The sequence below is a fragment of the Paenibacillus terrisolis genome, assembly GCF_056171975.1.
Genome location: NZ_JBKFGG010000044.1, coordinates 1 through 56,277 on the forward strand (window position 1 = coordinate 1; position 56,277 = coordinate 56,277).

A 56,277-nucleotide genomic window follows, 5' to 3' on the forward strand; every position below is an offset into this window, starting at 1 on the left:
CCTGTCACCGGTACGCTTTGAACAACTGTACTATGAAAGGGTTGCTTAAATTGAGCAGTGTCCACTTTTTTGACAGAAGAGCATTATTTATTTTCAGGCTGCCCGCCTGAGAATTTTAGTAAGGCCCGCGGATATGCTCGGCTACCTCGTTCCGGTAAAAGTCATGCAACCGCTGCAGTTCCGCCTCGCTGAACGAAGGAACCGCAATCGCGCCGAGATTGTCTTCAACCTGGCGCACGTTGCGGAATCCCGGGATAACGCAGGACACTTCGGGATGGTCCAAAATCCAGCGCATGGCCGCGCGGGCCATATCTTCCCGGCCTTCCGCGATCCAGTTCAATTGCGAAGCCAGTTCAACGCCTTTAACAAACGGCAGGCCGGCGAACGTCTCGCCTACGTTGAACTGCTCGCCGTTGGCGTTGAAATTCCGGTGATCGTCCGCTTCGAACGTTGTTTCCGGTTTGAATTTTCCGGTCAACAGGCCGCTGGCCAGCGGAAGTCTAACCAGGATGCCAACTCCCGCTTCATGCGCTTTAGGAAACAGCGCTTCGGCCGGTTTTTGGCGGAAAATGTTGAAAATAACCTGCAATGCTTTTACGCCGGGTACCCCGAGGCAAAACAGCCCTTCCTCCACGGTTTCCACGCTGACGCCGTAATGGCGGATTTTGCCTTCGGTTTTCAGCTTGTCCAGCGTTTCGAACACCCGGCCATCCTTCAGGACCGCGAACGGAGGGCAATGAACCTGATACAGGTCGATGCGCTCACGCTGCAGATTTTTCAGGCTGGCTTCGCAATACTCCCGGATCTTGGCTTCGGAGTAATTTCCGAGGTCGTGAATATCTCCAAACCGGCAAAACTTGGTCGCGATATGGATGTCGTCTTCCTTCCCTTTGGTCGCCTTGGCGAGCAGCTGTTCCGCATGTCCTCCTCCGTACACGTCGGCCGTGTCGAAGAAATTGACGCCTTCTCCCATAGCCCGATCCAATCCCCGGAGCGCTTCCGCGTCGTTGGTATTGCCCCAACTTCCTCCAATGGCCCATGTTCCGAAGCTGACCTCGCTGACCTTCAGTTCCGTATTTCCTAATTGACGGTATTTCACAGGTTCCCCTCCTAAAAAGCTACGCTTCGAACCCAATGCTTCGGAAGCGTAACCTTTAATTTAGTCTCATAATTAGAGAGTAATCAAAAAAGCGCTCTCATGCAACCTGTAAGGCTGCAGAGACGCGCTTAGACGTTATCGTCAATTCGGGCGCTGCAATTCAAAGATTTCGCCTAACCGGGAATAGCTGTTTCCCGCCAAGCGGGCGACCGGCTTTAGCCCCTCAGGGTCAATTCGCCCGGCTGTAATCAGCGAGTCGTCGATGTGAAAACGGACGACGCGGCCGATCAGTAAATCGGTCGCCGGAGCCTCTTCGGTGCCGCCCAGCGGGATAGACCGCTCCAGCACGCATTCCATCCGGATCCTGGGTTCGGCTAGCCCGGGTACCGAAACGGCTTCGCTCTGAACCGGAGTCAATCCGGCAAGAGCAACTTCGCTTTCGCCCGGAGGCAGGTTGGACGAGGTCTCATTGAGCCGGCGGATGTAGGACTCATCCGCGATATGAACCACGAAAGCCCCGGCCTTCTGCGCATTTCGGCTCGTATCTTTGGGGATTCCCTGTTTCCTTTGCACGGAAACCGAAAGCAGCGGCGGATTGGCGGAAACGATATTGAAATAGCTGAACGGTGCCGCGTTCAGTACGCCTCCCTCGGAAAGCGTCGTGACAAGCGCAACGGGACGCGGGATAACACTGCCGATAAGCAGCTTGTAATTGTCCCTTTCACTTTGATGGGCCGGATCAATGGATAAGAACATACCCGTTCGGAATCCCCCTTCATGATTATTAAGCCTTTCCTCAATCTTACTTATGCGAAACTGCCCTTGAACCATGCAGCGGCGGCTTCCACTTCCGTTTCGGTAAGCTGATGACCAAACGCCTCCCAATGGACGTTTACCTTGGCCCCGGCATCGCTCAGCAGCTTCTCAAGCTCCTCGGTCTCCGAGGGATGACATATCGGATCCCGGCGTCCGGCTCCGATAAAAACGGGAACCCCGGACAGATTCGGCAGGGTGATGCCTCGCAGCGGAACCATCGGGTGGTGCAGCACAGCGCCTCGCAGCGAGTCCCGGTAATGAAAGAGCAAGCTTGCGGCCATATTCGCTCCGTTCGAATAGCCGACGGCCACCAGATTCCCGCGGTTAAAGCCGTATTTTGCCGCCGCTTCGTCCAGGAACTCATGAAGCTCCCGCGTCCGAAAGACAAGGTCTTCCTCGTCAAACACGCCCGCGGCCAGCCTCCGAAAAAATCGCGGCATCCCATTCTCCAGCACGTTCCCTCTTACGCTGAGGACCGGGGATGCCGGCGAAATCATCTCGGAAAGCGGCAGCAGATCCTGCTCATTGCCGCCGGTGCCGTGAAGCAGCAGGAGCGTAGGCGCCTTATCGGCGCCGTCTTTGCCCTGCTTGAAAATATGTTTCATCACAGGTCCTCCTTCAGGACACGCACCTCGATGGGATCGAGATTTTGCTCGATCACGCCGCGCTGCGGCTCATACCAGCTTGGCAGCATCAGCTTTTCCCCCAGATGCTCGGGCGTCTCGTCGCGGGCAAATCCGGGCGGATCAGTCGCGATCTCGAACAATATGCCGCCTTGCTCCCGGAAATAAACCGCATGAAAATATTGGCGGTCAACGATCGGCGTCGGTTTATATCCGTGCTGCTCGATATGGCTTCTCCATTCCTCGTGCTCCTCGAAATCCTTTGCCCGCCATGCGATATGATGCACCGTACCGGCGCCGCCGGAGCCGTATTCCATCGGGCTAACGTTCACGTCGATGACACTGCCCAGTTCTCCGGTTGCCTTAAAGCGAGCGAAGAAGCCTTCCGTGCCGATCTTTTCGAGACCCATCACCGTTTCCAGCAAATCGGCGGTTTTGTCGGAGGCCACACTGTAAAGAACTGCGCCGCCAAAGCCTTTGATCGCCTTTTCCGCGGGAATCCCGCCAAAAGACCATGTGCTTAGCGGTCCCGCCGCCCGCTCGACCAGCTCAAGCTGCAGCCCGTCGGGATCTCTGAAGGTTACAAATGCCTCGTTAAACCGACGGGTATGCGTCACCGAAACTCTGAATTTACGCAGACGTTCCGTCCAAAAATCCAAGCTTCCTTCAGGAACGACAAAGGTCGTAATTCCGACTTGCCCCGCTCCGATTCGCCCACGCCGGCTGCCTTGCGCAGGAAAGAAGGTCATGATCGTCCCCGGGGTTCCCGCTTCATCGCCAAAGTACAAATGGTACACTTCCGGCGCGTCAAAGTTAATCGTTTTTTTCACCAGCCGCAGTCCCAGTATCCCGGCGTAAAAATCAACGTTGGCCTGAGGGTCGGCGGCAAAAGCGGTGATATGATGAATCCCTGCAGTTACTTGAACCATGGTTCTCCACTCCCTTGTTTTTGGGTTTGTCTATATAGCTGCATCAAAACTTGTTGTAGCTCACGAATTCGCCGACCGGTTTGCGGTACCCGCGAGGGCGGAAGCTTGTGGTGTCCTCTTTTCCGATGACGATCAGCATAGCCGGAACGTAGTTGTCCGGAACCTGAAGGATTCGCCGCACCTCATCGGGATCGAAACCGATCATCGGGCAGGTGTCCCAGCCTTTGTCTTTAGCGATCAGCATCATCTGCATGGCCGACAAGCTAGCGCTGCGAACCGCTTCTTCCCGCATGAACGCTGCGCCCCGGCTTTCGTAAAACGCCTCGGTTGAAGACACGAGCGCGTCGTATTCCTGTTTGCTGAGAACGCCCAGGTTAAGCAGGCCTTCGTTCATGCTTCCCGCATCCTTATGCGCGTCCAATTTGCCTAGCACCAGGATCGCCGCGGAGGCGGTGTGAACTTTATATTGCTTGCCCGAAGCTTGATAAATTTGCTCCTTCAGCTCCGGGTCCTTTACGACGACATAATGGGTATGCTGCAGGTTAAACGCCGACGGCGCAAATTTCGTCAAACTGAAAATCTCGTCCAGTTCCTTATTTTCAATCTCCACGCCTGCAATAAATTTGTTGGCCGAGCGGCGGGATTTTACGACGGTTGAAAAATCATGTTCATTCATAAATAGCTTCCTCCTAAATAAGTGCGAATATGATTATAATATAGCGTCAATCGAATACGATCCGGCGCCGGTAAGTGCGATACCGACAGCCACGGCGATAAGCAGGAGATTTAGTTCATAGCCGCCCGCAGTATTCCAAAAGCCGTTTTTCGCGTGCACGGTGAAGATCGCCACAAGCATCGTGATAACCAGAAGCGCCGCGCCTAACGGCGTAAGTAGTCCGGCTGCGAACAGCAATCCTCCCACGAATTCGGACAATCCGGCCATCACGGCCATCAACACGCCGGGTTTAACCCCGATGGATTCCAGCCAACCGCCCGTTCCTTTGGGGCCGTAGCCGCCGAACCAACCGAACAGCTTTTGCGCTCCGTGCGCCATAAAGCTCAAACCGACAACCAAACGAATGATCAACAAACCTAATGCAATACTCATTTTTAATTTCCCCTTCACCTGTTATTTGTTTTTATTTCAAGAATCTTTATATTGAGATATATTATCTAAAAAATCGCATGACGAGAATTCGGCTTTCGCTTCCTATAATTCCGTCATGCTTGCTTTACATCAGAACCTTGGCAAAAGCATTTATAAAAGCTTTACTTTATCGGCCCTTGCTATTTGTATCCCTCTTGAGCGAATTTACCCAGCTTTTTGAGAAGTTCTGCCGCAATCGCCCGCTCCTCCGGCGTAAGTCCGCCTACCGCTTTTTCGATAACCTCCGTATGCTGCGGAAAAACCTCCTCGATAAACTTCTTGCCCTGCTCGGTAATCTCCGCATAAACAAGACGGCGGTCTTCATCGCAGGTCTGCCGGATAACAAACTGCTTTTTCTCCAACTTATCGACAATATAGGTAATATTGCCGCTGCTCATGAGCACTTTGCCGCCAATTTGCTGGATCGGCTGCCTGCCTTTATGGTACAGGAGCTCAAGAACTCCAAATTCGGTGCGGGTCAGCCCGTATTGACGGATCGCCTTATCGCTGTGCGCATGAACCCATTCGCTTGCCCTCGACAACGTGATGAAAAGATGCAGCGCATCGCTTCTCATTCGGTCTTCGTAATTCTGATTCATGGTAAGCTCACCTCCGTTGATGGATCCATTTTCAAGATGGATTTATATCTGCCCTGTAGTATGCCCGAAAAATATCTTAACATGTATTATCTTAATGTTATTTATCTTAATTTAAAGATACTAGTCATTAAGATAATTGTCAAGCGTCTTTTTATATTTCTTTTAGATACCGTCTAGAGCGCGAAATGTTCCTTTTTACACACATTTCACGAGAGAATTCTCGTTAGAAGCCGAACAAAGCTTTGTTTGCGCTCATTGAACCGGAGAACTCCCATCCGGAGCTCGAAGTCAACTTATTTACGATCTAATAAACGGAAAAGCTCCAGCTAATTTAAGCAAAATGCGGATTTTCGGCGTTTTAACTGGAAATGCTCCCACTAATTTCGGCAAACGAGATGGCCTACGGCCTAAATTGATGATTTAGCTGGAGGATTTCCAGTTAATGTTCGGCCAGATTCAATAAGGGGCCAATTAACAGGAGGATTTCCAGTTAGTACGGTTCCATCGTTGAGAAGTGGCATGAAGAGTCTATTTTGAGTTGACGAGCTACTGGACATTAAATCCCACTTCCCTTTCGTTATGCATAGTAGCTTGAACACCCCTTTTATGACGTCTGCATCAGATGTTTTTTGCTATAGGCCTCGGTTGGACCACCCGCATAGCCGGAGGTTTTCTGTTTTCCACACTTCGCGTGTTCAACAAAAACAGCCCCGCAAAACCGCGAGGCGTCTACTTTATTGGTATGGAATTATTTCTTCTCACCGGACCGGTTGCCGGGATTTACGTACAGCACTACATTAACCGCAAACAACACGACGCTGAGCACGACCAGCGTTCCTCCGATCGACACCAAAGGCTCGAATTGCTCGGAGCCGAGCACCAGAAAAGCAAGACTGAGCATCATCAACGGAAGGCCGATGGAATAGACCCAAAACTGAATTTTGCCGAGCAGGCTTTCACCCGCCTTCGGAAACAGCTCGTAAATGACGCCGGCCAGCGCAAACGAAGCCCAACCCAGCAAATTCACGTGAGCGTGAACACTCTCCAGTTTATAATCATGCTGCATGGACATATACATCCCTAGAAGTATGCCGATCACAAAATAAACGACGGAAACCTTAATATATGCAATTCCCAATCGCCCGCCCCCTCAACTTGGTCAAGTTGTATTGCATTTTAAAAATATGTCACAAGTAAGGGGAATATTCGCTTCGGGCACTTTGAACATTTAGTCGTTAAATTCGAATGTCTATAGAAGGAGCCGCATTGGCCGTACTCTTCTCTGTCGCAAGTTCTTCTTGGTCCTCACTGATTTTTTCGTTTCGTTTTGGTTGGTTGTTTGAACTTGGATCCACTTTTTCTCCTTGCGTTTTGGAGATACCGTCCCCGATCCTCATGTCTAACTGGCTTATCCTCATATCGATCTCCAGGGCATTTTCCAATTTCGATTTATTGACGGTGATTTCGCCGTTTTTTCTCATCTCTGATCTGCTAGCTTTGCTTTCTTGGCTAGGATCGCCCTCCAAGTGACTTCTGTTCATCTTCACTTCCGATCTCAGTCCATCGGATTCCGATTTCATTTTACGCCGAGTATTAACCATTTGAGCAAAATTATCCTTACGAGAGTCGGCGTTAACAAGTTCGTCAATTGAAGCATTCCCCGGCTTATTGGGGTCGATTTTGCCGGAATTCGAATTGTTTGGGTCTTTGCTTGGGGAATCCCCGCCCTGGGTCTTTTCCTTTTTGCTTTCTTCCTGTTCCATTCTCTTTTGCATTATTTGCGTTTCTATGGTTTGAAGCTGCGTATTCAATAATTCAATCCGCTGATTTTTTTGATCATCTGTCAGTTTCTCGTTGGATTTCACGCTGGCAATTTGATCATTGATTTTGCTTTTTTGGTTCATTAAAACTTCGATTTGCTTCTCGAATCGGTCAACGGGTTTGGATGCTGCCGTTTTGGTATGCGGTTGATGGTTAACGGAACCCGAAATTTTCATTTTCTCAACTCCCCCAAATGGTTAATCTTGGATAAAACTCGTTAATAGAGTTATCGGATTAACAGCTATGAAAATGAAGTATCCGGAAAGGTCTTTAACGCCACTCCTCCGGCAGCAATCTGGCGTAATGCGGCTGAAGATAGCGGTCGTCGATCAGCATCAGCAGGCCATGGTCGGTCTCCGAGCGGATCAGACGCCCTCCGGCCTGCAGCACCTTGTTCATGCCCGGAAAAACATATGCGTAATCGAAACCGTCTTTACCGGATTCCTCGAAATATTCTCGCATAATGTCTCGTTCCAGGCCGATTTGCGGCAATCCCACGCCCACGACGGCAACGCCCGTCAGCCGGTCTCCCACAAGGTCGATGCCCTCCGAGAAAATCCCGCCCATGACCGCAAATCCAATGAGGGTGCCTGTCTGCCGCGGGGCAAACGCGGCCAGAAAATTCTCGCGCTCCTCCTCCGTCATGCTGCCCTGCTGCAGCAAAAGCCGGACGTCTTCGGCAACCTCCCGGGCAAAGTCCTCGTAAATCATGTTCATATAAGCGTAAGACGGGAAGAAAAACAGGTAGTTCCCCGGTCGGCCGGAAACACGCTGCAGCAGCAGCCGGACAAGCTTGTCCCGCGTCTGCTCCCGATCCTTAAACCGGGTGGATAACGGCTCGATCCGCACCTCGAGCTGCTCTCTGGAAAACGGAGACGGAACCGAAACCGAATAATCGTCCGGCTCGGCCCCCAGCATATCCCTGTAGAAAGCCATCGGCGAGAGAGTGGCGGAGAAATACACCCGGGAACGAAAGCTTTTGCCAGCTTCCCGCAGTAAAAACGAGGGATCGAGACAAAGCAGCTTGATCCGGACTTCCTGCGAAGTCACTTCCGTATAAGACACATAGCGCTCATCATAGAGCTTGCCGATCCGGACGAAATTCATCGCGGCAAAATAGGTTTCCAGCAACGGCGAGCTTGCAGCCGCATGTTCCTCTGCGCCCACTCCGCCCGAAGCGGCCAGTTCCTTCTCGGCCTGCTCGGCAAAGGCCTCTACCAGCCCCACCAGCGCTTCCGGCAATTCCTTGTCGATCGTCAGCGTGCCGGCGGTTTGTTTCCGAAGCTGCACAAAATGCGAATTCACGGCTTTGGCCGCCCGGTAAACCCCGGCGTTCACCGATTTATATTCCCGCTGCAGCGCCAGAAATGGCGACTTGGCGAGCTCGCATGAGTACATTTCCCTGGCCCTGTCCACCAGGTTGTGAGATTCGTCGATCAAAAGCGCCGTGTCTTTTTTCTGCTCGGCGAACATTCTTTTCAAGGAAACCCGGGGATCGAAAACATAATTGTAATCGCAAATGACGGCATCGGCGTCGTAAGCCAGATCCAGCGAATATTCGAACGGGCAGACCCGATGCTTGCGTGCGTACTCCTCTACCACCGGACGCGTAATCAACGTTTCGTGAGCCAAAATATCCAAAATCGCTCCGTTAATCCGGTCATAATAACCGTCCGCATAAATGCATTCCTCTTTGCGGCAGCCCATCTCGTCCCGAAAGCAAATTTTCTCCTTTGCCGTCAGCGTAACCGCGTGAAGCTGCAAACCCCGCGACCTCATAAGCGCAAACGCCTCTTCCGCCGCCGTGCGGGTAATCGTCTTGGCCGTCAGGTAGAAAACATGCTGCAGCAGGCCCTCCCCCATCGCTTTAATCGCCGGAAATATCGTGGAGATTGTTTTGCCGATGCCCGTAGGGGCTTTGGCGAACAGACCTACGCCCTCTTCAATTGTTTTATACACCGCGCCCGCAAGTCTGCGCTGACCGGCACGATAGACCGTAAACGGAAATTCGAGCTCGCGGATACTCCGGTCCCGGGCAAGGCGGTGATCACGAAGCATCTTGGCGTAAGGCGCGTATTTCTCCACAACTTCCATGATAAAGGCTTGCAGCCTAGCAAATTCCGCCTCTTCCCGAAACTGCTTCCGCTCGCCCGTGTCGTTCTGGATATAGGTCAGTTGGATGGTCATCCGGTCTATGCCATTCGCTTTGGCGTACATGTATCCGTAGCATTTGGCTTGAGCCCAGTGTACCGGGTAGGTCTCCGCTGTGATGAGCGAAAGATCCCCCGACGTCGACTTGATCTCGTCCACCGTCAAGCTGCCGTCCTCGGCCATCAGCAGCCCATCGCAGCGTCCGTCAACGACAAAGAGGAGATCCCCGCAGGGAATCTCCGCCGATACGTACACTTCCTTTTGATCCAGTTCGCCGTATTGCTTCTGCACCTGCTGGTGTGCCCTTGTCCCCTCGGTAAGAGTCGTTACCGTCCGAAACCCGCCCTCAATGCTGCCGGCGCGAAACATATACTCCACCAAAGGCCTAACGGCTATTTTGATCGAATCCATCTTCATTCCACCCGCCAAATCCTATTGGAGAACATTTGTTCCTTTAGTATACCATGTTTGGCAGGCGGGAAGAAACCATATGCCGAAAGGTATTTATTTAGGGCCGGTTAGCCGTCCGGAACTCGTCCTCCAGAATGGCCATAAGAATGGAGTCATGATACTCATGATCGTAGAACAAAGCGTCCCGCTGCACTCCTTCATGCTTGAAGCCCAGCTTCTCGTACACATGCAGCGCGCGCGGATTGTAGTCGAATACGTTCAGTTCGATCCGGTGCATGTTAAGCAGGCCGAACCCATAACCCAGCATCAGCTTCAGCGCCTCGCTCCCGTATCCTTTGCCGGTGTCGGCGCTCGAATTCATGGCGATGCGGATATTGCAGCTGCGATTGCTCGTATCGATGTCCTGCAAAGCGATATCGCCGATCGGCTCATCGTTGTCGCACCGCACGATTGCCAGCAGCACGCTGGAGTCGTCCTGGCTTTTCCGCTCGAGGTAAGAAGCGATGAATTCTTTGGAGAAGTGACGTTTCGTTCCTGTCAGCTTCCGCATTTCCGGCTCCTGCAAGCTGCGAAAATACCACTCGGTATCCTCTATGCCAAGAGGACGCAAGTACACTTTTTCCCCGGTCAAAAACCCTGCATGTGTCATCGTTTTTTCATATCTCCTTTTCTATACGCCTAGCCGTTCTTTCTCATGACTTAACACACTGATGTATACTAAAAAATATACAAATCTAGCAAAAATAAAATGACAGTTTGATGAGGGACGATCACCTATGTATAGTCTGCCAAGACCTTTGAGGTCCAGCCATTCGGAGCCGACCTACCTGTATGCGGAAATTTACGAAGCGGTTAAACGGGATATCATCTCAGGGACGCTGCAGGAGGAACAACGCCTCCCTTCGATCCGCAAGCTGGCGGAGTTTATGTCCGTCAGCACCACGCCCGTTGAGCTTGCTTACCAGCAGTTAATCGCGGAAGGGTTCATCGAAAGCCGACCCAGACGGGGATATTTCGTAGTGAAGCTTCCGGAAACCTACGGAGGCCTGAAACTAAGGAGTTCGGAACCGGAGCCGCGGCATGAAGGCTTTCCGCTTTTAGCCGCCTCTCCCGAAAATGGACCGAACCTGCCGAAACAAACGGAGATTCTTTACGATTTTCATTTGTCCAAAAACGACTTCAGCCTGTTCCCCTTTTCGGTCTGGAAAAGGCTGCATAATCAACTGTTTCAGCCGGAAGCAAGCGAGCTGCTGTTTTACGGAGAAGCCCAGGGCGAATTCGGACTCCGGCGGCAGATTGCCGAATATTTGCGCCAATTCCGCGGCGTAGCCGCTCACCCCGATCAAATCGTGATTGGCGCGGAGCAGCATCTGCTCATTTTGCTGCTGGGACAGATGCTGCAAAACGAGCACATGAGCGTGGCCTTTGAGGACCCCGGTTACCGGATCGTCCCCGCTACGCTCCAATCGCTTGGTTACGCGGTTCATCCGATCCCGCTCGACGAGAACGGGCTGCGCCCGGACTTGCTCCGGGCAAGCGGAGCCCGGATCGCCGGCGTCTCCCCGTCGCATCAATTTCCGACCGGCATTATGATGCCGGTTGCGCGGCGTCTGGAGCTGCTGGAATGGGCCAAAGCCGTAGACGGCTACATTATCGAGGATGATTACGGCGGAGAGTTTCGCTATCGGGGCAAACCGGTTCCTGCCCTGCAGGGCCTGATTCCAAACGACCGCGTTATATATCTCGGCGGCTTTTCGCAAGTGCTCGCCCCGGATATCTGCATCCATTACCTCGTGCTGCCGGAGCATCTGATGCCGCGTTTCCATGACCTACGCCGCAACGTCATGTTTGAGGCGTCCGCTTCGCGGATTCATCAGCGCACGCTGGAGCTTTTTATGCAAAAGGGATATTTTGAAAAACATATCCGCCGAATGAGGAACCTGTATCGCAAAAAAAATCAGCAGCTGGTTGCCTCCCTCCGCCATTACTTCGGAGAACAAGCAGCCGTTACGGGCGATGGAGCCGGTATGCATGTCTTGCTGCGCCTCGAGTCCGATCTGTCCGAGTCCGAGATGCTGCGGCTCTCGGCAGCCTCCGGAATTCGAGTCGCTTCCGCGGCATTCTACTGGGACAGACCTAAGGAAAGCTCGCGGAAAACCTTTATGCTCGGGTTCGGCGGCATTGAAACGCAGCGGATCGACAAAGGCGTTGCTTGGCTGCGCCAAACCTGGTCCCCCTATTTGCTGTCTCTGAAATCATGACTCAACCGCGATGTGATAATCCTGTTTCAGATATTGATGAATCCGCCGGAAATCGGCCGGAGTCAGCTCGTTCAGCGGTATATGCCGCTGCTTCCATTCCCGTCCGAGCAGGATGCCGATCGTCTGCCCCGCCAGTGCGGTGGTTGGTATGATGCGGGCGCTGCCATAGGCTTTTATGGATGCGCCAACGTTTTTGCCCGCCACGAGCACGTTGTTGTAGGACCGCAGCTCAAAGGAACGCAACGGAATCCCATAACGGTCGGGCTTTCCGTAGCTGATCCCTTTTTTGACGATTCGGGTCGCCTGCAGATCAACGGGGTATCCGCCGACGGTAACGTTGTCCCAAAACATTTTGTTCGACATCAAATCCGGGTAATCGAGCACATATTCGGTTTGGTACCGGTCATAATCGCGGATATACAGATAATCGGGAAATCCGCCCAGCTGCGCTTGAGAAAATCCGGGAATATGCTGCCGTAAATATTTTAAAATGTAAGGCGCTTCGGCCTTGGCGGTGTTGACGGCGGAGCTCACCGACTTCGGATCGGCCGGATTGACGTCATAGATCAGCAGACTGTTGATGATGACCTCGCCGTTCTTTTGATCGGTCGCGTTGAGTCCCCTCAGCATAAGCCGGGAACTGCGCGGTTTGTATTGGAACGTCAAATTGCTGAACCCGGTGGCGAAATTCCAGTCGACGTAAGTGTTGTCGCCGTATTTTTTCATGACATGAGTAAGCGGGTACTCATCCAGCACCGCTTGATGCAGCTTCCCCCAATTCACGTGTTTGAATCTGAGCATGTACGTTGCCGCCATATAGTCCGGCTTGATGCCGTTGTAGATGCTTTCCATGCCGGGAATGCGTTTGGCGTCAAGCCACGAGGTCAGCGCGTCGAAATCGGTATTCTCCACAAAATAACCCGCCTGCACCGTGAACATGTCTCCGTTTTTAGCCGTATAGGTCAGAGAATTGACCGACTTCCCTTTCGCATCGTCCGCGGTCTCGACGGAGTTGATCACGATGCCGCTTTTGAGCGGAATTCCGCGAATCAGCTTGCTATAGTAGCTTTCAAAAGATGCCAGATTCCGGATCGAACCGCCCTTGTAGCCGTCGTATAAATTTTTCAGCTCACCCTGAACCAGGCTCCGTTTCTTGTTGTCATTGGGCTCGTCCAGCACGAGCATCTGGCCTTGAATCAATTCCCCGCCCGGCTTGCTGCGCGGATCGAGAATCAGCACGCTGAGCCCGAGATCATGGGCCGATTTGGCCAGCAAAACCCCTTCGATCTCGCTGCCGATCATCACGATATCGTATCGCTGGTCCTGAGTTTGATTTTGAGCATAAGCCGCAGGCGTGGACGCAAACAACCCAACCAGCTGCAAACCTAAAATCGCCGATAAAATGACCCTAGAGAGCCGTAATGCATTCTGCCGATTCTTCAAGTTCTTGTTCCGCTCCTTAAGTTTTATATCGAGATCCGCTATTCCAACTTCCCGAAGTCGGGTTTAACAGTAATTTGTTTATAAATTGCGGAGGATATGCACTTCACTGTTATCGGCAAAACGAAGGTCATGCTTAACCCCGTTTCGGGCTTATAACGTTGTATAATGGAAAGGCAGGTTATATCATGTTCCGGTAAAAAAGGAGAGAAGCCGCATGGGCGATTTACCGCGCTACGGGAGCTTTTCGGACCAAGGGGATCAATTCGTAATCACAACCCCTCGGACGCCCGCAAAATGGTTCAACTATTTATTCAACGACACTTACTATATGGAGGTGTCCCAGACCGGGCAGGGCGACAGCATTGCCTTTGCGCCAAACCGCCGTACCTTTACGCGGGGATTCCGTTATTTCTACCTGCGGGATCATGCCACGGGGGAAATCTGGTGCCCGGCCTATCAGCCCCTTCGCACGGAAGCGGAGCAATATGAGTGCGTTCACGGCTTGGGCTGGACGGAAATCCGCTCCCGTTACAAAGAGATCGAAACCTCCATCAAAGTGTTTGTCCCCCGCGAGGGTCAACAGGAAGTATGGAGCGTCACATTAGCGAATCTGAGCGGGACCTCCCGTGAGATTTCCCTGTTCTCGGTGTTTTCGCTGGAGAACGGAGGCGTGATGGGAAGCAAATGCGAGTTTGACGCGAAGTCGCAAGTTCTGAGCAGCTTTTCTTTTCCGTATCATGTGACTTACGAGGAAAAGGAAAAGCTCGGCGGCCACACCAACTTTGTCTACCTGTTTTCGGACCGGGCGGTGGCTTCTTTTGATTGCAGCCAGCTTCGCTTTTTCGGCGGAGACGACACGCATGAGCTCCCTGTGGCCGTCGTAAACGGACGCTGCTCCGGAAAAAGAGCGGAAGCCGAGGATCCCATCGGCGCGTTCCAGCAGGTATTCCTGCTTGAAAGTGCCGAAAGCGCTTCATGCCGTCTGGTTGTTGGCTGCGCCGGCTCGCCGGAAGAAATTCGCCGCCAAAAGGCCAAGCTTGCGGACACCGGCTACGACTCGCTGCTGGAGCAGGTAGAGCATTACTGGGAAGGTACGGTTGCGCCTTTCCATATCCAAACGCCTGACGCCAATGTGGATGCTTTTATGAATTACTGGCTGAAAAAGCAAATCGTCCTGCAAACCCGAACCAACCGGATGTCCAATTACTGCCCGATCCGCAACCAGCTTCAGGATGCGCTCGGCTATGCCCTGCTTGATCCGGAAGGAGCGGCGGAATATATGATTTCGGTGCTGAAGGGCCAGGAAAAGAGCGGGTTTATCAAGCAGTGGATCATGACCGACGGCTCCGCGCCGAAAATGCTTTGTCTTTTGAATCATACGGACGGCCCGGTCTGGCTGCTGATTTGTTTTGCTGCGCTTATCCATCAATCCGGGCATCTTGGGCTTTTGGAGCGGGAAGTCGGCTTTAAAGACAGCGCGGACAGCGCGCCCGTATATGAGCATTTGCTGCTGGCGGCCGATTATATGGCCGGTGCGACGGGCTCCCACGGACTCTGCCTGATCGGCGACGGCGACTGGAACGATCCGATCAACGGGCCGGGCCATCTCGGACGCGGGGAATCGGCTTGGAACACCATGGCGCTGAAATATGCGGTTGATCAGCTTTTGCCGTTCGCCCAAAGCCGCCGGGACGCTGCCGCGATTTCCCGATTGGAGGCTATTTCCGCAAGGCTGGAAAAAGCCATCAATGAAACGTGCTGGGACGGCGACTGGTATTTAGCCGGTTACGACGATTTTGGCGTACCGTTTGGCACCGCAGCCGACGAGGAAGGCCGATTGTTCCTGAACACGCAGACTTGGGCAATCATGAGCGGCGTAGCGACCGGTGAACGGCTGGACAAATGTTTGAAGGCGATCGACAGCCTGGAGACTCCGTTTGGGCCAAAGCTGCTTGAGCCTTCCTTTACCGAGTGGAATCCCAAATGGGGCCGGATCAGCGTCAAGCTGAACGGAACGACCGAAAACGGCTCGGTGTACTGCCACGCGTCCATGTTTAAAGCCTTTGCCGATTGCCGTGCGGGCCGGGGGAATCATGCGCTGGAAACGATCCGCCGCACGCTGCCGACCAACCCGGATAATCCGCCGGAGGTGAATCTGCAGGTTCCGATTTTTGTGCCGAACTATTATTTTGGGTTATCCGATTCGCCGAACTTCGGACGCTCCAGCCATCATCATTCCACGGGAACCGTGGGCTGGATGTTGTGGACGACGCTGGAATATGTTCTTGGCATACGCGCAACGGCGGAAGGACTGCAAATCGATCCGTGCGTGCCGGAGGATTGGAAGCTATACCGCGTGGAACGAACGTTTCGCGAGGCAGGGTACCGAATTACGGTGGAAAATCCGCAAGGAACCGGCAAAGGTGTAGAGCAAATCACGATCGACGGTGCGAAATGGGAAGGAAACGTGCTTCCGTATGAGGCGGGTAAAGTGTATGAGGTAAATGTCATTTTGGGATAAACGAAGGGAGCAGGCTCTTGGCCTGCTCCCTTTTTATTAATTGATCTGAAATAATGCCGCGGCCCCTATCAGGCCGACATCGTCGTTCAAAGCGGCAGGCACAATGCTGTAGCTCCCCCGGTAAGGCTGCATGACCAGCTTTTCCGTTTCGACGCGCAGCTCCGGAAACAGCTGATCCCCGGCACGGCTGACGCCGCCGCCGATCACGATCCGGTCCGGGTTGAACGAATGGATGATATTGGCCAGGCCGAGACCCATATAAAAAATGGCTCGCTCAATGACCTCGGCGGCCGCTTTGTCTCCGAGCTGCCGCGCCGCAAACACATGCTTGGCGGAAAGGGGCTCGCCCTGCTCGTCCGCCAAGCTTTGAATGAGGGAAGGATGATCTTGCATCAGGTCAAGCGCTGCCTTTCGGATCGCCGTTCCCGAAGCGAACGTTTCCCAACAGCCGCGATTGCCGCAGTTGCAGAGAGGTCCATGCGGGTCGATGATCGCGTGGCCAAGTTCCCCGGCAAAAGACTGCGTCCCGAGAAAAAGCTTCCCGTCCAGCACGATTCCCGCGCCGATTCCGGTGCTGATCGTGACGTAAACCATATTTTCCGCGCCAGCCCCGGCCCCTCTCACGTATTCACCCCAGGCCGCAGCGTTAGCATCGTTAACCACTTTGACTTCGACGGCGAGCTCCGCCTCCATCCATTTCTTGAGCGGCACGTTGTTCCACTCCGGAAGGTTGGTGCCGTTCAAAGCTACGCCTTCCTTGCTGTCGACGGCACCGGGCGAGGCCAGCCCCACCCCTGCCAGCGGATATCCCGCTGAGACGGTCCGGATCATAGAAACGATGCGCTGTACGACCTCCCGTGCCGAACGCGCGCCGCCCGTCTCCATCTGCTCGCGGCGGATTGCCGTCCCGGTCGAATCAAAAAGAGCCGCAGCGATTTTGGTCCCGCCCAAATCGACACCAACGATATATTTATCTGAATGAAGCAATAGATTCACCCTCTCCGTAGAACGTAGTTATTTGTATTGGTGCAGCAAATCAGCCAATTGACGGATCCCCTCCGGATCCATGGGGGCAAGTCCGTTCCCGCCGATCCGGACGGCTGAACCGAAGTGGACCTCGGCTACCCCGGTCTGCGCCACGAATGACTCGATCGTATCGAGCGTCAGTCCATGCCCGGCCAAAATACGCAGCGAAGTTCCCTGCGAGGCTTCCACTAACCCGCGAATCTCGGGAACCGCCTGCGGTGCAGGTTTTAACCCGCCGGAGGTCAGCACCCGGGAAATTTGCGGATACTGCATAAGCTGGCGGAGTCCGCTTTTTTGATCGCTCAGTTCGTCAAACGCGCGGTGATAAGTGACATCAAGTCCACCGGCAAGGGCAAGCACTCTTTCAAGAGCGGAGTCGTCAAGGGTTCCGTCCTGCTTCAGAGCACCAAAAACGAGGCCTGCCGCTCCCGAACCGGATATGGCCTCCACCTCGGCTTCGATCGTGCGCAAATCGGTCTCGCCATATACAAAGGATCTGCTGTGCGGTCTCACCATCACGTTGACGGGAATTTCCACCGCCTTGGCCGTCTGCCGGATCATTCCGATCCCCGGCGTCAGACCGCCCTCCGTCATGGCTGTAATCAGCTCGATCCGGTCGGCTCCGTTTGCCTCGGCAACAATAGCGTCTTCTACGCAGGTTGCGATAACTTCCAGTATCATTTGTTGGTCTCCTTTTGATGAGAATATCCGGTCACCCGGCATCCGCCCCGAAGCGGCGCAAAGCGTAATCCGCCAGCAACCGGGCGCCGTACCCCGTTGCGCCGGCCGCGGAATAACTGACCTCCTGCTTATATTGGACTGTCCCGGCCATATCGATGTGGACCCACTTCATGGATTCGGGGACGAATCTGCGAATAAACAGCGCGGCAATGATCGCTCCGGCAAGCGAGGACGTGCCTACGTTGCGCAAATCGGCATAATCGCTGCGCAGCTCGGATTCGTATTCCTCCATCACGGGCAGCGGCCACAGCCGCTCCCCGTCTCGTTCACCGATTTCCGCCAATTGCTCGCTCATATCGGGATCGCCCAAAATCGCCGCGATGCCAAGACCAAGCGCCTGGCCGACGTTTCCGGTCAGCGTGGCGATGTCGATGACCGAGGCCGCGCCAAGGTTAGCCGCATGGAGCAACGCGTCGGCAAGAATCAGCCTGCCTTCGCCGTCGGTATTGGCAACCTGGACGGTCAGGCCGTTCGGGTAGCGTATGACCGAAGACGGCAGCATGGCCCTGGCGTCCGGCAGATTATCCGCCACCGCGATCAAAGCGGTTACGCGCACGGCGGCACGCTGACGAACCAAGATGTCCATGGCGCCAATCACGGCGGCCGCTCCACCCATATCCATCCGGGCATCGCTAATATCCTGCCCGGTTTTGACGTTCATGCCGCCCATGTCGAAGGTTACGCCTTTTCCGACCAGAGCGAGCAGCGGCAAATCGGGGGCGCCGACATATTCCAGCTCGATCAATGCCGGCGAGTATCTGCTGCCGGCCCCTACGGCGAGAAGCCCGTTCATTTCCCGTTTCTTCAGTTCCTCCCCCTTGTACACTTGAACGTGTACGGGCATCCCGGCGAAATGATCGGTTATCCAATCCGCAAAACATTCAGGATTCAGCGCGTCCGGCGGCTCATTGACCAAATCGCGCGCCAGCATGGCGCCCTCCGCGCGTATCCGGGCTGTTCTTACGACGGATTCCAGCCGGTACGAGGGCAGCTCCGGCCAGTCTTCGGAGCGAATAATGAGCTCCACGTCCGTCTTTTGCCGAGTGGTGCCTCTATATTTATCAAAGCGGTACAGTCCCAGCATCCAGCCTTCTATCCAAGCCTGCAGCCATGCCGCGGCCGCTTGATCATCAAAGGGATGATCGGTCCCTGCTCCATTCTCGCCCACCAATACGGCGTTCATCCGGCCTTCGCGCTGCATCGTACGGGCCGACGCTCCTCCAGCCCGCCGGATTGGCTCCAGCTTCAGTTTGCCGCTGCTTCGCGGGCCCATACCAACGATAAGCTCATCGGTTTCTTGCTCGTTCCGGGCAAAAAACCAGGTCACCTCCCCTGCTTCTTTTTGCGGTTCCCTCAAAGGCAAACCAAATGGCTCGTTCGCATACGCCTGACGAATAAGGACTTCACCCGCTTGCACCGTATGGCCCGAATTGATCGTAATTGACATCTGCTATCCCTTCTTTATTCAAGAATCCGTAAAACCTCCGCATGAGAAACCTTGCGGCCTATGCTTTCTATCAGACTACTCCAGCTCGAAAAAACGGTTTTGCGCCAGCAATCCCGAGCCGATCATAACGCCCCGCTCGTTGAGCTGGGATTTCAAAAGAGTAAAAGATCCGCGCAGCGGCTGCCACACATACCTTGTAGAACAAAGCGCCTCGACTTCCTCATATATTTCCGGAAATTTATCGATCAGCTCCCCGCTTAAAATGACGCTGTCCGGGTTGTACATGCAAACCGCGTTATTGACCGTAATTGCCATGTACTTCAGGGCGCGGTCCAGCAAATAAACCGCCCAGCTCTCGCCGGATCGTCTGGCTGCGAATACCTCCTCAATCGTTCGGATCGGCCGGATTTTGTTCGCTTCCGCCAGAAGAGAGCGGAGGTTGATGTAAGTTTGCAAGCACCCGGCCTTGCCGCATTCGCAAAGCGCTCCGTCAGGATCGACGGTCGTATGCCCGATTTCGCCGGCACTATTGTGATCGCCCCGGAGAATTTGACCTTCCTGGATCAACGCCGAGCCGACTCCATTTCCAAAACCAAGCAGCGCAGTTCTGCGGGAACCCATCGCGGAGCCTTTCAAATGCTCGGCAAGCGCCCTGACCTTCAGTTCGTTATCCACCGCAACATCTATGCCGGTTATGACCCTCATTCGCTCAGCCAGTGCCACGTTCTTCCACCCGAGCTGTACGGAAAAGACCACATCTCCTTGCTCGTTGCTCACGATGCCCGGCAGACCGATGCCGATCCCGACGATTTTAGAGCGGTCGATGCCGTACTGTTTCGTGATCTCGTCGATAATACTCTCCATCCGGACGATCGTGTTGTCCGAGCTTTCACTCGCTGAACGAGGATATGCGGCGCTGCAGACCAGATCCCCACGCATATCCACGATCCCGATTTTGATTTGATGAGTGTCAAGCTCCAGGCCAATGGACAACACGGAGGAACCAACCACCTCAAGCAGTGTTGATTTTCGGCCAAGTCCGGAGGACACCTGCTCGGACTCGGAAATATATCCGCGCTCCGTCAACTCGTTTGCAATCCGTCCTACAGTTGTGGCACTCATGCCGGTTTGCTTGGCAATCGCGGAGCGCGAGATCGGGCGGCTGTTTTTAATGATTTCAAACACAGTGGTTCGATTCTGACGTTTGATGAAGTCTTGATCATGTTTTTTCATAGAAGACCTCTTATTTCTTTCTTGGATGGATTAATTAAGTGAATTATCTACACAAAACAATGTAATCAGAGACAATAATTGCATGAAAATAGATATATATGTTCATTTCGATTAATATTTACTCCATTGATGTTATTAATATAAAAGATGAATCCATGAGCGTCAATATACCAAAATAGCTTACAGCATTATGAAGATGTTCATGCGTTTATTCGGAATTTAAGCGACCGTTGCCTTCAACGGGAAAGGAAGGAATATCCGACCTCCCGGGGGAGCTGAAATGATATGCCCCGGATGAGATTGGAGGGAAGCAAAAGAATAAAGTCATAAAATGGCGCTATTCTTCCGATTTAGCCTTTAGCAAGAAAAATAAGGGTACAAATTACCCCTAATTTCATTCAGAACGATAAAAAGCAGGCTCTTTGCACATCACAGCTTGGAATAACAACCTTTAGTACCGCTATTTCCTCCCAAGTATTCCGGTAGCCAAGAGTAGAGCCAAAAAACTACCTTATTTCATTCTTTCTGACGTGTCGAGCCAGGAAGCAAGCCGCGGCCTTTCAGAAAAAAAACGGCCCCCGCCAATGTCTTATCATGCAGGAGCCGTTCGTTTTATTTCTGGATAAAATGAAGCGCAAATCCGCCGATTTGCTCTTTGACATAGACAAAGTTCAAGCGGCCTTTCGCATCGTACTGTGCGGTGCTTTCATCAATCGTCAGCCCGTGCTGCTGCAAATAAGCGACCGTACGGGACATATGGTTCGTCTTGAAACCGATATGGCCGTGCGATCCGAATCTGGAATGCTTCATCACCTCGACCAGCTCGCCGGCGAAAAAGGACACCCCCGTCTCCCGCAGCGGGAGGTTCAGCCCTCCCTCGAATTCACGGGCCACTGCCCCGGCCTCGTCGGCGTTCCCGGCGTTGAGGCCGATATGTGTCAGCTCGAACCCAAGCATGCAGGACACCGCTTCCCGTGATAGACGCGTGATTTCGTCAAACCGTCCGGCGTGGATCAGCTCATCTTTGACCATCCAGCTGCCGCCGCAAGCGATGATTTTGTCAAAAGCGAGATAATCGTTCAGATTGCCCGGATGGATGCCGCCGGTAGGCATAAACTTCACCGTATGATACGGCGCGGCCAGCGCCTTGATCATCTCGATGCCGCCGGAAGGTTCGGCCGGGAAGAACTTGACGACCTCAAGCCCAAGCCCGAGTGCCCGCTCAATGTCGCTCGGTGTATTGCAGCCGGGCACAATCGGCACGCCGCGTTCTTGACAGTGGCTTACCACGGCCGGGTTCAGGCCGGGGCTAACGATAAACAATGCGCCGGCGGCGATGGCCTCATCGGCCTGCTCCGTCGTCAACACGGTACCCGCGCCGACCAGCATTTCCGGCACCGCTTCGCGGATGGCCTTGATCGACGCAGCAGCGCCGGCGGCGCGGAACGTGATTTCCGCTGCGGGCAAGCCGCCCTCGCAAAGCGCGTGCGCCAGCGGTACGGCGTGATCCGGGTTATTGAGCTTAATGACGGGAACGATTCCGACGGAACCGATTCGTTCAATGATGTCGTTCATTTATTTCTGCTCCTTCCCTATCTGCATAAATTGAACTTATGGGAACATTGCACACTGTTGCCATTCACTTTTTGTTCAATCTGTATGCGTCCGGTTAAGCTTCCGCCTTGACTTCTTTAATGTACTCTTCAATATTGCGGTAGCAGATGTCTTCAGTTATTTTTCCCAGCGCCGCGACCGGCCCCGTATAATTTCCGCTGTCCGCAAAATCGCCCAGGAAGCTGCAGAGGATACGGCGGAAATAATCATGACGGGCATAGGACAAGAAGCTTCGCGAATCCGTCAGCATGCCGACGCAACCGCTGAGAAGACCAAAGTTGGCGCTGACCTGCAAGTGCTCCAGCATGCCGTGCATCGTGTCATTATGCCACCAGGCCATGCCGAGCTGTACTTTTCCCCGCACGCCTTCTTCCGTGAAACAGTGCGGAATGCCCGCAAGCACCGAATAGTGTTTGGGGTTCAGCGTATAGAGGATCGTCTTCGGCAAGCCGCTTTGTTCATTAATCAAATCCAGCAGCCGGGTCAATGGCACGGCGATATCGAAATCCCCCGGAATGTCGTAACCGGTGTCTGGACCTAACCGGCGGAAAGCATCGCTGTTGATGTTGCGCAGCGCTCCGATATGAAGCTCCATAATGATATCGCGCTTACGGTACATGCCTCCGAGCTTCTGCAGTGTGAGGAATTTGAACTTTTCCGTTTCTTCGGCGCTGGGCGCGGCGCCCTGCAAGGCGGCACCGAAAATCGCCGCTACTTCGGCTTCATCCGTTTCCGGCAAAATCAGGCTCTCCAGCGAATGATCGGAGAAGCGGCAGCCCCGGCTTACGAAGAAATCAAGCCGCTGCTCCAGTACGCCCAGGAATTCCGCGTAGCTGCCGATTCGCAGCCCTACGACGCTTCCGAGCTGCAGCACGTATTCCGCAAATCCCGGAGAGGCGATTTTAAGCGCACGGTCGGGACGGAAAGCGGGGATGACGCGGAACGAAAGCGAAGGATCGTTAGCAAGCGCTTCATGCCATTCGAGATTGTCGAGCGGATCGTCCGTCGTGCAGACGAGCGCCACGTTCAATTGCGCCAACAGCTTGCGCGGAGATAGCTGACGCTCCGCAATCACACGGTTGCACTGCTCGTAAATCTCCCGGGCATTGTCCGAGCAGAGCAAAATATCGAGATCGAAGAACAGCTTCATTTCGAGTTCAGACCAGTGATACAGCGGACTGCCGATCATACCCTCCAGCGTGTGCATCCAGGCAGTGAATTTCTCCAGCGGCTCCGCGTTCCCGGTAACCACCCGCTCCGGCAGACCCAGATAACGCATGGCGCGCCACTTGTAGTGGTCTCCTCCGAGCAGCATATCCACGATATTGGTAAACGGTTTATCCTCGGCAATTTCCTTCGGCGACAGATGGCAATGGTAATCGTAAATGGGCGCCTTTGCCGCGAAGGTCTCATAGAGATGCCGGGCGGTGCCTTTTAATTGAAACGGACTGCAGGCAGTCATTTTCCAAACACTCCTTTTTCATGAAACAAGATTTCGGTACATGCCAAACCTAACTATTCTTCTTTATCATAACCATTCAATTTGCAATGTGAATTGGAATTATTGCTTTACACATTGCAAATATTGCCCTAATCTGAACGTAATCGGACAAGCGAGGACGTGACTATATGGCGGACCATATTCATCCGTTTAACGAACGGCAGAAAATGCTGGCGAACACTTATGAGGTGCATCATTACCGTGACAGCTACATGAAAGAGGTTGCGCTTCATCATCACGACTTTTATGAAATCTATTTTTTCCTCTCCGGAAATGTCAGATATATCGTCGAAAGCCAAAACTATCTGCTGCAGCCGTGGGATATTTTACTGATTTCGCCGATGGAACTGCATCAACCGATCATCACCCCCCGCAATCAGGTTTACGAACGCGTAGTCATATGGCTTAGTAAAGCCTACATGGACTCGCTCCGCACGCCGCAGACCGACCTGTCCCGCTGCTTCGACGTTTTTTCACCAACTCATACCAATCTGCTGCGTCCCGATCCCCGAAACATGCAGGGAGTCGCTCCGATGCTTGACGCTCTGCTTGAGGAAAGCGAAAACCGGGAGTTCGGCGGAGATGTCATGACCGCAAGCACCATCTGCATGCTATTGGCGACGCTCAACCGTTTGGCTATGCGACAGCAGCAGCGTTACGAGTTGGAGGACAAATCCAGTCCCCTGATCGCGAAAGTGCTGCAGTATATCAATGAACATTATGAGAGTGAAATCTCGCTGGACCTGCTGTCGGCCCGCTTTTTCGTGAGCAAATATCATCTTTCCAGAGAATTCCGCCGTCTGGTGGGAACGTCCGTCTATCGGTACATTATTCAGAAGCGGCTCTTGATCGCCAAGCAGAGGATTACGGGCGGAGAAAGCCCGACGGGGATTTTTGAAAAATGCGGATTCAGCGACTACAGTAATTTTTATCGGTCGTTTAAGGCGGAGTACGGCATTTCTCCCAAAGATTTTGCAAGATCCGCCAAGTAAAAAACCTATTTATAGTACATATGCAGCACATGCTTGAAGAAAAATTCAACTCCGTTCATCAGTCCCGGCTTCAGCACGCCTATCGTCTGCAGCAGCGTTAAAACAAAGCCGATCAAGAAGAAAAAGGAAAAGGCGGTAAGTTCCCGCCAGGATTGTTCCCGAATGAGTCTGGGCATTTCATAAAACGCGATTCCGATAAACGTCAGCACAAGCAGAATAACCACTCTTAATGGCCCTCCCTTTCTCCTCGCAGTCCCCGAATCAGCGCGATAAGCCAAGTAAGAAACGGAAATATAATCTGAAACGGGGTGCTGTAAACCGGATAGATGCTCGCCCCGTCGGCCGCGTGCTCCATGCTTGAGTTATAAACCAGTCCCGCAAGGCTAATGACGATAATTCCAATGGGAATGACGATCGGCGCATAGGAACGCAGCTTCAGCATTTGGGCGATCCCCAGCGTCGTAGCGTAATAGAATAAGCTGACTCTTAAAAACAAAGTGACCAGCAGTACAATCGCCACCACCACGTCAAGCCGGGTGAGAATGTCCGCAATATCGACCAGCCGGGTCGCCTCAAACGAAGGCGATACCATAATCGTTCCGACAATCCCCAGCACCGTCGTATCCTGAACGACGATGAGCAGCAGCTGTAAACCGCCAAATAGCAGTCCCAGCATGACGGATTTCTTCGCCTCTTTGATTTTATTCATGTAAGGCATTACCATCAGAAAAGGAACGATCTGGGTGAATGGAACCGTAATCCAGATATGCGTCCCTTGGACGAATTTCATCATGGGCAGTTCAAAAACAGGCAGAAAATTGGTAAAATCCATATCTCTCAGCAGCAGAATGAATACCGTGAGTATCAGCGTCGTAGCGGTGATGCTCAAGATCAGGCTACTGCGGGCGATCGTTTCGATTCCGCCCTTCACCGCCCAAGCGCAAATGAACATAAACATAATAAAAAAAGCCGCCATCGGGGTCTCCGGCATAATGTAAGTGCCAAAAAAGTTGAACACCGTCCGCAAATTTAGCGAGGCCAGCAATAGGAAAAAGCCGATATACAGCACGGAAATCACCTTGCCCAGGTAAGGGCCGTAGACAATGTCGTGGATCTGCACCAGGTTTTTGCCGGGAAACCTTTGCGACAACGAGGCAAAAATAAGCAGAAAAGGCAAACTGATCGCCATAGCCACCGGAATGCTTATCCATGTATCGTGCTTGGTAATCCCTGCCTGAAACGCAATCAGCAAGTGGGCCCCCTGCATGAACCCAATGATAAAAAACGTAAGCTGCGTGCTTGAAATTTGTCCTTTTTCAATCTTCATTAAACTTCTCCTACTCCGCTTCGGCTGGCTTATTGATTCTACCCGACAAGCGCAGCTTGCTATCCGCATGAACCTCTACCGTAACGCTAGGCAGGCGCTTATCCCAGTCTTTCTCAAGCTTCTTCCATTGCTTGGGATATTTCTTATGAATCAGCTCTCCAAAGCCGAAAATATCCGCTTTATACTTCCGGGCTTTGTCCCAGGCGGCCATCACTTCGCTTTTTATCGCCTCATTTTGTTCCTTTTGCAAAACCTGGATAGCTGAAGGCAAGGCCAGATTCTCCGAGCAGGACTGATCGCTTAAATTGCCCTCCTCCTTGATCTTCACCATCATTTGGATGGACTGATCTTTGATTACCGGAACGATTTTGGCGCTGGATCGGATGATTTCAAGGCTCACCTCTCCTTCGCCCCCGGGGCAATCTACAACGATGATTCCGCTCTTCACTTTATCCAGTGCCCACAAAAGCCCGCGGGTTTCGGTCTCGTTCACTTCTCCGACCAGCTTGTCTTTTTTGAATACCGCCGTTCCCGAGATGTGCAGCGTTTTCTCTCCGTTTACTTGTATAATTTCGATCAGTGGTGCTAGTGACGCAGTGGATTTGCTCATCATGCTGCTTAAAAAATCTTTCAAATTCACGATGCTTGATTGAGAGGTCGCGGCCTGATCCTTTACGAGTTCGGCGATATTCATCGCGGGCGTCGTTTCCAGCTCCGCCTCGACGTCAAAAATGTCGCTGGCCATTCCCCTTGCCACCAGGATCCAGACAGTGAGCCGGCTTTCGTGGTCGCGGGCGAAAAAATCGAGATACTTTTGCACGCCTTCTTCGGCAATCTGCCGGCCGATAACAAGCACTTGATTATGTTGAAAATACAGCTTCCGGCTGGACTCGTGAGTAAAACCTCTTACCGCCGTAAATACGGTTTTCCCCTGGCTCTGTGTGTTCCAGTAGGCCTTTTGAGAGGTACTGCCTCCGGCTCCTTTTAGCGGGTTCTTCAGCGCTCCGGCTTTTACGATTTGGGCCGTCAGTTTCACTTCCCCGGGCTGCTGCTCGGGCTTATCGATCCCCATCCCCATCAAGATGGCCAAGGTATCGAGCTCATGCCGGTTCCAGCAGCCGGTCAAAGCGAGCGAGATACTAACGCATATCGTTATCGTGTATATGAACCGTCTTCTCATGGCTGCACCTCAAAAAGTTTATATGGCATTATTGATGCGAATCGTCCTCCCGCCGAGGTTCCGGCTTCATCTCGGAATCCTGACGCCGCGAATCCTCCCAAACGATGGCTTTCGGCCGGGTCGACATCATCCAGATCGGAGCTCTAATCAGCATGTCTTTTAAACCTTGGAGGTTAAGCGGAGCGATCGGAGAAAAGTACGGAGCGCCAAAGGATCTCAGGGACACAAGGTGAATCAGCACCCCCAGCAGACCAATTGCAATGCCAAAACCGCCGGTAAAACCGGCAAGCACCAGGAAAATCAGCCTTAGAATTGCTGCGGAATCGGTTTGGGCCGGGACCACAAAGCTGGCTACTGCCGTTATCGAAACGACCACAACCATCGGCGCACCGATCAGTCCCGCCGATACGGCCGATTCGCCGATGACGAGGGCCCCCACAATGCTGACGGCCTGACCGACGGGCCTCGGAAGTCGTACGCCGGCTTCCCGAAGAATCTCAAAGGTGACGATCATCATCCCTGCCTCCACGACCGAAGGAAATGGGACGCCTTCGTGGGCCGCCGTCATGGTGAGAAGCAAATTGGTCGGAATCAGCTCTTGATGAAAGGTGGTAAGAGCAACATACAAGGCAGGGGCCAGCACGCTAATCATGAAAGATAAAAATCTCAGCATGCGAAGCAAACTCGCAAAATAAGGGCGTGAATAGTAGTCCTCGGAGATTTGAAAATTCTCAATAAACAGCAGAGGAACCGTCAGCACAAAGGGCGTGCCGTCAACCAATATGGCGACCCGCCCCTCCAGAATTTTAGCCGCGACGGAATCAGGCTTCTCGCTGTTTCCGACCGTCGGAAAAATTGAAAAAGGCGCATCTTCGATGAACTGTTCAATATATCCGGACTCAAGAATCACGTCCGTATCGATTTTGGAGAGCCGGCGCCGCACCTCTTCAATCAATTGGGGATTGGTCAGATTTCTTAAATAAACCATAGAGACCTGCGTTCTTGTCCGTTTGCCGATCTTCATGGATTCTATCGTAAAATCCGGACTTTTGATTTTCCGGCGCAGCAGGGCCGAATTAGTCTGCATCGTTTCGGCAAAACCTTCGCGCGGGCCGCGAACGACCGATTCGGTTTTGGATTCCTCCACCCCGCGGCTTTCCCAGCCTCGAGTACATATGACCAGCGCTTCGGCGAAGCCGTCGATGATTAACACCGTATCGCCCGATAAGCTGTGATCAACAGCCTCTTCAAACGACGAAATCTTTTCGATACTGCCCACGGACATCATTGTGGCAAGGATGTCGTCTATGCTTACAACGTTATGCCCAATCCCCATGTCCGTGAAACGGCTGTCATACATCAGCGGTTTGATGATACTCTCGTTAATCATCGCCTTATCGGTCAGTCCGTCAATAAAAATCAGCGCGGCACGTCCACCTCCTTGGTCGCCGAACACGATTTCCCGCATCACGATGTCTTGGCTGGTTCCCAGAATGGATCGCAACGCGGATAAATTTTGGGAGAGCTCGCGGGAAATGTTAGTATGCCGGGTACTGGCGGCTGAGAGCTGCTCTTGATAATGATGCAGGAGCATTTGCCGGAACTGAAGCTTTTTATAGAAGAAACGAAACATATTTGCCCTCCATTTCCAATTGATGACGCCACCCCTAATTTTCCCAATGCCCCTGAACTTATTCGGTCTATGAAAAAAAGAGAACACCGCGCCCCTTCCTTCCCGGAAGAAACGCAGTGTTCTCATTACAGGCTGACATTAGCGAAGCTGTTTGCTCCGAAGCTGTCCGCAAGCCGCATCGATATCCGTCCCGTGTTCCAGGCGGATGCTGCAGCTGATATCATTCTTTTTCAGCGTATCGTAAAACGCCAGTACCGATTCGTGCTCGCTTCTTTGGTATTGGCCGTGCTCGTCGACCGGATTATAAGGAATCAGATTGACGTTGGCCAGTCGATCCCTAAGCAGCTCGGCCAGTTCTTGGGCGTGTTCCCTGCGATCGTTGATCCCCCTGAGCAAAATATACTCGATCGTGATCCGCCGGTTGGTTTTCGCCAAATAATAATCGACGGCGTCCATCAGCGTCTCAATCGGAATTGCGCGGTTGATCTTCATGATCCGGGTCCGCAGCTCGTTATTCGGGGCATGCAGGGAAATCGCCAGATTCACCGGGAGATCCGAAACGGCAAACTCCTTGATTTTGTCGGCCAGACCGCTGGTCGAAACCGTGATATGCCTTGGCCCGATGGCCAATCCCTTGGGATCCATAACCACCCGCAGGAAATCGGCCATGTTTGCGTAGTTGTCAAACGGTTCACCGATGCCCATCACCACGATATGGCTGATTTTCTCCTCCTGCCGCCGTTGATCCAGGTGAAGCTGAACCTTCATGATCTGCTCCACGATCTCCCCGCTGGTTAAATCGCGGTTTTTCTTCAGCAGTCCGCTGGCGCAAAAACTGCAGCCGATATTGCATCCCACCTGTGTCGTCACGCACACGGACAAGCCGAACTTATGCCGCATCAGCACCGTTTCGATCAAATTGCCGTCCTGCAGCCGGAACAGGAATTTGATCGTACCATCCGCAGATTCCTGTCGCACATGCTCCTGCAGCGTCTCAATGGCAAAATGACCGGCCAGCGCATCAAGGCTTTCGGCGTTCACATCGGTCATCTCGGAAAAAGCGGTGACCCGTTTCCGGTATAGCCAGTCCCAAACGAGCGGCGCCCGCGATTTTTTGTGCCCGTGCTCCAGGAGCCACTCGCCGAGCTGTTCCTTGGTAAATCCATATATCGATGGTTTATTCATAAATGTTCACCTTTTAAATTTTATCATTCTCTCATTATACCTAAAGCGTTCCTTCCAATGCCACAGGTAAAAAAACTGAAAAAGACTTATTAAATTCCGGACGTTTACAAACATGAGTCTCTCCGTTGAAACCGGGAAAACATTGCCGCCCTAAAGTTAAATCAGGACAAAAACAACAACAATCACGTAATAAACCACATTTACACCGGGAGGAAAGAGAATCCATGAAAAAAAGTTGGAACAAAGCGGCGGGATTTATTTTAACCTTATCGCTGGTTACTGTATTGTCCGCATGCGGCAGCAACAATGAGAATACCGCGAACTCTGCGTCCGCGGCAAACGGCGGCAACAACAGCGCCAATGCCAGCACCAACAGCAACAATGCATCCAACGATCAAACGGTTAGTCTGGAGGATCTCACCAATCTGGCCAAAGGCGAAGGCGAAGTTGTCAGCGTCGGCATGCCGGACTCATGGGCAAACTGGAAGGAAACCTGGGAAGACATCAATTCCACGTATACAATTAAGCATACCGACACCGATATGTCCAGCGCCGAAGAAATCGCCAAGTTCGATGCCGAAAAGGACAAACCAACCGCCGATATCGGCGACGTAGGCATCGCTTTTGGGCCAACCGCCGTTGAAAAAGGCGTAACGCAACCGTATAAAACTTCGTATTTCGACGAAATCCCCGATTGGGCCAAAGATCCGGACGGAAACTGGGTCGTGGGTTACCAAGGTACGATTTCTTTCCTTACCGATAAAAACCTGGTGAAAAACCCGCCGCAGAGCTGGGAAGACCTGAAGAACGGCGATTACAAAATCATCGTCGGCGACGTGACCAAAGCAGCTCAAGCACAAATGGCCGTGCTTGCGGCAGCGATCGCTTTCGGCGGCGACGAAAAGAATATCGAACCGGGCATCGCCTTCTTCGAAGATTTGGCTAAACAAGGACGCATTTCCCTGTCGGAAGCTTCGCCGGCCAACATCGAAAAAGGGGAAGTTCCCGTAACGCTTTTGTGGGACTTCAACTCGCTCGGATATCGCGATCAATTCGATAAAGACCGGTTTGAAGTAACGATTCCGAAGGAAGGCAGCGTCGTCAGCGGTTATGCAACCATCATCAACAAATATGCTCCGCATCCTAACGCAGCCAAGCTGACTCGCGAATTCATTCTCAGCGATGAAGGCCAAATTAACCTGGCAAAAGGTTACGCAAGACCGATTCGTTCCAGCGTAAAGCTGCCTGACGATGTGGCCGCCAAGCTGCTGCCTCAGGACGAATACACCAATGCCAAACCGGTCAACGATTACGCGGCTTGGGACGAAACCGCCAAAACCCTGCCGCAGCTTTGGCAAGAACGCGTTCTCGTACACTTGAACTAGTTCCCCGTTAGCGAAAGGGAACACCTTAAGCTAATGAGGGATTCTCAGGGCGCCTTGCCTAAGGCGCCCATGACTGTTTTTTTAGAAACCAGGAAATGTGGTGAATTTGACCATGAAACGAAAACGCGGCTCCCGCTTCTGGCTGCTGCTCATGCTGCTGCCATTTGCCCTGCTGATCGCCGGATTCCTGCTCGTTCCCGTTCTGTCGATGCTTACCGGCAGCTTTACGGATGACAGCGGCAGCGGGTTCACCTTTAGCCAATATGTCACGGCGCTTACCAACGCGTTTTACTTCAAGGCGATCGAAAACAGCGTGCTGATCTCTCTGTTCTCCAGCCTGGCAGGCATCGTGGTTGGAACCTTTGCGGCTTACTCCATCACGAGGTTCGGCCCGGCGGTCCGGGACCGGATCTTGATGCTGTCCAATATGACCTCGAATTTTGCCGGGATTCCGCTCGCCTTTGCCTACATCATCCTGCTCGGCAACAACGGGATTTTCACACTGCTGTTCAAGTCATGGGGCATTGATGTCTTTGGCAGCTTCGATTTGTACAGCTGGACCGGGCTAATCCTCGTCTACGTGTATTTCCAAATTCCGCTCGCTATCTTGCTGATGTACCCTTCGTTTTACATCATCCGCGAACAATGGAAGGAAGCGGCTTATCTGCTTGGAGCTTCGCCGGTCAAGTTTTGGACCAGTGTCGGGCTGCCCTGCATCGCCCCCGCCCTGCTCGGGACGCTGGGCATTTTGTTCGCAAACGCGATGGGCGCGTACGCGACGGCCTATGCCCTGGTCGGCGGCAACTACAACCTGCTGGCAACCCGCATCAGCTCGCTCGTAACCGGGGACGTCGTCACCCGGCCTCAGCTTGGCTCGGCGCTGGCCGTGCTGCTGGCGTTGACCTCGATCGCCGCCGTTTGGCTGAATCATATCATGACGCGCAAGGTGGCTTCTTTTAGCGGAAGCGCGCAAGGAAGCTCAAGTAAACAGCGGAAACGCAGTTCCCTGCTGAAACGGGATATGGCCGCCACCGCCGCGATCTCCGGGAGGGAATCGGCATGACTCGTAAACTCGGACTTCACCGTTTGCTCATTACCCTTCTTTTGATTTATCTCCTGCTGCCCCTAGTGGCAACCTGCCTTTATGCTTTTGCCGGGAAATGGGACCACACGCTGCTTCCCGAGACGTGGACGCTGGACTGGTTCCGGCAGATGGCGCTGGATACGCGGTTTCTGGAATCGCTGTGGAACTCGTTTTACCTTTGCGCAATCGGCGTGGGGCTAAGCCTTGTCGTCATGCTGCCGACAGTCTTTATCATTACGGTTTATTTTCCGCGCTTTGAGCCCTTGCTGAAAAGCATGGTCGTGCTCCCTTACGCCGTTCCGGGCATCGTATCCGCGGTAGGTTTGATCCGCGCTTACTCTTCCGGACCTCTGGCCATCTCGGGCACGATCTATATCGTCATCGGCGCCTATTTTGTGGCCGTGCTTCCTTATATGTATCAGGGGCTGCGGAACAGTATGCTGACCGTCGAAGCCCCCGGGCTGCTGGATGCGGCGGAAATGCTGGGCGCGAACAAAATCACCGCCTTCCGGACGGTTATTCTTCCGAATATTTTGCCTGGCGTCATTGTGGCGGTGCTTCTGTCATTTTCCGTATTGTTTGGGGAATTCGTGCTGACGAATATGCTGATCGGCGGTCAAATCGAAACCGTGCAAATCTATCTGTCTAAACGGCTCGCCGAAAGCGGCCATTTGGCCAGCACCATCGCAATCCTGTATTTCGTGTTCATTTTGCTCATCTCGCTCGGGCTGACCAAATTAAGCAATTTCATGAAGGGAGGCATTCGCCTATGAGTTATTTGCAGTTGTCCGGCATCACTAAAAAATTCGGAGGCAGCCTCGTGTTGGATAACATTGATCTTGAAGCGAGCAAGGGTGAGATGATCACCCTTCTTGGTCCGTCCGGCTGCGGCAAAAGCACGCTGCTGCGCTGCATCTCCGGCCTGACCGAAATGGAAGCCGGCTCGATTGTGCTTGAAGATCGGGAGCTGACCTCCCTCGCCCCCCGGGAGCGCGAAGTAGGCATGGTGTTCCAATCCTATGCCTTGTTCCCGAACCTGAATGTGCAAGAGAACATCGGCTACGGACTGAAGATGAAGGGGGTCGCCAAAGGGGAGCGCGGCACGCGCGCCGAGGAGCTGCTGAAGCTGGTGGATCTTGCGGATAAAAGCCGCTCTTATCCCCATGAGTTGTCGGGCGGACAGCAGCAGCGGGTGGCGCTGGCGAGATCGCTCGCCATTCAGCCGAAATTGATGCTGCTCGACGAACCGCTCAGCGCCCTGGACGCCAAAATCCGCAAAAGCCTGCGCATGGAAATCCGCCAGCTCCAGCAGAAAATGGGGATGACGATGATTTTCGTCACCCATGACCAGGAGGAAGCGCTGATGATTTCCGACCGGATCTGCGTCATGAACAAAGGCCGCATCGTGCAACAGGGCACTCCCGAGCAGATCTATACCGCGCCTCGCAATGAGTTTGTCGCCCGGTTTATCGGCAACTACAACGTGCTTGCTCCAGAGGAAGCGGCCCGGCTGGAAGGCTTGTCCCCGCTGCCCGGAGTCAGCTATGCGATCCGTCCGGAGTCGATCGTGCTGCTGCCGGAGGGCGCAGACCGGGTAACGCGGATCGGCAGCCGGGAACCGGCCGTCGTCGACCCGTTTACCGGGGCCACCGTCCCGCAACGGCCGGCCACTGAGGACTCCCCGCTTTACTGGAAGGGGAAAGTGACCTCAACGATGATGCTGGGCAATATTCTCCGCTATCAGGTGGAAGTATCCGGCTTGTCGCTGTCGATCGACGGCCTCGCGGGCCACAGTTTCTTTCGCCCCGGCGAGCAATCCGAAGTTGTCCTAAGCGTCCACCCTTCGCAATGCATTCCTTTGGAGAAAGATGGTGCCTGATTATTGTCCATTCTCGCAGAACAACGCAAAAAAATCATATTGGAACAGCTTCGCAGCATCGGCCAGGTCAAAGTGCTCCATTTAGCGGAAGAACTTGACGTTTCGGAGGAAACGATCCGCCGCGATCTCGGAAACCTGGAAAAGGACGGATATTTGAAAAGAGTGTACGGAGGCGCCGTTCCCCAGAAGCTCAGCGGCTTTGAGCCGCCTTATCTCCAGCGCCAATCGGTACTGCCGGAGGAGAAGAAAAGCATCGGCCAGCGTGCGGCGGAACTGGTGTGCTCCGGCGATACCATTGTCATCGACGTAGGCACGACCGCCCTCGAATTCGCCAAAGCGATCAACGACTGCCAACAGTTGACCGTGCTGACGAACTCATTGGCCGTGGCTTTCTGCCTGATGGAATCGCTGAATGCCGGTACCATCACGGGCCGGGTGATTCTCATCGGCGGCGAATTGAACCCGCAGCAGCAGTCGCTTTCCGGTGCGGCCGGCGAGCGGATGATGAAGCAATTCACCGTGGATAAAGCGTTTTTGTCCGCCGGCGGTTTGACTTTAAGCCGGGGCATCAGCGATTATGATATCCAGGAATCGAGCATGTCGCGTTTATTTGCGGAATCGGCCAGAGAGGTTATTGTTCTGGCGGACGACAGCAAAATCGGCAAAGAGGCCTTCGTGCAGATCATCCCTCTGGAAAAGGCCGATCAGATCGTCAGCAGCGGACCTCCGCCTGAATCCTGGCTGAAGGCGCTTGAAAATTACCGGATCGACTGGTTGGAAGCTTAAGCTTTTATCTTTCTTTATACGACAGGTTTAATCATTTTAATAAAGGGAGTGTGCCTCATGTTCATGGAAAATGCGAAAAAGGATTATATGGAGCGCGCGGGAGAACAAAACCCTAAGCTGATCGCCGTTGTCCTCGACGGGCTTCGTTATGAAGCCGCACGCAGTTGGCTTGGGTATGTGGAGCATCTTGTGGAAGCCGGCAAAGCCGCCAGCTACAAGGTAATTTCGGAACTGCCCAGCTTGTCCAGACCGTTATACGAGGTTATCCTCACAGGGACGCCCGCATGGGAAAACGGAATTACCACCAACCAGGTGGTCCGGCTCAGCGAAGAGGAAAGCTTGTTCCATATCGCCAGAAACGCGGGTCTTACTACCGCCGCCGCGGCTTACCACTGGGTAAGCGAGCTATACAACAAGGCTCCTTTCAATCCGCTTAGCGATAGACATCAACATGACGATTCGCTCCCGATCATGCACGGTTCGTTTTATTTTGAAGATCATTACCCGGACTCCCATTTATTTGCTGATGCCGAGTATTTAAGGCAGGCCTACCGGCCTGACCTGCTGTACGTTCATTCGATGAACGTCGATGACGCCGGTCACCGCTTCGGCGGAGGAAGCCGAGAATACGAAGGCTCCGTCCGCAAAGTGGACAGCATTCTGGCGATCGCCGTGCCGCAATGGATTGCCGCCGGCTACCAGGTCCTCATCACCGCCGATCACGGCATGAGCAGCTCAGGTCAGCATGGGGGGACCGCTCCGGAAGAACGCGAAGTTCCGCTTTACGGTATTGGGAAGGCTTTTACCCCCGGCGTGTATGAAGAACCGGTTCCGCAACTGGCAATCGCTCCCTTGATCGCCGGTTTGCTCGAACTGTCGCCTGCACCGCGGATGCGTTATTCATCCTTGATTCCCGGGGTACACCTGCCGGTAGCCGTGGAATAAACGCATTATTTTCCTCTCGGCCGACTGATTCCAAGCCGTCCTTTCAACACTTCCTGCCCGTCAGGCTTTCCGCTTAATCATCGACCTTTTCATCTTGAGTCCAGTATGTTACTGGACTATGGTCTAAATGGAAATCACGCCGCTCGCCCGGTTTGTCCTCCCCCCTCTTTCTTTATACTTGAACTGAGGGGGGAAGACGTTCAATTTGAAAGTATAGGAGCCTGCCGAATATGAAGCATCCTGCCCAAAGCTCTTTTTGGAGGAAGTACTCCCCTTATTTTCTGAACCGTTCCGTTATCCTGTTTCTAACCGAGTTTGTCCGAAGCGCGTTTCTGATTTCTTTTCTGCCCGCCTATGCCAAAGAGCAGCAAATTTCCCTTGCGGCGGTTGGCCTGGCCATCTCTGTTCATTATTTGGCCGACACCCTGATCAAGATCGCCGCAGGTTATTTGTTTGACCGGTTTCCGCCGCGCCTGATTCAGAATATCTTTCTCCTGCTCGGCCTAGCCGGCCTGGTTATTTCGGGTACCGTCAACGACCCGCTCGCCATAATCTTTGGCGCCGGACTGCTGGGAATCGGAGTATCACCGATCTGGCTGCTGTGCCTGTCCTCGGTTCAGGAGGAGCAGCGCGGCTCGCAGATGGGCTCCGTGTACACGATTTGGCTTGTTGCGCTGGGTCTTGGACCAGTTGCGGCCAATTTCATGATTGATTACAGCTACTCGTTGTCGTTTGGGCTTCTTGCCGGACTGTGGAGCTTGGGATGGCTGATTGCGGCGGTTCAAGACACGCACTTCAACTCAAAGGTCGCAACGATTCCGTTCAAGCAACAGATGCAAGCCCTGCAAAAAAAGCTGACGCTCATGAAACCGCTCGTTCCGGGAATGATCATTCAGACGATGGCTGCCGGACTGCTGGTCCCGGTACTGCCGAGCTTCGCCTCCGATAAATTGGCGCTTGGCTATTCGGGCTACTCCATGATCTTGCTCGCCGGGGGTTTGATGACCGTGCTTCTGCTGATTCCCATGGGCCGGCTGGTCGACAAGTGGGGCCATAAATGGCTTCTCGTTGCCGGGTTCGGTGCCTTGGGCGGCTGTCTGGGGCTGCTGGTCTTCTTCCGTCATATCTACAGCGTTGTGCTGCTGTCCGTATGTCTCGGAGCAGCCTATGCCGCCGTGCTTCCGGCGTGGAATGCCATCCTTTCCTATTTCGTTCCCACCGATCAAAAAGCGACAGGATGGGGCATTCTTTCCGGCATTGAAGGTATCGGCGTTGTTGCCGGTCCGATCATAGGCGGGTGGATGGCGGAAAGCTTCGACGCAACCGTGACCGTGGCCTTCAGTGCGATGCTGCTGTTCACGATTATGCTGTTTTACTGGATTCGCCCTGTAAGTCATATCGCCCCGGACGCGGACTAACCCGGTCGCCGAACCCTGCGAATCATCTCCTTCCTTAGGACCGGGCGGCTGGTGTCCGCTCGGAGACAGTCGCTTCGTTATTGCTTTGAAGGCGGCGGCCCTCCGAAACCGGGAGCCAAGCTCGTTCCAAGGAAAGGAAGGATTTAATAGGTGAAACCCGATACTAAGCTCAAACATGCGATTCAATGGATTTGGATGGGATGGGAGCGCGTTTTCGAGCGGTTCAGCCGCATGCGCTCGCAATACTCCGGGGAATTCGGCATTTGCAAAATGTTCGTCACAAGGTATCACGGCGCAAGCATGGAGTGCGAGGACGGGACATGGATCCACTCGGGCGATTGGATCGGCGAGCTCCATTTGGATAATGAAAAAATACTTGGCATGCTGCGGATCAATGACGAAAACCGCGTGGCATTGACGATTGCCAGATTGGCTCGCGGCTCCATGCGGCAAATTTGCGCCGAAATCGAGACCAATCCCAATCTCAGCAAGGTTAAGGCACTACAGGGGATTACACTGCTGCACAGGGGGATCACCCACGGTCTCGGCTTTGAAACCCATCATCTGAAGGCGGGAAAATTCCGTGCGTTGACCACGTTCTATTTGCGCCTCCTGCTCACGGTATTTCATCCCGGCAACCGGAAACGGATCGGACCCCATGCGGAGAAGCTGGTGCCGATGAAGCTGGTGATGACCCGCTCCTCGCTCATCCGGCGGTTTTCCGCCGAAAAAACGGCCATCTGATAAAGTGCTAAAAGCCCCTTCAACCGGGTCTGTCCAAGGTAATATCACCAAGGGCAATCGTCCGGTTCAGGGGCTTATTTTATCCGAAAAGGCTCTATGAACCTGAGAACTCCATCTGGAGCCCGAAGTCCACTGGAGAATTTCCAGTTAATGCTCAACCAGACTCCAAAAGGGGCTCATTAGCAGGAGAATTTCCAGTTAGTGTAGTTCTTACGCGCTGACTTTAAATTTGCCCAGCGCATTTTGCAGTTCGGAGGAAACCTCGGTCAGCGTCGCCGAGGATTGACTGATCTCTTGAATGGCGGCCAATTGGCTTGCCGCCGATTCCGATACTTCCTGGGACGCGGCGCTCGTCGTCCGGGCGATTCCCGAAATCGTCTGGACGGATGCCGTGACCTGCTCAATGCCTGCCGACATTTGCTCCGCGGTCGCGGCAAGCTGTTCGATCCGGTCGGCAATATGCCCGCTCGACTTGACGATTTCCTCCAGGCTGCGGTCCGTCTCGCCGGTTAATTCCAGGCCCGTCTGCACTTCCTGGATCACCTCGGCCATCGCTTCGATCGACTGCTTAATGTCGATATCTATATCCGCGATCACCTCGGAAATGCGCTGGGAAGACAACCCGGACTTCTCAGCAAGCTTTCTTACCTCCGCGGCGACGACGGCGAATCCTCGCCCTTCTTCACCCGCCCGGGCGGCCTCAATGGACGCGTTGAGAGCAAGCAGGTTCGTCTGCCGGGAGATCCCGTGGATCAGCTCGAGAATTACGGCGATTTCTTGAGATTTGTCGCTCAGCGTCTGAATGATGGACTCCGTGGCGTGAACGGAACGGTCGATCGACTCCATTTGTTCGACCGTCCGCCGGATGTTTTCTTCTCCTGCCGCCGCCTGCCGCCGGGAGTGCCCCGCCGCTTCGGCCACATCCACGGCATTCTCGGCGATATTTTGCACGCCGATGGCGATTTCCTCCATCGCTGTAGCGTTCTCCGTCGTACTCAGGGTTTGGCTTTCCGCCCCTTTCGCCACCTCTCCGATCGAGGCCGTGATCCGATCCGATTCCGCGGCGGTATTTTCCGCGATTGCCTTAAGCCGCAAGGTGGATGCCGACACCCTCTCCGAAGCCTGCATTCCTTGCTGCACCAGCTCTTTCAGGTTTGCCCCCATCCGGTCGAAGCTGGCAGCCAGCCGCCCGATTTCATCTCGGGATTGGTCGGCGACGATAGTCGTAAAATCCCCAGACCCTGCTTTTTCCATGGCCTTTCCTACTCGGTCCAGCCTTTTTTTCATGCTCAGGATGTACATCGACACCAAAACCATAGAAATAAGAAGGGCTGCCGCAAAAACGACCGCAAAATTCCGGAAAAAAGCGGCCTGTATCGTATCGATCAATTGCTGCGGCGCTCCCACATAAAATATGCCGATAATTTGCCCGCTCGCATCCTTAATCGGTTCGTAAGCGGCTTGATAAGTCTTCCCGACCACAACCGCCTCCCCATAATAGCTTTGTCCGCCTTTCAAGACGATGTCCGCGATCTTTTCGGAGACGTTGGTACCTACCGCCCTCTCGCCGCTGCTGACGACATTGGTGGATACCCGGGTATCTCCTTGGAAAAGAGTGACCGTATCTCCCGTTGCGCCGCCAAGCTCGTCCACCAATCCGAAGTTTCCGTTTATTTTCAAATCGCCCTTATACAAGGCGTCATTTTGGATATGCCAATCGCCGGGATATTTACTGCCGATATACCGGCTTGCCAACTGCAAATCGCTCTTCGCTTTCTCGGTAGCAAACATCTTGATTCCTTTGCCCATCTCCTTGACGGCGACATAACCGATGGCCCCGGAAACAGCCAGCAAAATGACGATGACGATTAAGCTGATTTTAGTCCCGATACTTCTGTTGCGCATATTCACAGCCCCTCTCGAGTGTTGTAATAATCATAAAATAATCCAAATCCATATTGAAGTAAAAGAAAGCCCAGCACCCCCACAATTTAGGGGCCTGGGCGATCTTTTTTTCACCGTTAATCGGCGTATCCGGCAAGTCCTTTTTCCATCAAATAGTCCATTTCCAAATCAAGAATCGTCTCAATCGTCAATTCATCCAGTTTGACATCGGAACGGCTGAGCACGTAATCCACCAGTTCGTCGCTATCGATGTCCACTTCGTCCTTCGCGCCCTTATGCGCGTTGTTGATAAACGCCGCTTCATGCTTCAGTACGAGTTTAATGTCTGCCGGTTTTGCCTCGGAACGTCCGGCAATGTATTCGACAAGCTCTTGTTCGTTGATCTGTTCACTCATCGGTCATTCTCTCCTGCCTTCCTTTTTGATCCCTGATAAATATATATTTTGGTCCGGTACAGATCCCGGCATTCCACGACTTTTTCCGGCTTCCAGCCGGGGAGCGCAAAACACACGCTGATCACCCGAGCCTCCGGAGCAAGCCGTTCCCGGAAAACGGGTCCAAGACGCTTCATCGCGCCGGGATACAGGTAGCATACCACCCGGTCCACGTTCTCGTACGGATAATTGTACAGATTTCCCCGCAAAAATGCTACGTTCCAGCTGCGCCGCCAACCCGCGGCAAGGAGAGAAAAGAGCCAGGGTACGGGAGAATTTTCGATTCCCGTGATCCGCCATGCCGGATTCACTCTGGCCAGATGCAGTGCCAGCGTTCCCCATCCGGCTCCCGCCTCCACGATGTTGCTTCCGGCGCCGGACCGGTCAAGCCGTTTCATTTCGGCGGCCACTTCCCGCCGGACCAGGGCCGAAGCCGGCATGGGAGAAATTCCGTTCCGCCAGCTCTTATATACGATGGACAACATTCCCAGCAGAACGAAGACGGCAAGCAGGACCGGCAAAATAGGGTGGACAGCTTCGCGCATAAAAAGGAATCTCCTTGATAGTCAAAATGACGAGTCCCTATTATTCTATCAGAACCTTAAGAAGATGCCGAATTAGCCGATACGGACACACCGCCGGTCACAATCCAGTTTCCATCGCATTCGGCTTTGATCGTGCTCCGCTTCAAAATATACTCCGTCACAAGCTCCGCCATATCGATTTGAATTTCCTTGACGATCGGCTTCCCCCGATACATCTCATAATCTCCGCCCCCGCCGGCGCGATAATTGTTCATGACCACATCGAATTCCGCATCGTCTTCGATTGGAACTCCATTTCGGCTAAGCTTGGCAACCCGCCCTCCAAACGGCCTGGACACGTTCAGTTCGTATTCGATGCCCTCCCACATATCGTAGTTGTAATGCTGGGCTTTGGGCATCACATAAGCAGGGTTGACGCCAATCTCGCCGTTCTGTCCGATGACGAAATAAGCGGCCGTCTGCTCCAGCGCGGCCCGAATATCCCGCCCTTGGAGCCGCAGCACCGTCAGCGTATTCGGATACATGAAATTCGTCAGCACATCGCGCATCGTAACCGTGCCGTGAAATCCTTTGGATTCGTTGCTCAGCAGGGAGGCGTTGGAGATTCCCGCACCGGAGGCTTCCAGTTGCACCCGGTTCACAAATTCCATGAAGGAGTTGTCCTTCAACCGGCACTCGAGCGGACTGGCGATGGTCATATCTCCCTCAACCCTGCCGATCGGCTGGTCCAGCCAGTTCTGGGTTTCATCCTGTATCTCCCGGACCAGCTCCAGCACCTCCTTATCCGCGGCAATCGCATCGTCCGGCCGGAGAAGCTCCGCCTCTTTGCCGATAATTTCGCAGCCACCATCTTCCGTCCGCGTGAAGCTGACCGTGATTTTTCCGAGCGCTTGTCCGTTGCAGCCCGGCTGGATGACCGCCACCCCGTTTACCGAGCCTTCGATATAACGGTGCTGGTGGCCGGTAATAAGCACGTCGATCCCATCTACCTCTGTACACATGGCGTACCCCTGATTTTCCCCCGTCAAACGTTCCTCAGGTTCACCCGTCCGCAAATCCCGCTCAAAGCCCCCATGATAAGCGACAACCATCAGATCGGGCTTTTCCTCTTCCCGAATGCGCGGAACCCAGGCCTTTACGGTTTGCAGCGCGTCATGGAACTGCAGACTCGCGATATGGCGCGGATTCTCCCAATGCGGAATGTAGTGCGTGGTCACGCCCAGAATGGCCACTTTTAGCCCATTATCCGTTATGATCACGATATAAGGCTTACCAAAAACCGGCTGCCCTGTTTTTTCATCCGCGATCCCCGCCGAAAGCCAGGGAAATTGGGAATTCTCCACGGCTCCGCGAAGCGTGCTCATACCGTAGTTGAACTCATGGTTTCCCGGCACAGCTGCACGGTACCCCAATTTATTAAGCACCCGGACCGCGGGATGCGTCCCTTGGCTATGTTTAACAAAATAAGAGCAAAGCGGCGTGCCTTGAATCAGATCGCCGTTATCCACCAGTATCAGTCCCGGCTTCGCCTGCCGTTCTTTACGGATGATCGCGGCTAGCTTGGCGAGTCCAAGGCTGATTTCGTCGCGGCTTCGATAATCCGTCGGGTAAATATAGCCGTGAATGTCGCTCGTCACCAGAATCTCGCAAGTCTCCAAACTATTTTTCATATGCAGGGTCCTCTCTCCATGTTATCATGAAAATCGATTCCTTTATTTTCCTATTATTTTCGAAACCTCCTTCCATTCTAGCAGATGAAATGATATTTTATATTACAAAGCAGAAAGAATGTGAACATTTACAAAACACATTGACTTCCATAACTCCCAGTTAACAATTCTTTCTTATAGTAAGTGAGTAACGAAAAAAAAGATTGATGTGGAGGTCATAGGTTTGAAGAAGATTACCAAACTCGTTTTACCTTTGTTTTTGACGTTTTCCGTGATTATGAGCGGCTGCGGCAACAACAACTCGGCAAATTCGGCCAACAACGCATCCGCAGCAAACAACAGTGCAAATAACAGCGCGACGGAAACCAATGCCGGAAGCAATGCCGCCGAGAATACCGCTGCTGACACCGGATATGTACCAGAAACCTTGACTGTTCAATTCGTACCATCGCAAAACGCAGACACCCTCGAAGCAAAAGCTAAACCTCTTGAAAAACTTCTCTCTGACCGACTTGGCGTTCCTGTTAAAGTCAGCGTTTCGACAGACTACAATACGATCATTGAAGCTATGGCATCCAAACAAGTGGATGTAGGGTTCCTTCCGCCAACTGCTTATGTACTGGCAAAAGACAAAGGAGCCGCTGATGTTATCCTGCAAGCGCAACGTTTCGGCGTTCAAGATGACACAGGCGCACCTACAGATGAACTGGTTGATTTCTATAAAGCTATGATTATCGTGAAAAAGGATTCACCGATTAAAACGGTAGAAGATCTCAAAGGCAAGAAGATCGCTTACCAAAACGTAACTTCTTCCGCCGGTTATGTATGGCCAGCAGCCTTGCTGATGGACCATGGTCTTGATCCGTTGAAAGACGTTGAGCCGATTACGGTCAAAGGTCATGACCAAGGCGTTATCGCCGTGCTGAACGGTGACGTGGACGCAGCCGCTATTTTCCAAGATGCCCGTAACACGGTAATCAAAGATTATCCGACTGTATTTGACGATACTCGCGCACTTGCCTTTACGGAGCCTATCCCGAACGATACGATTTCTGTCCGTTCCGACATGAGCCCGGAATGGGTACAAAAATTGAAAGACGCTTTTATCGATATCGGTAAGGATGAAGAAGGTCACAAAATTATCGCCGACATCTACACTCATGAAGGTTATGTAGAATCCGACGACAGCAAATTCGCCATCGTTCGCGAATACAACGAAAAAGTTAAAACCGAATAGTTCGGAACATTCGAATATCGGCATGAAATGATGCAAGCCAGTCGGAGTGCCTAGGCACTGTGACTGGCTATGCCTTTTTTACGATAAACTCTCAAAAAGGATGATTCGTACGTGATAGAACTCCGCAATGTATCCAAAACGTACCCGAACGGGACCAAAGGGCTGAATCAAATCAATCTGAAGATCGACAAAGGGGAATTTGTGGCGATCGTCGGGTTGTCCGGAGCGGGCAAATCGACGCTGCTGCGTTCCATGAACCGGCTGCACGACATTTCCGAGGGAGATATTCTGATTGAAGGGAAATCCATCACCAAAGCCTCCGGGAAAGAATTGCGCACCATTCGCCGGGACATCGGCATGATTTTCCAGAGCTTTAACCTGGTCAAGCGTTCCTCCGTGCTCCGCAATGTGCTGGCCGGCCGAGTGGGTTACCACTCCACGCTCCGCACGTTGTTCGGCATGTTTCCGAAAGAAGACCTTGAGCTCGCTTTTCAAGCGCTTGACCGGGTTAATATTGTGGAAAAAGCTTACGCAAGAGCCGACGAATTGTCCGGCGGACAGCAGCAGCGCGTTGCGATTGCCCGGGTGCTGGCCCAGGAAGCCAAAATCATTCTGGCCGACGAGCCCGTGGCTTCTTTGGACCCGCTCACGACGAAGCAAGTCATGGACGACCTGAAACGCATCAACATCGATCTGGATATCACGACGATCGTCAATCTCCACTTTGTTGATCTGGCCAGACAATACGCCACCCGGATCATAGGCCTGCGCGCCGGAGAAATCGTTTTTGACGGGCCGGTCTCGGAAGCAACGGACGAACGCTTCGCCGAAATTTACGGCCGCTCAATTGAGCAGGACGAGCTGCTAGAAAGACGTCCCGTGCTGGAGGCGCCTGTCCAATGAACTCGAATCTGGAACTGAACCGCCCCAAACCGCCCAGCAAGCTGAAGCACTATCTTACGGTTATCATCGTTCTTTTGTTGCTGTGGGGAAGCGCGGTAAATACGGAAGCCTCTTGGAGCAAACTGATTACCGGCGCTCCGAATATGCTTGATTTTCTGCGGGAGATGTTTCCGCCGAAATGGAGTTATTTCGATAATATCGTGGACGCGATGCTTGAAACGATCCGCATGGCCCTGATCGGAACGACCTTCGGCGCGATTCTTGCCGTCCCTTTTGCGCTGCTGTGCGCGAGCAATTTAAGCCGGAGCGTCTGGATCTACCAGCCGGTGCGGTTTATTTTGAACTTGATTCGTACGATTCCCGACCTGCTGCTGGCCGCCATCTTCGTCGCCATTTTTGGCCTTGGTCCGCTGCCCGGGATTCTCGCGCTCACGATTTTTTCGCTTGGCTTGATCGGCAAATTGACTTACGAATCGCTTGAGACCATCGATCATGGACCGCTTGAAGCGATGACATCCGTTGGTGCTACCTCGCTGCAAAGGATTATTTTCGGCGTTGTTCCGCAGATTCAGGCTTATTTTATCTCTTATGTGCTTTACGCCTTTGAAATCAACGTTCGGGCGGCAGCCGTTCTTGGCCTGGTAGGGGCCGGGGGGATCGGTCTCTATTACGACAAAACTTTGGGCCTGCTTGAATACGACAAAACGTGCACCATCATTTTGTTCACGTTGGCCGTTGTCCTCATTATCGATTATGCGAGCTCTAAGCTGCGGGAGAAATTATTATGACGAATCCATGGTATGAGAAAGTCCAAAAACCGAAAAAAAATCCCTACCGTTGGTTGATATATGTTTTGTTAATACTCATCTATGTTTGGGCCTTTTACGGAATCCAGTTTGATGGCATCAAAGAAACCGCGGGAAAAATTACGAGAGCGATTTTTGCCGGACTGTTCTCACCGGATTGGGGATATGTTTATCTGCCGGATGGAGAGGATTTGCTCAGGGGACTTCTCGAAACGTTGGCTATCTCCGTGTTGGGGACGTTCGTTTCCGCCCTGCTCTGTATCCCGTTCGCCTTCTGGGCTTCCTCTAATATGAGCCGCTTTAAGACGGTCTCAGGGACGGGCAAAGTTGTACTGAGCATCGTTCGCACGATCCCGGAAATCGTGATGGCCATTATATTCATCAAAGCCGTTGGTCCAAACGCCTTTGCGGGCGTACTAGCGCTTGGCGTGCATTCCGTCGGGATGCTGGGCAAGCTGTTCGCCGAGGAAATTGAAAACATGGACAAGGGCCCCACCGAAGCTCTCGTCGCATCAGGCGCAAACCGCTTGCAAACGCTGTGGTTTGCCGTGATTCCGCAAGTGCTTCCCGGCTTTTTATCCTATACGCTCTATCGCTTCGAGATCAATCTTCGGTCTGCAACCATCCTTGGGATCATTGGGGCCGGAGGGATCGGGACTCCGCTCATCTTCGCCTTAAGTTCCCGCAACTGGGACCGTGTCGGGATCATTCTGCTGGGGATTATCGTGATGATCACCATCCTCGACGTTATCTCGGGAAAACTGCGCAAAAGATTGGTGTAAAGTTGATTGGCCGGAACGGCAAAAACCTCCATCGCCGCGGTTCAAGCGGAAATGGAGGTTTTTTGCAGCTTTGCCGGGCAATAAACTCAGACTGCCGCTCCCGCAGCCAACAGTTCCTTAATGTGGCTCTCGATGTGGGAAGGTTCTTCGGCCGGCGCAAACCGTTTGATCACCTTGCCATTTTGATCGACGAGGAACTTCGTAAAATTCCATTTGATCAGCTTGGAGCCAAGCACTCCAGGTGCTTCTTTCGTAAGGTGCTGGAACAGCGGATGCGCGTTTTTGCCGTTGACGTCGATCTTGGAGTACAGCGGGAATGAAACTCCGAAATTCAGTTCGCACGCCTGTGCGACTTCTTCGTCCGTTCCCAGTTCCTGGTTGGCGAATTGGCTGCTGGGGAAGCCCAGCACGGCAAACCCTTGATCCTCGTAGGTATCGTGCAGCTGCTGAAGCCCTTTGAATTGCGGAGCAAACCCGCATTTGGTCGCCGTATTGACGATCAACAGAACTTTACCGCGGTAAGGCTCGAGCGTTTGCTGCTCGCCTTTGATGGTTTTTACTTCAATATCGTACAATGACATGAAATACCGCCTCCCTAAATATTAATCAATATGATATAATTAAATTGTATACAATTAATTGTACGGCGTCAAATGGATATAAACGGCTTTGACGAGCAAAATAGGTGAATGCTATAATAAGCAAATTCATTGCACCCAATGAAATGGCAGGTGAACGATTATGCAAAATAATGAGTGGCTTAAGCTGGACAATCAGCTGTGCTTTGCGTTTTATACGTGTTCCAGGGAAATTACGAAGCTGTACCGCCCCATTTTGTCCGAACTGGGACTTACTTATACCCAATACATCACCTTACTGGTGTTGTGGGAGCAGGACGGCATTACCGTCAAAGAACTGGGCTCCCGGCTGTTTCTCGATTCCGGAACCTTAACGCCCCTGCTCAAAAAGCTTGAAGCCATGGGCCTGGTTACAAGAACGCGAGATAAAGCCGATGAGCGTAACGTCAACATTAAGCTGACGGAGCAAGGCCGGACTCTGGAGGAGCAGGCTGCCGACATCCCATTCAGATTATATGAAAACACCGGGGTTACCGAAGGCGATGTGCTGGCGATGCGGGAGCAAATCAATTCGTTTATTCAAAAAATCGGTTCGGCGGATTCGCCGTCGAATTAATGCTAGCGAGCTGAATAAGTTAAGCCGAATCCTCCATAATAGGGGAGTAGACCACCTAAGGAATGGAGGATCTGTGATGTTGGATAACCTCGAAAGCAACTATGACTGCGCCCATGCGGGAGAGGATTTGCATAACCTTAAGCAGGAACTTGCTTCGCTTCGCGGATTAGGCGCCGAGGACGATGAGACACAGCAAAAAATCAACCGGCTGGAGAATCAAATCTCCTTTATTATGAACAAATGCGACATTCACCATTAGCTTGAAAAGGTCAAAACCCCCTTCTGCCAAAACGGCAAAGGGGGTTTTGACGCTTTGGATGCTAGGCCGGCATCATTTACGGACCGCAAACTTTGCGGGAAATTGCTTAATGATGCCCTCCGCCAAAACATCCGCCAGCTTAATGATATGCTCTACCCCATGATCATACGCGGCAACGTCGGCGTTCCGGCTGTACCTCAGGGCCATTTGACGCCGCACTCGAACTCACGGGCAGCCAGCCGATCGCCAAGGAACAAACACAGCATCGTAATTGTGCATAAACGACCTTTCATTTCACCTTCTCCTTTGTCTGACTGAATGGAAACGGACCGTCATATTATTACTTTTTTTACATATATTCCGTCCTTCCGGAAACAAGAAGGACTTTCATTCGTCCGCTCTTGCTGGCTGACCGCCGAAAACTGTGATAAGCTGTCCCTGTTTGGATCTCTGCCCGGCAATAATTATACTTACATAATCCTCAGGAGGCCCTTGGACTTGAACGAACATTCGCAAACAGATACAGCCGCCGAACGAACCGGAACCCCCTCGGCTAAGCGGAATTATTCCCTGCAGCTCGCTACCGTATTTATCGGATTTCTGGTCTTCGGCTTCTCGGAAAATATCAAAGGGCCCGCCATGCCGCGCATTCAGACCGATTTCGGCCTAACCGAAATGCAGCTTGGCACGCTTCTTTCCCTGAACTCCTTGGGATATTTGCTCGCTTGTTCCTTTACGGCGTATCTCATCCGCAAATGGGGAGCCAAGCTGGTGACTCTGCTCGCCTTCGGGGCCATGGCGGCCTCCGGCGTGCTTATTTTTCTATCGCGGAATTATCCGGCGCTATCCGGCTCTTACTTCTTTATGTACATTGGCAACGGCATGCTGGAGATTGCCCTTGCCGTATTGGCGGCACGTATTTTTGTTGGCAATACTGGAACCATGATGAACCTTTCCCATTTTTTCTACGGACTCAGCTCGACCGTAGCGCCGATGATCGCCTCCGGATTAATGACCGTGACGATCGGCGGGCATGTGCTGGACTGGCGCGGCATGTATCTGCTGATGTTGTCCCTGTCCGTCATCCCAATGATTCCTACGTTCCTGGGACACTTTCCGAAACAGGAGGAGCATCACGAAACGCGGATACCTTTGACCCGGTTGGTTCGCGATCCGGCGATATGGCTCGTAGTCCTCATTTTATCGTTTGGCGTTATTTCGGAGCTTGCGGTTGGCGGATGGCTGGTTAACTTTTTGGAGAAGGCCTATCATTGGGAAGCCTCCAGCGCTTCGGGCATGCTGTCTGCCTTCTTCCTTATGTTTACCTTTTCCCGGCTGTTCCTTGGCCCGGTCACGGACAAAATCGGCTTCACCTTATCGCTGATTCTATTTTCGGGATTCTCCGGCATCTGCACATTTGCGGCGATCTGGGCCGGTGAACCCGGGGCTGTGTTATTCGCGGCGGCCGGCATAGGAATCGCTCCCGTTTATCCGACCGTGATGGCCCTGATCGCCAAGAAATACCGCTCTGCCAGCGACACCGCGATTACGTTTATCGTTACCCTCATGGGGGTCGGGAGCGTCATTGGCAACTACCTGATCGGGGCGATTATTGACGGCATCAAACGGTGGTTTACCGCGGGAGAGGGCACCGAGGTCGGCTTGCTGCGCGGACTGCAGGCCGGGTATGCCTTTATCGGACTGTGCGCGCTGCTTTGTTCTTTGGCCAGCTTGTGCTTGTACCGGTATTTAAAGAAAAGAAACGCGTTGCTTTGACGGGTTGTCCGGCTGTGGCGGCGGCTATGGGAGCATCGATGGCAACGGAGAGAGCAACGTGGACGACAGCAGTGATGGCAACGGCGATGAACGGCGGCACTCCTCCGTTCCGGCTAACTAATGCCCCATTACAGGTTGTATCCACTGCTTCCCGGCTTTGTCGGATTCGAAAGAATCCCCAGCGTGGCCAGCAAGCCCAATGCGACATCGGCGATCGTCAAAATTTCCTGCTTCATCATATCCGTAAGTTCAAAGCCGCCGGTGACCTGACCGATTAACTGCACCAGTAAAAGTACCTGCGAAACGACACTGACCCATAACCCGTAATTTTTAAAGCGCTGCTTCTTAAGCATCGGCAATTCCTCCCCGAAATAGATTGGTACAACTAGTCTATTCGCGAACGGGTCAAAACTTGCCCGGTTTGTACTGACTTGATCAGTCAACACGGTCTAATTTCGGGCCTGACCCAAGCTAACGAATCTGAGCAGCGTTATTTTGGTTTTTTCCACACTGTCTCCCAGCTAACGGACTCAGATGAGCTTATTTGAAGCTTAAGCGGACTTTCTGCAGTAAAAACGGGCAAATAACGTCACTGGAGTCCGTTAGATGTACTAAATCGCCAAATTTACTGAAATAGCGCTTCCTGAGTCCGTTAGAGCGGGGGCGCGCTTTCAGATGGCGGAGCGGAGGTCGCTGAACCAGGTCGGGGGTCGGGGAATCAGGGGGGGCTGTCCGGGGTGACGAAATCGGGGCGCCGGAGCCGGCATGGCTGAAGTGGAATCGCTGAACTGGGGCGGCGAGCCAGGAAGTGAACGGGAAGGCTGTCCAGGAATGACGGAGCCGGGATGCGTCCGCAGAGTAAAAAAAACAGCCCTAGCGAAATCCTCGCAAGGGCTGTTTAATGTTTGAAGCCGGTTGATATTGCCGCCGCAACAACCGGCTTTATTGTCCGACGATCCGCTGATACGTCGCCTTATCGGACACGATATAAAGGCGAGCCTCTGCCGGGATCGGATGATCCAGCTTGCGGTTGATGCCAAGGTCGCTGCGGTCGGCGAGCAGGGTTGCGCCTTGCTGGAGCAGGTCCTGAAACGCGTCACGATATGTTTTCCATCCGCTTCTCGCCGGGACCTCATAAATATCATCGCCTTCCTGGCGGCTCAGCAGTTGGCGAATGAGCTCAGAATTCCCTTCCTGCAGCGCGGAGCGCACTGCCAGGCGGGATATTGCATCATAGGACAGAACGAATTCATTAACCTGAACGTACCGGAAATTCTGAATGTTTTTTTCCTGTGTAATTTCTACGGTTGTATGTACATGCGGCGCCAGACGCTCAATGCTGGAGACGATCAGCAACGACTTACCGTCGATCAGCGATGTTTCTTCAATGCGCGCATCCGCAAAAATAATCGCCGCCTTCGCCCGGGAAATATTCGCCATCTCTAAAATTTCATCCGAAGCCGGTTCGCCGCTCACGAAATGTACCTGATGCAAATGCTCCAGTGGATGACGGCCCGATTCGTCGATGATTACGATTTGGGCATTCGGCGAATAGGCCAATATCTCCTCCACCGCTGCCGCCGCTTTTTTGTTCCAATTAATCAGAACAATATGATTTTCGCCCCGAAAGCTCAATGCTCCCGCCCCTCTCTGCCTTTGAAGCGTGCCGATCGAATCGATCACTTTGCCGATCACCAAGCTGAGCAGACCGATTCCGAAGATATACAGGAAAATCGTGAACGCTTTTCCCACGACGGTATGCGCAAAATAATCTCCGTAACCCACAGTAGCCATGGTTGTCATTACCCAATAGAACGCGTTAAACCAGCTAATGAAAGTGGACGGCTCCAGCAAATAAGCGATCGTAGCGCTCAGGATAACAAAGCCAAGGATCATTGAAGCGATGGAGGTTTTGCGCAAACGCATCATTTTGGTGGTGATTCTCAGCAAAAAATGCACATGCCCGCCCCTTCCCCAAGGTTCTTTAAATGATGAGGCTGCTTATGGCAAAAGACATTCCGATAAATACCATGCATAACAAGATCCCGACGGCCGTATTGCCCTGCTTCAAATGATCGGAGATTTTGATGCCGGGCGTTACCAGTTCGAATATCCAATAAGATGCTATGAGACAGACGTAGCCGACGGCAAACCATAACATCATATGCCATATGGACGTGTTCGTGTATGCCGAAACCCCGATGATAATAGCCGTGCCGAGAAATTTCCCGCCAAAAGCCAGCGCAACCGCCGTATTGCCTTTCTTAAGCTCCTCCATATCATTGAAAGGCGTCATCCAGCTGAAAATCAACATCCCCAGCAGCTGCAGCAGAATAATGACAATGACGCTCACCGCAATATTAACCACTATCGTCATTTGGCCCACCCCCGAAATTTAGCGTAAGTCGAATCATAATCGGCAAAATCATGCACTTCCTCCAGCACGATGTTGGCCTTTTTCTGTTTGAACATCGCTGTATACCGCGCATCGTCAATCGGCTGTTTCACTCGGTTTCCGGTCGGCAGCTCAATCACGGCAAAATTTCTTGATTTGCCTTGGTATTCCGTTTTATATACGCCGACCAAATCCACTTCGGTCGTTACGGAAACCTTCAGTTCGGAAAGATCCTTATCGGCCGTTGCCTGATCGCCGTAGGATTTTATCGTGCTCCAGGCAGACAAGCGAATATCGTTCTTCTGATTCGCATCGGTGGTCAGTTCGGCATCCATGAATTGGAGCACCCAAATATGCTGCCCGGTCGCATAGTTTCCGTCGTTCGGCAGCAGTTCGTTGTCCGGCAGGATCGTCATGTCGCTGCCCACCAAATCGCCGACGGTCGTCTCCACAACCCGGTAATCCCAAGGCACTCTAGCCGTAGAATCCGTCGATTCAGCGCTCGGATTGGTGCTGAAGACGCTATTTTGATTCGAACAGGCACCAAGCACAAGCATCAGCACGCCCGCCAAAGCCAGCCACAGAAACCGTCTGGTCATCCGATTCCCCGTCATTCTCCGGTCAGCCTCCGTCTCTTTTTCTCGGTAAACATTCATTTATTTCACTCCCAACGCGATAAAATGACTGGCATTCCCCGTGATCGGCCCGCCGGCCCGGCCAAGCAGCCCGCACGGCTCTCCGTTAATCATAAACATGCCCGTCAGCAGGTGAAGCTCCCCTTTGCTGGTTTCAATCTTGGCGAGCTCCGCTCTTTTTTGGTACACCGAAGGAAACAGCACACTGCTGTCAAAACCTTCATGATCCGCTATCTCCAACTGGCCCTCCGCATCAAACATACGCACCGAGCCGCCTTCCCGTCCAAACATCGATTTGGATACGAAGCTCCCCGAGAAGACCGGCTTGTTATAAGTCGGCAAAATATAGCGGGAAATCGCCTCTCGCTCTTCATCGTCAAACACGAGTCCAAGCTCGTAGAGTCCCCAAACGACGGCAAGCAGACCCTTGGACTGCAGCAAAATACTGTGCGGCCCATTGAACATAGTCAGCCGCCCGGTCTCCACCGCATAAGCCAAGGCCTCCCCGGCATCGTCCACCGCCATCCATTCCTTCGGATACAAGGCGAACATGCGCTCAATAGCGCGTCCGTCTTTGCTTTTCAGCACGCCTTCGTCCACCCACAGCTCCAGGCAATCCTCGAACTGGATATCCAGTCCGCTGTGCCGCACCAGCGCCTCGATGGTTCCGGAGTCCTCAAGATGTTCTCCATAGGCTACACATGCCGCGGTGTCCGGGCGCTCTTTGCCCCAAGCCGCCTTCACTTGCTCCGCCATCCCTTCATTGGAAGATGTTAAGCCGGCCTGCTTGAATACCCATGGCGTCGCGATCGATGCTTCCACGTAACCCGTAGGCGTATCCGCGTTCAGCTCAAGCAGCTTGATCGTTCCATCGCCCGCAACCGCAAAATCAAATCTCGCATACCGGCTGATGAACCCCTCCGGCGGAAGCGGAAGGATATCAAGCATATCCCATAGAACCGTCGGAATGCCGATAAGGGTGTACATATCATGCTTTAGATGCGCGTACCGTACCGCTTTGTCAAGAATCCGCCAGATCTTGGACGAAGCCTGCACGAGTTCGTCGTAAACGTCCCGGCGCATCAGGGCCATCTGATCGATCCAATACTCTTCATCCTCCAGATCGGCCCAGGTGAAACCCAGCTCATGCAGCTGTTTGACCCGTTCTTCCCGGAGAGGGTCTGGAGTTCCCGCAACTTCGAACACGCGGCCCGTCATCCTCCGAAAAATCCTTTGCTGGAACCCGATTTCGAACCGGAAATCGAGCTTTTGCTGGAGCCGGAACTCGACGATGAGCCCAGTCCGCTGGACTTGCCGCCGATACCTCCGGCTTTGGAGGATGTAGAACGTCTCGTAATCGACCCCGTCGATGAGGTCGAGGTCTTCGGCGCCACCACGGAACCGGCCACCCGCTTATTCTGGAACGTTTCGTTCGAATAAGTGCGAGGTTTGTAAGGCGTGCTCGTTCCCGAGTAGTAACCGCCATGACTGTCGTACCATCTCGCTGAGGAGTAGTTGGCTCCGCTGTTGAATAACAAATGATACAGCAGCAGGTCATCCCAGCCGAAGCCGGTACCATAACCGCCATAGTTGTTCACAACGGTTGTCCCGCCTGAAGCTCCTCCCGACTCCGAGCCACCCGAGCTGCCTGCCTGACCGTTGTCATCTTCATCGGAAGCAGGGAGCGGAATGCTCCAATCGATGTTTTTGTCAAAATACTGCTTCACTTCATCCGTCGACCATTCTACGAGCTTGGGTTCTTCTGTGGCAGCGCTGCTGCCGGCAGCCGAAGTCGCGGCCCCCGGAATCAGAAAAGCATTCGCGAGCAGCGCCAGACCGAGTGAGGTTGACAGTACGCGAACCGGCTTGCCTTCCGGCGTAAACAGCTTGGATGCCAAGGATTCTTTAGATTTTTCTTCTTGTGCCAAAACGGATTCCTCCTTTCGGAACTTTCCTTATTCGTGCCGAACCGGAACGAGCAGAAGCTCCAATTTGCCCTCGTCCACATTTAATCTGCCTTCCACCGTTTCATACTCGCGTGTGCCGACGATAAGGTAGTTCACATGCTCCAGGGCCGCGATCATATTGGCGCTCCAACTGCGCTCCTCGATCTGCCGCACTTCGCCGTCCGGCATTTTTTCGAACAAAATAACGCTCATGTTATTTTCCAATGGGTCTCCATCCTTTCCGATTGAACACTATCTAATGATACGCATCGGCTCACCGTTAGTTTCATGAAAGATTAGGAAGAAACCACCGGGGGCCTAAGCGCAGCACCGCGTCCGTAAATGGGAAACCTTCCCACCAAGCATACGATCTGCCGGTAGGAAAGGCAATGACAAAATACAAGCCTAGAGATGCCATTTACTGTACTGAAAACTAGATTGGGTGAGGGACTGAAGGGGCAGTTTGATCAACTAAACACTTATTTTCTCAATAGGGTCAATCCCTTTGCTCAGATCAAATGATCCACTCGATTAACAAAATCGGTTTGCTCAGACTGTCCGGTAACCTCCTTTTACCCGCCGACCTTTGACTTCTTCGGCACCAAGTTATTTCGTCTTATAGTGTTGTCCCAAGATTTGTATTATACTTAAATCTAAGACGAAGAACGTCCCGAACCGCCCTGGTTGAGCGGCTTGCGGGGCGTTTTTTATTTTGCGAAAGGATGTGGTTAGGTTGGAGTTTGAAAAAGCACATGAATCATTCATTGAGGAGCATCTTTCCAAAAGAGCGGGAGAACGCCGAGGAAGACTGGAGCGAGGGCATACCCATGCGGAGTCTTTGTTTCTCCGGAATGTCTGGTGGCCGATTCGTGGGAATTTTGACGATCTTCATCCCGAATACGAGATTTTGGACTGGCGCGGAAGATCTTATTTCGCCGATTTCGCCTGGCTGCCGGGACATACGCGGCTTTTCTTCGAAATCAAAGGCTTCGCCACCCATGTTCGGGACATGGACCGCCAGAAATACTGCAATGAACTGAATCGCGAGACCTTTCTGTATGCCACGGGAAGTAACGTTATTTCCTTTGCTTATGATGATATCGAGCAGCGCCCCGAGCTCAGCATCTCATTGTTGCGCATGGTACTGGGCAGGTTCCAGCCGGATCGTACGCCGGTTTCCCGGGGATTGCTCGCCGAAAAAGAAATCGTCCGGTTAACCCTACAACTAGCTCGACCTATACGACCGATCGATGTCGTCCGGCATTTTGAAGTTGACCATAAAACAGCCGTTCTGATGCTGCAAAAGCTGTGCGACAAGGGCTGGATGCGGCCTTCCCTGCGGGGAAATGGGGAGCGGATCGTCCGCTATGAGCTGGCTCACGGGGCGTTGGATTACTTTTACTAGAATTTTGGCGGAAAAAGAGTAAAAGAAAGCAGCTTGGCGCATCAGAATGAATGTTAGCGGGAAAAGCTCCCACTAAATTCAGCAATATTGCGAGTTTTCGCCTACTTAACTGGAAAAACTCATGCTAACTGGGACGTACAAGCAGGAATTCGGTCAAATCGCTTCATTTAGCTGGAGAATTTCCAGTTAGTTTCTTCTCCGGACTTAGTCGGGTCGAATTAGCGGGAGAATTTCCAGTTAATGCATTAGTTTACTCAGGAAAAAGATGAAGGCTTCCGCTAGGCTAGGACAACCCCGATTGAAAGGAGTGTTTGAGGATCTTAATTCGAGGCAGGATGTAATACGGGGCTTACTTGCACACAATTAGTTAAGATGAACGAAAGGCAGCCCCTGTTCGCACACCGTAGGTTAAAATGGAAGTGATAGACCACCATTTCAGAGCTA

General features: G+C 52.9%; 55 protein-coding genes. 19 read left to right on the forward strand and 36 right to left on the reverse strand.

Annotated elements, in window-relative coordinates:
- Positions 1 to 115: 115 nt before the first annotated feature.
- From ACI48K_RS23405 to ACI48K_RS23455, 11 genes are all read right to left on the reverse strand, one after another.
- Positions 116 to 1,099, reverse strand: coding sequence for an aldo/keto reductase (locus ACI48K_RS23405; protein WP_475030052.1), 984 nt, complete (start codon positions 1,097 to 1,099; stop codon positions 116 to 118).
- 141 nt (positions 1,100 to 1,240) lie between these two features.
- Positions 1,241 to 1,855 carry a flavin reductase family protein gene (locus ACI48K_RS23410; RefSeq protein WP_475030053.1) on the reverse strand — a complete coding sequence of 205 codons (615 nt, stop codon included), beginning with the start codon at positions 1,853 to 1,855 and terminating at the stop codon, positions 1,241 to 1,243.
- A gap of 50 nt (positions 1,856 to 1,905) precedes the next feature.
- Positions 1,906 to 2,520, reverse strand: coding sequence for an alpha/beta hydrolase (locus ACI48K_RS23415; RefSeq protein ID WP_475030054.1), 615 nt, complete (start codon positions 2,518 to 2,520; stop codon positions 1,906 to 1,908).
- Complete coding sequence (locus tag ACI48K_RS23420) at positions 2,520 to 3,467, reverse strand: ring-cleaving dioxygenase (RefSeq protein WP_475030055.1); 948 nt, start codon at positions 3,465 to 3,467, stop codon at positions 2,520 to 2,522. Before ACI48K_RS23420 ends, ACI48K_RS23415 begins: the two co-directional genes overlap by 1 nt.
- Before the next feature lie 43 nt (positions 3,468 to 3,510).
- Positions 3,511 to 4,143: a nitroreductase family protein gene (locus ACI48K_RS23425; protein ID WP_475030056.1), complete on the reverse strand. Its 633-nt coding sequence runs from the start codon at positions 4,141 to 4,143 to the stop codon at positions 3,511 to 3,513.
- A gap of 33 nt (positions 4,144 to 4,176) precedes the next feature.
- A complete protein-coding gene (locus ACI48K_RS23430) occupies positions 4,177 to 4,575 on the reverse strand; it encodes a DoxX family protein (RefSeq protein WP_475030057.1) in 399 nt (132 codons plus the stop codon).
- A 179-nt stretch (positions 4,576 to 4,754) separates the two neighbouring features.
- Positions 4,755 to 5,213 carry a MarR family winged helix-turn-helix transcriptional regulator gene (locus tag ACI48K_RS23435; protein WP_475030058.1) on the reverse strand — a complete coding sequence of 153 codons (459 nt, stop codon included), beginning with the start codon at positions 5,211 to 5,213 and terminating at the stop codon, positions 4,755 to 4,757.
- Positions 5,214 to 5,961: 748 nt separating this feature from the next.
- The gene (locus ACI48K_RS23440; RefSeq protein WP_475030059.1) at positions 5,962 to 6,351 is read right to left on the reverse strand and encodes a cytochrome-c oxidase; all 390 of its coding nucleotides are present in this window, start codon (positions 6,349 to 6,351) and stop codon (positions 5,962 to 5,964) included.
- A gap of 97 nt (positions 6,352 to 6,448) precedes the next feature.
- Positions 6,449 to 7,210: a FlxA-like family protein gene (locus ACI48K_RS23445; RefSeq protein WP_475030060.1), complete on the reverse strand. Its 762-nt coding sequence runs from the start codon at positions 7,208 to 7,210 to the stop codon at positions 6,449 to 6,451.
- Positions 7,211 to 7,304: 94 nt separating this feature from the next.
- Positions 7,305 to 9,602 carry an ATP-dependent DNA helicase gene (locus ACI48K_RS23450; RefSeq protein ID WP_475030061.1) on the reverse strand — a complete coding sequence of 766 codons (2,298 nt, stop codon included), beginning with the start codon at positions 9,600 to 9,602 and terminating at the stop codon, positions 7,305 to 7,307.
- A 91-nt stretch (positions 9,603 to 9,693) separates the two neighbouring features.
- Positions 9,694 to 10,245 carry a GNAT family N-acetyltransferase gene (locus tag ACI48K_RS23455; RefSeq protein WP_475030062.1) on the reverse strand — a complete coding sequence of 184 codons (552 nt, stop codon included), beginning with the start codon at positions 10,243 to 10,245 and terminating at the stop codon, positions 9,694 to 9,696.
- Positions 10,246 to 10,372: 127 nt separating this feature from the next.
- Here ACI48K_RS23455 and pdxR point away from each other — a divergent pair, with 127 nt between their 5' ends.
- On the forward strand, positions 10,373 to 11,857 hold the full coding sequence (gene pdxR / locus ACI48K_RS23460; protein ID WP_475030063.1) for a MocR-like pyridoxine biosynthesis transcription factor PdxR: 1,485 nt from the start codon (positions 10,373 to 10,375) through the stop codon (positions 11,855 to 11,857).
- On the opposite strand, the gene ACI48K_RS23465 is transcribed toward pdxR, so the two are convergent.
- Positions 11,852 to 13,300: an FAD-dependent oxidoreductase gene (locus tag ACI48K_RS23465; protein WP_475030064.1), complete on the reverse strand. Its 1,449-nt coding sequence runs from the start codon at positions 13,298 to 13,300 to the stop codon at positions 11,852 to 11,854. The two genes, pdxR and ACI48K_RS23465, sit on opposite strands and share 6 nt — an antisense overlap.
- Before the next feature lie 214 nt (positions 13,301 to 13,514).
- On the opposite strand from ACI48K_RS23465, the gene ACI48K_RS23470 reads away from it, so the two are divergent.
- Positions 13,515 to 15,821, forward strand: coding sequence for a GH36-type glycosyl hydrolase domain-containing protein (locus ACI48K_RS23470; RefSeq protein ID WP_475030065.1), 2,307 nt, complete (start codon positions 13,515 to 13,517; stop codon positions 15,819 to 15,821).
- A gap of 36 nt (positions 15,822 to 15,857) precedes the next feature.
- Here ACI48K_RS23470 and ACI48K_RS23475 read toward each other — a convergent pair whose 3' ends face one another.
- The 6 genes from ACI48K_RS23475 to uxaC all read right to left on the reverse strand — a co-directional run bounded on the left by ACI48K_RS23475 (position 15,858) and on the right by uxaC (position 23,344).
- Complete coding sequence (locus ACI48K_RS23475; RefSeq protein ID WP_475030066.1) at positions 15,858 to 16,808, reverse strand: ROK family protein; 951 nt, start codon at positions 16,806 to 16,808, stop codon at positions 15,858 to 15,860.
- A gap of 27 nt (positions 16,809 to 16,835) precedes the next feature.
- A complete protein-coding gene (locus ACI48K_RS23480) occupies positions 16,836 to 17,528 on the reverse strand; it encodes a copper homeostasis protein CutC (protein WP_475030067.1) in 693 nt (230 codons plus the stop codon).
- 31 nt (positions 17,529 to 17,559) lie between these two features.
- Positions 17,560 to 19,035: a M17 family metallopeptidase gene (locus ACI48K_RS23485; protein ID WP_475030068.1), complete on the reverse strand. Its 1,476-nt coding sequence runs from the start codon at positions 19,033 to 19,035 to the stop codon at positions 17,560 to 17,562.
- A gap of 75 nt (positions 19,036 to 19,110) precedes the next feature.
- Entirely contained in the window at positions 19,111 to 20,268 is a 1,158-nt protein-coding gene (locus ACI48K_RS23490) for an ROK family transcriptional regulator (protein WP_475030069.1), read from the reverse strand.
- 612 nt (positions 20,269 to 20,880) lie between these two features.
- On the reverse strand, positions 20,881 to 21,843 hold the full coding sequence (locus ACI48K_RS23495; RefSeq protein ID WP_475030070.1) for a bifunctional 4-hydroxy-2-oxoglutarate aldolase/2-dehydro-3-deoxy-phosphogluconate aldolase: 963 nt from the start codon (positions 21,841 to 21,843) through the stop codon (positions 20,881 to 20,883).
- 94 nt (positions 21,844 to 21,937) lie between these two features.
- Positions 21,938 to 23,344: a glucuronate isomerase gene (uxaC, locus tag ACI48K_RS23500; protein ID WP_475030071.1), complete on the reverse strand. Its 1,407-nt coding sequence runs from the start codon at positions 23,342 to 23,344 to the stop codon at positions 21,938 to 21,940.
- A gap of 167 nt (positions 23,345 to 23,511) precedes the next feature.
- Here uxaC and ACI48K_RS23505 point away from each other — a divergent pair, with 167 nt between their 5' ends.
- Positions 23,512 to 24,375: a helix-turn-helix domain-containing protein gene (locus ACI48K_RS23505; RefSeq protein ID WP_475030072.1), complete on the forward strand. Its 864-nt coding sequence runs from the start codon at positions 23,512 to 23,514 to the stop codon at positions 24,373 to 24,375.
- A gap of 5 nt (positions 24,376 to 24,380) precedes the next feature.
- Here the strand turns inward: ACI48K_RS23505 and ACI48K_RS23510 are convergent, their stop codons facing one another.
- The 5 genes from ACI48K_RS23510 to rlmN all read right to left on the reverse strand — a co-directional run bounded on the left by ACI48K_RS23510 (position 24,381) and on the right by rlmN (position 29,700).
- On the reverse strand, positions 24,381 to 24,599 hold the full coding sequence (locus ACI48K_RS23510) for a hypothetical protein (protein WP_475030073.1): 219 nt from the start codon (positions 24,597 to 24,599) through the stop codon (positions 24,381 to 24,383).
- Positions 24,600 to 24,601: 2 nt separating this feature from the next.
- Positions 24,602 to 25,702, reverse strand: a complete 1,101-nt coding sequence (locus tag ACI48K_RS23515; protein ID WP_475030074.1) for a GerAB/ArcD/ProY family transporter — start codon at positions 25,700 to 25,702, stop codon at positions 24,602 to 24,604.
- 10 nt (positions 25,703 to 25,712) lie between these two features.
- Entirely contained in the window at positions 25,713 to 26,882 is a 1,170-nt protein-coding gene (locus ACI48K_RS23520) for a Ger(x)C family spore germination protein (RefSeq protein ID WP_475030075.1), read from the reverse strand.
- A 28-nt stretch (positions 26,883 to 26,910) separates the two neighbouring features.
- Positions 26,911 to 28,515 carry a spore germination protein gene (locus ACI48K_RS23525; protein WP_475030076.1) on the reverse strand — a complete coding sequence of 535 codons (1,605 nt, stop codon included), beginning with the start codon at positions 28,513 to 28,515 and terminating at the stop codon, positions 26,911 to 26,913.
- 138 nt (positions 28,516 to 28,653) lie between these two features.
- Complete coding sequence (gene rlmN / locus ACI48K_RS23530; protein WP_475030077.1) at positions 28,654 to 29,700, reverse strand: dual-specificity RNA methyltransferase RlmN; 1,047 nt, start codon at positions 29,698 to 29,700, stop codon at positions 28,654 to 28,656.
- Between the two features lie 224 nt (positions 29,701 to 29,924).
- On the opposite strand from rlmN, the gene ACI48K_RS23535 reads away from it, so the two are divergent.
- The 8 genes from ACI48K_RS23535 (at position 29,925) to ACI48K_RS23570 (ending at position 37,941) form a co-directional block, all read left to right on the forward strand.
- Complete coding sequence (locus ACI48K_RS23535) at positions 29,925 to 31,085, forward strand: ABC transporter substrate-binding protein (RefSeq protein WP_475030078.1); 1,161 nt, start codon at positions 29,925 to 29,927, stop codon at positions 31,083 to 31,085.
- A gap of 112 nt (positions 31,086 to 31,197) precedes the next feature.
- Positions 31,198 to 32,148 carry an ABC transporter permease gene (locus tag ACI48K_RS23540; RefSeq protein ID WP_475030079.1) on the forward strand — a complete coding sequence of 317 codons (951 nt, stop codon included), beginning with the start codon at positions 31,198 to 31,200 and terminating at the stop codon, positions 32,146 to 32,148.
- Positions 32,145 to 32,942: an ABC transporter permease gene (locus ACI48K_RS23545; protein WP_475030080.1), complete on the forward strand. Its 798-nt coding sequence runs from the start codon at positions 32,145 to 32,147 to the stop codon at positions 32,940 to 32,942. The genes ACI48K_RS23540 and ACI48K_RS23545 overlap by 4 nt, the downstream gene beginning before the upstream one ends.
- Positions 32,939 to 34,048 (forward strand): ABC transporter ATP-binding protein, encoded by a 1,110-nt coding sequence (locus ACI48K_RS23550; protein ID WP_475030081.1) that lies wholly within the window; start codon positions 32,939 to 32,941, stop codon positions 34,046 to 34,048. The genes ACI48K_RS23545 and ACI48K_RS23550 overlap by 4 nt, the downstream gene beginning before the upstream one ends.
- A 3-nt stretch (positions 34,049 to 34,051) precedes the next feature.
- Complete coding sequence (locus ACI48K_RS23555) at positions 34,052 to 34,834, forward strand: DeoR/GlpR family DNA-binding transcription regulator (RefSeq protein WP_475030082.1); 783 nt, start codon at positions 34,052 to 34,054, stop codon at positions 34,832 to 34,834.
- Between the two features lie 57 nt (positions 34,835 to 34,891).
- A complete protein-coding gene (locus ACI48K_RS23560; protein WP_475030083.1) occupies positions 34,892 to 35,779 on the forward strand; it encodes an alkaline phosphatase family protein in 888 nt (295 codons plus the stop codon).
- 230 nt (positions 35,780 to 36,009) lie between these two features.
- On the forward strand, positions 36,010 to 37,197 hold the full coding sequence (locus ACI48K_RS23565; RefSeq protein ID WP_475030084.1) for an MFS transporter: 1,188 nt from the start codon (positions 36,010 to 36,012) through the stop codon (positions 37,195 to 37,197).
- Positions 37,198 to 37,347: 150 nt separating this feature from the next.
- Entirely contained in the window at positions 37,348 to 37,941 is a 594-nt protein-coding gene (locus ACI48K_RS23570; RefSeq protein ID WP_475030085.1) for a YkoP family protein, read from the forward strand.
- 210 nt (positions 37,942 to 38,151) lie between these two features.
- Here the strand turns inward: ACI48K_RS23570 and ACI48K_RS23575 are convergent, their stop codons facing one another.
- The 4 genes from ACI48K_RS23575 to ACI48K_RS23590 all read right to left on the reverse strand — a co-directional run bounded on the left by ACI48K_RS23575 (position 38,152) and on the right by ACI48K_RS23590 (position 42,495).
- Positions 38,152 to 39,846: a methyl-accepting chemotaxis protein gene (locus ACI48K_RS23575; RefSeq protein ID WP_475030086.1), complete on the reverse strand. Its 1,695-nt coding sequence runs from the start codon at positions 39,844 to 39,846 to the stop codon at positions 38,152 to 38,154.
- A 116-nt stretch (positions 39,847 to 39,962) separates the two neighbouring features.
- Entirely contained in the window at positions 39,963 to 40,241 is a 279-nt protein-coding gene (locus ACI48K_RS23580) for a hypothetical protein (RefSeq protein ID WP_475030087.1), read from the reverse strand.
- Positions 40,238 to 40,825: a class I SAM-dependent methyltransferase gene (locus ACI48K_RS23585; protein ID WP_475030088.1), complete on the reverse strand. Its 588-nt coding sequence runs from the start codon at positions 40,823 to 40,825 to the stop codon at positions 40,238 to 40,240. The genes ACI48K_RS23580 and ACI48K_RS23585 overlap by 4 nt, the downstream gene beginning before the upstream one ends.
- Positions 40,826 to 40,881: 56 nt before the next feature.
- A complete protein-coding gene (locus ACI48K_RS23590) occupies positions 40,882 to 42,495 on the reverse strand; it encodes a bifunctional metallophosphatase/5'-nucleotidase (RefSeq protein WP_475030089.1) in 1,614 nt (537 codons plus the stop codon).
- A gap of 223 nt (positions 42,496 to 42,718) precedes the next feature.
- On the opposite strand from ACI48K_RS23590, the gene ACI48K_RS23595 reads away from it, so the two are divergent.
- The 4 genes from ACI48K_RS23595 to phnE (ACI48K_RS23610) all read left to right on the forward strand — a co-directional run bounded on the left by ACI48K_RS23595 (position 42,719) and on the right by phnE (ACI48K_RS23610) (position 46,223).
- A complete protein-coding gene (locus ACI48K_RS23595; RefSeq protein WP_475030090.1) occupies positions 42,719 to 43,732 on the forward strand; it encodes a phosphate/phosphite/phosphonate ABC transporter substrate-binding protein in 1,014 nt (337 codons plus the stop codon).
- Between the two features lie 111 nt (positions 43,733 to 43,843).
- Complete coding sequence (phnC, locus tag ACI48K_RS23600; protein WP_475030091.1) at positions 43,844 to 44,635, forward strand: phosphonate ABC transporter ATP-binding protein; 792 nt, start codon at positions 43,844 to 43,846, stop codon at positions 44,633 to 44,635.
- Positions 44,632 to 45,423 (forward strand): phosphonate ABC transporter, permease protein PhnE, encoded by a 792-nt coding sequence (phnE, locus tag ACI48K_RS23605; RefSeq protein ID WP_475030092.1) that lies wholly within the window; start codon positions 44,632 to 44,634, stop codon positions 45,421 to 45,423. Before phnC ends, phnE (ACI48K_RS23605) begins: the two co-directional genes overlap by 4 nt.
- Complete coding sequence (phnE, locus tag ACI48K_RS23610) at positions 45,420 to 46,223, forward strand: phosphonate ABC transporter, permease protein PhnE (RefSeq protein WP_475030093.1); 804 nt, start codon at positions 45,420 to 45,422, stop codon at positions 46,221 to 46,223. Before phnE (ACI48K_RS23605) ends, phnE (ACI48K_RS23610) begins: the two co-directional genes overlap by 4 nt.
- 86 nt (positions 46,224 to 46,309) lie before the next feature.
- Here the strand turns inward: phnE (ACI48K_RS23610) and ACI48K_RS23615 are convergent, their stop codons facing one another.
- Entirely contained in the window at positions 46,310 to 46,804 is a 495-nt protein-coding gene (locus tag ACI48K_RS23615; protein WP_475030094.1) for a glutathione peroxidase, read from the reverse strand.
- Positions 46,805 to 46,964: 160 nt separating this feature from the next.
- On the opposite strand from ACI48K_RS23615, the gene ACI48K_RS23620 reads away from it, so the two are divergent.
- Together ACI48K_RS23620 and ACI48K_RS23625 are read left to right on the forward strand one after the other, a co-directional pair.
- A complete protein-coding gene (locus ACI48K_RS23620) occupies positions 46,965 to 47,417 on the forward strand; it encodes a MarR family winged helix-turn-helix transcriptional regulator (protein WP_475030095.1) in 453 nt (150 codons plus the stop codon).
- A 76-nt stretch (positions 47,418 to 47,493) separates the two neighbouring features.
- Positions 47,494 to 47,676 carry a DUF2524 domain-containing protein gene (locus tag ACI48K_RS23625; protein ID WP_475030096.1) on the forward strand — a complete coding sequence of 61 codons (183 nt, stop codon included), beginning with the start codon at positions 47,494 to 47,496 and terminating at the stop codon, positions 47,674 to 47,676.
- A gap of 72 nt (positions 47,677 to 47,748) precedes the next feature.
- Here the strand turns inward: ACI48K_RS23625 and ACI48K_RS23630 are convergent, their stop codons facing one another.
- On the reverse strand, positions 47,749 to 47,883 hold the full coding sequence (locus tag ACI48K_RS23630; protein ID WP_475030097.1) for a hypothetical protein: 135 nt from the start codon (positions 47,881 to 47,883) through the stop codon (positions 47,749 to 47,751).
- Positions 47,884 to 48,246: 363 nt separating this feature from the next.
- Here ACI48K_RS23630 and ACI48K_RS23635 point away from each other — a divergent pair, with 363 nt between their 5' ends.
- A complete protein-coding gene (locus tag ACI48K_RS23635) occupies positions 48,247 to 49,452 on the forward strand; it encodes an MFS transporter (RefSeq protein ID WP_475030105.1) in 1,206 nt (401 codons plus the stop codon).
- A 128-nt stretch (positions 49,453 to 49,580) separates the two neighbouring features.
- Here the strand turns inward: ACI48K_RS23635 and ACI48K_RS23640 are convergent, their stop codons facing one another.
- The 7 genes from ACI48K_RS23640 to ACI48K_RS23670 form a co-directional block, all read right to left on the reverse strand.
- Positions 49,581 to 49,805, reverse strand: a complete 225-nt coding sequence (locus ACI48K_RS23640) for a phage holin (RefSeq protein ID WP_475030098.1) — start codon at positions 49,803 to 49,805, stop codon at positions 49,581 to 49,583.
- A gap of 589 nt (positions 49,806 to 50,394) precedes the next feature.
- Positions 50,395 to 51,411, reverse strand: a complete 1,017-nt coding sequence (locus tag ACI48K_RS23645) for a potassium channel family protein (RefSeq protein WP_475030099.1) — start codon at positions 51,409 to 51,411, stop codon at positions 50,395 to 50,397.
- A gap of 25 nt (positions 51,412 to 51,436) precedes the next feature.
- A complete protein-coding gene (locus tag ACI48K_RS23650) occupies positions 51,437 to 51,829 on the reverse strand; it encodes a DUF350 domain-containing protein (protein ID WP_475030100.1) in 393 nt (130 codons plus the stop codon).
- Complete coding sequence (locus ACI48K_RS23655; protein ID WP_475030106.1) at positions 51,826 to 52,461, reverse strand: signal peptide protein; 636 nt, start codon at positions 52,459 to 52,461, stop codon at positions 51,826 to 51,828. Before ACI48K_RS23655 ends, ACI48K_RS23650 begins: the two co-directional genes overlap by 4 nt.
- A gap of 42 nt (positions 52,462 to 52,503) precedes the next feature.
- Positions 52,504 to 53,700, reverse strand: coding sequence for a glutathionylspermidine synthase family protein (locus ACI48K_RS23660; RefSeq protein WP_475030101.1), 1,197 nt, complete (start codon positions 53,698 to 53,700; stop codon positions 52,504 to 52,506).
- Entirely contained in the window at positions 53,697 to 54,410 is a 714-nt protein-coding gene (locus tag ACI48K_RS23665) for a hypothetical protein (RefSeq protein WP_475030102.1), read from the reverse strand. Before ACI48K_RS23665 ends, ACI48K_RS23660 begins: the two co-directional genes overlap by 4 nt.
- Positions 54,411 to 54,437: 27 nt before the next feature.
- Positions 54,438 to 54,653, reverse strand: a complete 216-nt coding sequence (locus ACI48K_RS23670) for a hypothetical protein (RefSeq protein ID WP_475030103.1) — start codon at positions 54,651 to 54,653, stop codon at positions 54,438 to 54,440.
- Between the two features lie 508 nt (positions 54,654 to 55,161).
- Here ACI48K_RS23670 and ACI48K_RS23675 point away from each other — a divergent pair.
- Positions 55,162 to 55,833, forward strand: coding sequence for a hypothetical protein (locus ACI48K_RS23675; protein WP_475030104.1), 672 nt, complete (start codon positions 55,162 to 55,164; stop codon positions 55,831 to 55,833).
- Positions 55,834 to 56,277: the final 444 nt, after the last annotated feature.

Excerpts from the sequence above, each read along its gene's own strand:
- ACI48K_RS23410 (WP_475030053.1), bottom strand. The coding sequence starts at position 1,855 with ATGTTCTTATCCATTGATCCGGCCCATCAAAGTGAAAGGGACAATTAC.
- ACI48K_RS23415 (WP_475030054.1), bottom strand. The coding sequence starts at position 2,520 with ATGAAACATATTTTCAAGCAGGGCAAAGACGGCGCCGATAAGGCGCCT.
- ACI48K_RS23420 (WP_475030055.1), bottom strand. The coding sequence starts at position 3,467 with ATGGTTCAAGTAACTGCAGGGATTCATCATATCACCGCTTTTGCCGCC.
- ACI48K_RS23425 (WP_475030056.1), bottom strand. The coding sequence starts at position 4,143 with ATGAATGAACATGATTTTTCAACCGTCGTAAAATCCCGCCGCTCGGCC.
- ACI48K_RS23430 (WP_475030057.1), bottom strand. The coding sequence starts at position 4,575 with ATGAGTATTGCATTAGGTTTGTTGATCATTCGTTTGGTTGTCGGTTTG.
- ACI48K_RS23435 (WP_475030058.1), bottom strand. The coding sequence starts at position 5,213 with ATGAATCAGAATTACGAAGACCGAATGAGAAGCGATGCGCTGCATCTT.
- ACI48K_RS23445 (WP_475030060.1), bottom strand. The coding sequence starts at position 7,210 with ATGAAAATTTCGGGTTCCGTTAACCATCAACCGCATACCAAAACGGCA.
- ACI48K_RS23450 (WP_475030061.1), bottom strand. The coding sequence starts at position 9,602 with ATGAAGATGGATTCGATCAAAATAGCCGTTAGGCCTTTGGTGGAGTAT.
- ACI48K_RS23455 (WP_475030062.1), bottom strand. The coding sequence starts at position 10,245 with ATGACACATGCAGGGTTTTTGACCGGGGAAAAAGTGTACTTGCGTCCT.
- pdxR (WP_475030063.1), top strand. The coding sequence starts at position 10,373 with ATGTATAGTCTGCCAAGACCTTTGAGGTCCAGCCATTCGGAGCCGACC.
- ACI48K_RS23470 (WP_475030065.1), top strand. The coding sequence starts at position 13,515 with ATGGGCGATTTACCGCGCTACGGGAGCTTTTCGGACCAAGGGGATCAA.
- ACI48K_RS23480 (WP_475030067.1), bottom strand. The coding sequence starts at position 17,528 with ATGATACTGGAAGTTATCGCAACCTGCGTAGAAGACGCTATTGTTGCC.
- ACI48K_RS23485 (WP_475030068.1), bottom strand. The coding sequence starts at position 19,035 with ATGTCAATTACGATCAATTCGGGCCATACGGTGCAAGCGGGTGAAGTC.
- ACI48K_RS23490 (WP_475030069.1), bottom strand. The coding sequence starts at position 20,268 with ATGAAAAAACATGATCAAGACTTCATCAAACGTCAGAATCGAACCACT.
- ACI48K_RS23495 (WP_475030070.1), bottom strand. The coding sequence starts at position 21,843 with ATGAACGACATCATTGAACGAATCGGTTCCGTCGGAATCGTTCCCGTC.
- uxaC (WP_475030071.1), bottom strand. The coding sequence starts at position 23,344 with ATGACTGCCTGCAGTCCGTTTCAATTAAAAGGCACCGCCCGGCATCTC.
- ACI48K_RS23505 (WP_475030072.1), top strand. The coding sequence starts at position 23,512 with ATGGCGGACCATATTCATCCGTTTAACGAACGGCAGAAAATGCTGGCG.
- ACI48K_RS23515 (WP_475030074.1), bottom strand. The coding sequence starts at position 25,702 with ATGAAGATTGAAAAAGGACAAATTTCAAGCACGCAGCTTACGTTTTTT.
- ACI48K_RS23520 (WP_475030075.1), bottom strand. The coding sequence starts at position 26,882 with ATGAGAAGACGGTTCATATACACGATAACGATATGCGTTAGTATCTCG.
- ACI48K_RS23525 (WP_475030076.1), bottom strand. The coding sequence starts at position 28,515 with ATGTTTCGTTTCTTCTATAAAAAGCTTCAGTTCCGGCAAATGCTCCTG.
- rlmN (WP_475030077.1), bottom strand. The coding sequence starts at position 29,700 with ATGAATAAACCATCGATATATGGATTTACCAAGGAACAGCTCGGCGAG.
- ACI48K_RS23535 (WP_475030078.1), top strand. The coding sequence starts at position 29,925 with ATGAAAAAAAGTTGGAACAAAGCGGCGGGATTTATTTTAACCTTATCG.
- ACI48K_RS23540 (WP_475030079.1), top strand. The coding sequence starts at position 31,198 with ATGAAACGAAAACGCGGCTCCCGCTTCTGGCTGCTGCTCATGCTGCTG.
- ACI48K_RS23545 (WP_475030080.1), top strand. The coding sequence starts at position 32,145 with ATGACTCGTAAACTCGGACTTCACCGTTTGCTCATTACCCTTCTTTTG.
- ACI48K_RS23550 (WP_475030081.1), top strand. The coding sequence starts at position 32,939 with ATGAGTTATTTGCAGTTGTCCGGCATCACTAAAAAATTCGGAGGCAGC.
- ACI48K_RS23560 (WP_475030083.1), top strand. The coding sequence starts at position 34,892 with ATGTTCATGGAAAATGCGAAAAAGGATTATATGGAGCGCGCGGGAGAA.
- ACI48K_RS23565 (WP_475030084.1), top strand. The coding sequence starts at position 36,010 with ATGAAGCATCCTGCCCAAAGCTCTTTTTGGAGGAAGTACTCCCCTTAT.
- ACI48K_RS23575 (WP_475030086.1), bottom strand. The coding sequence starts at position 39,846 with ATGCGCAACAGAAGTATCGGGACTAAAATCAGCTTAATCGTCATCGTC.
- ACI48K_RS23580 (WP_475030087.1), bottom strand. The coding sequence starts at position 40,241 with ATGAGTGAACAGATCAACGAACAAGAGCTTGTCGAATACATTGCCGGA.
- ACI48K_RS23585 (WP_475030088.1), bottom strand. The coding sequence starts at position 40,825 with ATGCGCGAAGCTGTCCACCCTATTTTGCCGGTCCTGCTTGCCGTCTTC.
- ACI48K_RS23590 (WP_475030089.1), bottom strand. The coding sequence starts at position 42,495 with ATGAAAAATAGTTTGGAGACTTGCGAGATTCTGGTGACGAGCGACATT.
- phnE (WP_475030092.1), top strand. The coding sequence starts at position 44,632 with ATGAACTCGAATCTGGAACTGAACCGCCCCAAACCGCCCAGCAAGCTG.
- phnE (WP_475030093.1), top strand. The coding sequence starts at position 45,420 with ATGACGAATCCATGGTATGAGAAAGTCCAAAAACCGAAAAAAAATCCC.
- ACI48K_RS23615 (WP_475030094.1), bottom strand. The coding sequence starts at position 46,804 with ATGTCATTGTACGATATTGAAGTAAAAACCATCAAAGGCGAGCAGCAA.
- ACI48K_RS23620 (WP_475030095.1), top strand. The coding sequence starts at position 46,965 with ATGCAAAATAATGAGTGGCTTAAGCTGGACAATCAGCTGTGCTTTGCG.
- ACI48K_RS23625 (WP_475030096.1), top strand. The coding sequence starts at position 47,494 with ATGTTGGATAACCTCGAAAGCAACTATGACTGCGCCCATGCGGGAGAG.
- ACI48K_RS23630 (WP_475030097.1), bottom strand. The coding sequence starts at position 47,883 with ATGGCCCTGAGGTACAGCCGGAACGCCGACGTTGCCGCGTATGATCAT.
- ACI48K_RS23640 (WP_475030098.1), bottom strand. The coding sequence starts at position 49,805 with ATGCTTAAGAAGCAGCGCTTTAAAAATTACGGGTTATGGGTCAGTGTC.
- ACI48K_RS23650 (WP_475030100.1), bottom strand. The coding sequence starts at position 51,829 with ATGACGATAGTGGTTAATATTGCGGTGAGCGTCATTGTCATTATTCTG.
- ACI48K_RS23655 (WP_475030106.1), bottom strand. The coding sequence starts at position 52,461 with ATGACGGGGAATCGGATGACCAGACGGTTTCTGTGGCTGGCTTTGGCG.
- ACI48K_RS23660 (WP_475030101.1), bottom strand. The coding sequence starts at position 53,700 with ATGACGGGCCGCGTGTTCGAAGTTGCGGGAACTCCAGACCCTCTCCGG.